General features: G+C 63.0%; 45 protein-coding genes and 3 pseudogenes (1 of these 48 running past the window's edge). 24 read left to right on the top strand and 24 right to left on the bottom strand.

From position 1 onward, the window contains the following. Positions 1 to 8,045: two-partner secretion domain-containing protein (locus BX592_RS27835; RefSeq protein WP_134196511.1), on the bottom strand; the 8,045-nt coding region annotated here is incomplete at its 3' end. Further along, a complete protein-coding gene (locus BX592_RS27840) occupies positions 8,042 to 9,880 on the bottom strand; it encodes a ShlB/FhaC/HecB family hemolysin secretion/activation protein (RefSeq protein WP_134196512.1) in 1,839 nt (612 codons plus the stop codon). The genes BX592_RS27840 and BX592_RS27835, both read right to left, overlap by 4 nt. A 910-nt stretch (positions 9,881 to 10,790) precedes the next feature. Between BX592_RS27840 and BX592_RS27845 the strand changes: the two genes are divergently transcribed. After that, on the top strand, positions 10,791 to 12,008 hold the full coding sequence (locus BX592_RS27845; RefSeq protein WP_134196513.1) for a TIGR03118 family protein: 1,218 nt from the start codon (positions 10,791 to 10,793) through the stop codon (positions 12,006 to 12,008). A gap of 218 nt (positions 12,009 to 12,226) precedes the next feature. Here BX592_RS27845 and BX592_RS27850 read toward each other — a convergent pair whose 3' ends face one another. Next, positions 12,227 to 14,404 (bottom strand): M1 family metallopeptidase, encoded by a 2,178-nt coding sequence (locus tag BX592_RS27850; protein ID WP_134196514.1) that lies wholly within the window; start codon positions 14,402 to 14,404, stop codon positions 12,227 to 12,229. Between the two features lie 739 nt (positions 14,405 to 15,143). On the opposite strand from BX592_RS27850, the gene BX592_RS27855 reads away from it, so the two are divergent. The 3 genes from BX592_RS27855 (at position 15,144) to BX592_RS27865 (ending at position 18,451) form a co-directional block, all read left to right on the top strand. Then, complete coding sequence (locus tag BX592_RS27855; RefSeq protein WP_134196515.1) at positions 15,144 to 16,028, top strand: 2-hydroxy-3-oxopropionate reductase; 885 nt, start codon at positions 15,144 to 15,146, stop codon at positions 16,026 to 16,028. A 193-nt stretch (positions 16,029 to 16,221) separates the two neighbouring features. Further along, the gene (locus BX592_RS27860; RefSeq protein ID WP_134196516.1) at positions 16,222 to 17,598 is read left to right on the top strand and encodes a GntT/GntP/DsdX family permease; all 1,377 of its coding nucleotides are present in this window, start codon (positions 16,222 to 16,224) and stop codon (positions 17,596 to 17,598) included. Between the two features lie 238 nt (positions 17,599 to 17,836). Next, positions 17,837 to 18,451 (top strand): MORN repeat-containing protein, encoded by a 615-nt coding sequence (locus tag BX592_RS27865; protein WP_134196517.1) that lies wholly within the window; start codon positions 17,837 to 17,839, stop codon positions 18,449 to 18,451. Between the two features lie 90 nt (positions 18,452 to 18,541). On the opposite strand, the gene BX592_RS27870 is transcribed toward BX592_RS27865, so the two are convergent. From BX592_RS27870 to nthA, 3 genes are read right to left on the bottom strand one after another with little or no spacing between them, the layout of a single operon-like run. Further along, positions 18,542 to 18,907 carry a nitrile hydratase accessory protein gene (locus BX592_RS27870; RefSeq protein WP_134196518.1) on the bottom strand — a complete coding sequence of 122 codons (366 nt, stop codon included), beginning with the start codon at positions 18,905 to 18,907 and terminating at the stop codon, positions 18,542 to 18,544. Positions 18,908 to 18,935: 28 nt separating this feature from the next. Then, the gene (gene nthB / locus BX592_RS27875) at positions 18,936 to 19,601 is read right to left on the bottom strand and encodes a nitrile hydratase subunit beta (protein WP_134196519.1); all 666 of its coding nucleotides are present in this window, start codon (positions 19,599 to 19,601) and stop codon (positions 18,936 to 18,938) included. Next, positions 19,601 to 20,296, bottom strand: coding sequence for a nitrile hydratase subunit alpha (gene nthA, locus BX592_RS27880; RefSeq protein ID WP_134196520.1), 696 nt, complete (start codon positions 20,294 to 20,296; stop codon positions 19,601 to 19,603). Before nthA ends, nthB begins: the two co-directional genes overlap by 1 nt. A 579-nt stretch (positions 20,297 to 20,875) precedes the next feature. Between nthA and BX592_RS27885 the strand changes: the two genes are divergently transcribed. From BX592_RS27885 to BX592_RS27895, 3 genes are all read left to right on the top strand, one after another. After that, positions 20,876 to 22,819: an ABC transporter ATP-binding protein gene (locus tag BX592_RS27885; RefSeq protein WP_134196521.1), complete on the top strand. Its 1,944-nt coding sequence runs from the start codon at positions 20,876 to 20,878 to the stop codon at positions 22,817 to 22,819. A 266-nt stretch (positions 22,820 to 23,085) separates the two neighbouring features. Beyond that, entirely contained in the window at positions 23,086 to 24,480 is a 1,395-nt protein-coding gene (locus tag BX592_RS27890; RefSeq protein WP_134196522.1) for an FAD-dependent oxidoreductase, read from the top strand. A gap of 149 nt (positions 24,481 to 24,629) precedes the next feature. Continuing rightward, positions 24,630 to 26,048, top strand: coding sequence for an MFS transporter (locus BX592_RS27895; RefSeq protein ID WP_243849761.1), 1,419 nt, complete (start codon positions 24,630 to 24,632; stop codon positions 26,046 to 26,048). Between the two features lie 65 nt (positions 26,049 to 26,113). Here the strand turns inward: BX592_RS27895 and BX592_RS27900 are convergent, their stop codons facing one another. Both BX592_RS27900 and BX592_RS27905 read right to left on the bottom strand, forming a co-directional pair. Next, a complete protein-coding gene (locus BX592_RS27900; RefSeq protein ID WP_134196523.1) occupies positions 26,114 to 28,057 on the bottom strand; it encodes an ABC transporter ATP-binding protein/permease in 1,944 nt (647 codons plus the stop codon). Positions 28,058 to 28,185: 128 nt separating this feature from the next. Then, on the bottom strand, positions 28,186 to 29,064 hold the full coding sequence (locus BX592_RS27905; protein ID WP_134196524.1) for an extracellular solute-binding protein: 879 nt from the start codon (positions 29,062 to 29,064) through the stop codon (positions 28,186 to 28,188). Positions 29,065 to 29,300: 236 nt separating this feature from the next. On the opposite strand from BX592_RS27905, the gene BX592_RS27910 reads away from it, so the two are divergent. Next, positions 29,301 to 29,729 carry a TOBE domain-containing protein gene (locus tag BX592_RS27910; protein WP_134196525.1) on the top strand — a complete coding sequence of 143 codons (429 nt, stop codon included), beginning with the start codon at positions 29,301 to 29,303 and terminating at the stop codon, positions 29,727 to 29,729. A gap of 13 nt (positions 29,730 to 29,742) precedes the next feature. Further along, positions 29,743 to 29,862 (top strand): annotated as a pseudogene (locus BX592_RS34630) (molybdopterin-dependent oxidoreductase); the annotation flags it as partial. Between the two features lie 34 nt (positions 29,863 to 29,896). Here BX592_RS34630 and BX592_RS27920 read toward each other — a convergent pair. Next, positions 29,897 to 31,078 carry a porin gene (locus BX592_RS27920; RefSeq protein ID WP_134196526.1) on the bottom strand — a complete coding sequence of 394 codons (1,182 nt, stop codon included), beginning with the start codon at positions 31,076 to 31,078 and terminating at the stop codon, positions 29,897 to 29,899. A gap of 31 nt (positions 31,079 to 31,109) precedes the next feature. On the opposite strand from BX592_RS27920, the gene BX592_RS27925 reads away from it, so the two are divergent. Together BX592_RS27925 and BX592_RS27930 are read left to right on the top strand one after the other, a co-directional pair. Next, the gene (locus tag BX592_RS27925) at positions 31,110 to 31,649 is read left to right on the top strand and encodes a hypothetical protein (protein WP_134196527.1); all 540 of its coding nucleotides are present in this window, start codon (positions 31,110 to 31,112) and stop codon (positions 31,647 to 31,649) included. Next, positions 31,646 to 32,011, top strand: coding sequence for a winged helix-turn-helix domain-containing protein (locus BX592_RS27930; RefSeq protein ID WP_243849762.1), 366 nt, complete (start codon positions 31,646 to 31,648; stop codon positions 32,009 to 32,011). The genes BX592_RS27925 and BX592_RS27930 overlap by 4 nt, the downstream gene beginning before the upstream one ends. Before the next feature lie 36 nt (positions 32,012 to 32,047). On the opposite strand, the pseudogene BX592_RS27935 reads toward BX592_RS27930, so the two are convergent. The 3 genes and pseudogenes from BX592_RS27935 to BX592_RS27945 form a co-directional block, all read right to left on the bottom strand. Continuing rightward, positions 32,048 to 32,269: pseudogene (locus tag BX592_RS27935) on the bottom strand (DUF2325 domain-containing protein); the annotation flags it as partial. Positions 32,270 to 32,389: 120 nt separating this feature from the next. Further along, positions 32,390 to 32,848: a (2Fe-2S)-binding protein gene (locus BX592_RS27940; RefSeq protein ID WP_134196528.1), complete on the bottom strand. Its 459-nt coding sequence runs from the start codon at positions 32,846 to 32,848 to the stop codon at positions 32,390 to 32,392. A 100-nt stretch (positions 32,849 to 32,948) separates the two neighbouring features. Next, the gene (locus BX592_RS27945) at positions 32,949 to 35,255 is read right to left on the bottom strand and encodes a xanthine dehydrogenase family protein molybdopterin-binding subunit (RefSeq protein WP_134196529.1); all 2,307 of its coding nucleotides are present in this window, start codon (positions 35,253 to 35,255) and stop codon (positions 32,949 to 32,951) included. Between the two features lie 330 nt (positions 35,256 to 35,585). Between BX592_RS27945 and BX592_RS27950 the strand changes: the two are divergent. The 9 genes and pseudogenes from BX592_RS27950 to BX592_RS27985 form a co-directional block, all read left to right on the top strand. Continuing rightward, positions 35,586 to 35,684: pseudogene (locus BX592_RS27950) on the top strand (MscL family protein); the annotation flags it as partial. Positions 35,685 to 35,862: 178 nt separating this feature from the next. Beyond that, positions 35,863 to 36,030, top strand: coding sequence for a hypothetical protein (locus BX592_RS34035; protein ID WP_166676484.1), 168 nt, complete (start codon positions 35,863 to 35,865; stop codon positions 36,028 to 36,030). 417 nt (positions 36,031 to 36,447) lie between these two features. Further along, positions 36,448 to 37,026 (top strand): D-alanyl-D-alanine dipeptidase, encoded by a 579-nt coding sequence (gene ddpX / locus BX592_RS27955; RefSeq protein ID WP_134196530.1) that lies wholly within the window; start codon positions 36,448 to 36,450, stop codon positions 37,024 to 37,026. Between the two features lie 71 nt (positions 37,027 to 37,097). Continuing rightward, on the top strand, positions 37,098 to 38,705 hold the full coding sequence (locus BX592_RS27960; RefSeq protein ID WP_134196531.1) for an ABC transporter substrate-binding protein: 1,608 nt from the start codon (positions 37,098 to 37,100) through the stop codon (positions 38,703 to 38,705). Positions 38,706 to 38,724: 19 nt separating this feature from the next. After that, positions 38,725 to 39,822, top strand: a complete 1,098-nt coding sequence (locus BX592_RS27965; RefSeq protein WP_166676485.1) for an ABC transporter permease — start codon at positions 38,725 to 38,727, stop codon at positions 39,820 to 39,822. A 118-nt stretch (positions 39,823 to 39,940) separates the two neighbouring features. Beyond that, the gene (nikC, locus tag BX592_RS27970; protein WP_134196532.1) at positions 39,941 to 40,867 is read left to right on the top strand and encodes a nickel transporter permease; all 927 of its coding nucleotides are present in this window, start codon (positions 39,941 to 39,943) and stop codon (positions 40,865 to 40,867) included. Between the two features lie 3 nt (positions 40,868 to 40,870). After that, positions 40,871 to 41,752, top strand: a complete 882-nt coding sequence (locus BX592_RS27975) for an ABC transporter ATP-binding protein (RefSeq protein ID WP_134196533.1) — start codon at positions 40,871 to 40,873, stop codon at positions 41,750 to 41,752. An 8-nt stretch (positions 41,753 to 41,760) separates the two neighbouring features. After that, the gene (locus tag BX592_RS27980) at positions 41,761 to 42,552 is read left to right on the top strand and encodes an ABC transporter ATP-binding protein (RefSeq protein WP_134196580.1); all 792 of its coding nucleotides are present in this window, start codon (positions 41,761 to 41,763) and stop codon (positions 42,550 to 42,552) included. A gap of 304 nt (positions 42,553 to 42,856) precedes the next feature. Beyond that, complete coding sequence (locus tag BX592_RS27985; protein WP_134196534.1) at positions 42,857 to 43,681, top strand: fumarylacetoacetate hydrolase family protein; 825 nt, start codon at positions 42,857 to 42,859, stop codon at positions 43,679 to 43,681. A 145-nt stretch (positions 43,682 to 43,826) separates the two neighbouring features. On the opposite strand, the gene hcnC is transcribed toward BX592_RS27985, so the two are convergent. From hcnC to BX592_RS28005, 4 genes are all read right to left on the bottom strand, one after another. After that, positions 43,827 to 45,080, bottom strand: a complete 1,254-nt coding sequence (gene hcnC, locus BX592_RS27990; RefSeq protein WP_134196535.1) for a cyanide-forming glycine dehydrogenase subunit HcnC — start codon at positions 45,078 to 45,080, stop codon at positions 43,827 to 43,829. A 2-nt stretch (positions 45,081 to 45,082) separates the two neighbouring features. Then, positions 45,083 to 46,477, bottom strand: a complete 1,395-nt coding sequence (locus BX592_RS27995; protein ID WP_134196536.1) for an FAD/NAD(P)-dependent oxidoreductase — start codon at positions 46,475 to 46,477, stop codon at positions 45,083 to 45,085. Next, positions 46,474 to 46,788, bottom strand: coding sequence for a (2Fe-2S)-binding protein (locus tag BX592_RS28000; protein ID WP_134196537.1), 315 nt, complete (start codon positions 46,786 to 46,788; stop codon positions 46,474 to 46,476). The genes BX592_RS27995 and BX592_RS28000 overlap by 4 nt, the downstream gene beginning before the upstream one ends. 545 nt (positions 46,789 to 47,333) lie before the next feature. Then, on the bottom strand, positions 47,334 to 48,482 hold the full coding sequence (locus tag BX592_RS28005; RefSeq protein ID WP_134196538.1) for a GGDEF domain-containing protein: 1,149 nt from the start codon (positions 48,480 to 48,482) through the stop codon (positions 47,334 to 47,336). Positions 48,483 to 48,645: 163 nt separating this feature from the next. On the opposite strand from BX592_RS28005, the gene BX592_RS28010 reads away from it, so the two are divergent. Then, positions 48,646 to 49,380 (top strand): Pr6Pr family membrane protein, encoded by a 735-nt coding sequence (locus tag BX592_RS28010; RefSeq protein ID WP_134196539.1) that lies wholly within the window; start codon positions 48,646 to 48,648, stop codon positions 49,378 to 49,380. A 120-nt stretch (positions 49,381 to 49,500) separates the two neighbouring features. Then, on the top strand, positions 49,501 to 49,728 hold the full coding sequence (locus BX592_RS28015; protein WP_134196540.1) for a hypothetical protein: 228 nt from the start codon (positions 49,501 to 49,503) through the stop codon (positions 49,726 to 49,728). A gap of 103 nt (positions 49,729 to 49,831) precedes the next feature. Here BX592_RS28015 and BX592_RS28020 read toward each other — a convergent pair whose 3' ends face one another. From BX592_RS28020 to BX592_RS28030, 3 genes are read right to left on the bottom strand one after another with little or no spacing between them, the layout of a single operon-like run. Further along, on the bottom strand, positions 49,832 to 50,485 hold the full coding sequence (locus tag BX592_RS28020; RefSeq protein ID WP_134196541.1) for a glycosyltransferase family 2 protein: 654 nt from the start codon (positions 50,483 to 50,485) through the stop codon (positions 49,832 to 49,834). Next, on the bottom strand, positions 50,482 to 51,114 hold the full coding sequence (locus BX592_RS28025) for an SAM-dependent methyltransferase (protein ID WP_134196542.1): 633 nt from the start codon (positions 51,112 to 51,114) through the stop codon (positions 50,482 to 50,484). The genes BX592_RS28020 and BX592_RS28025 overlap by 4 nt, the downstream gene beginning before the upstream one ends. A 20-nt stretch (positions 51,115 to 51,134) precedes the next feature. After that, entirely contained in the window at positions 51,135 to 52,265 is a 1,131-nt protein-coding gene (locus tag BX592_RS28030; protein ID WP_208327990.1) for an acyl-CoA dehydrogenase, read from the bottom strand. A 333-nt stretch (positions 52,266 to 52,598) separates the two neighbouring features. Here BX592_RS28030 and BX592_RS28035 point away from each other — a divergent pair, with 333 nt between their 5' ends. Further along, entirely contained in the window at positions 52,599 to 54,200 is a 1,602-nt protein-coding gene (locus BX592_RS28035) for an FAD-dependent oxidoreductase (RefSeq protein ID WP_134196543.1), read from the top strand. A 75-nt stretch (positions 54,201 to 54,275) separates the two neighbouring features. On the opposite strand, the gene BX592_RS28040 is transcribed toward BX592_RS28035, so the two are convergent. Continuing rightward, positions 54,276 to 54,554, bottom strand: a complete 279-nt coding sequence (locus BX592_RS28040) for a type VI secretion system baseplate subunit TssF (RefSeq protein WP_341804904.1) — start codon at positions 54,552 to 54,554, stop codon at positions 54,276 to 54,278. A 154-nt stretch (positions 54,555 to 54,708) separates the two neighbouring features. Here BX592_RS28040 and BX592_RS28045 point away from each other — a divergent pair, with 154 nt between their 5' ends. Next, positions 54,709 to 55,020 carry a high-potential iron-sulfur protein gene (locus BX592_RS28045; protein ID WP_134196545.1) on the top strand — a complete coding sequence of 104 codons (312 nt, stop codon included), beginning with the start codon at positions 54,709 to 54,711 and terminating at the stop codon, positions 55,018 to 55,020. Between the two features lie 45 nt (positions 55,021 to 55,065). Here BX592_RS28045 and BX592_RS28050 read toward each other — a convergent pair whose 3' ends face one another. The 4 genes in view from BX592_RS28050 to ctaD are tightly spaced (at most 5 nt apart) and all read right to left on the bottom strand, a layout consistent with a single transcriptional unit that may run on beyond the window. Beyond that, entirely contained in the window at positions 55,066 to 56,421 is a 1,356-nt protein-coding gene (locus BX592_RS28050; protein ID WP_166676486.1) for a c-type cytochrome, read from the bottom strand. Positions 56,422 to 56,426: 5 nt separating this feature from the next. Then, a complete protein-coding gene (locus BX592_RS28055) occupies positions 56,427 to 56,864 on the bottom strand; it encodes a hypothetical protein (protein ID WP_134196546.1) in 438 nt (145 codons plus the stop codon). Beyond that, positions 56,861 to 57,484, bottom strand: a complete 624-nt coding sequence (locus BX592_RS28060; RefSeq protein WP_134196547.1) for a cytochrome c oxidase subunit 3 — start codon at positions 57,482 to 57,484, stop codon at positions 56,861 to 56,863. The genes BX592_RS28055 and BX592_RS28060 overlap by 4 nt, the downstream gene beginning before the upstream one ends. A 1-nt stretch (position 57,485) precedes the next feature. Further along, on the bottom strand, positions 57,486 to 57,671 hold the final stretch of the coding sequence (gene ctaD, locus BX592_RS28065) for a cytochrome c oxidase subunit I (protein WP_134196548.1). 1,824 nt of this gene lie beyond the right edge of the window; 186 of the gene's 2,010 nt are visible here — the last part of the coding sequence; its start codon lies beyond the right edge, outside the window — the gene reads right to left on this strand; the stop codon is at positions 57,486 to 57,488.

Here is a 57,671-nt window from a genome sequence, read left to right on the forward strand (position 1 = left end):
AGACCGTCCAGGATCGCCTGGTCGCTGCTCGAGATCACCGCGCCCTTCAGATCCGTGTTGCCCTTCACATTGATCTGGAAGCCACCATCGCCAGCGTGAATGCCCGACTGCTCCGTCACGCTCGCGTAGTCGCTGTTCATCTTCTCCTGGCTGAAGTTCGCCGCCGCGCTCGACCCGGCGCCATAGCAGATCGGCGGCACACAGACACTGATCGACACCCCGCCGCTCACCTGCTTCGAGTCATAGTGGCTCACGTCCTGCAGGCTTGCGATGTTCAGGTCTCCACCCACATTCGCGACCACGTGCTGTGCATCGGCCACCGCGCCGATCAGGTTCGTATCGCCACCCGACTGCAATGTCAGCGTGTTCCCCGCCGAAACATGCGTGTTCGTCCACGTCGTGTCGCTGCCATTACCGTTACCCTTGGTGCCCGACACACCCAGCTGGAACGAAAAACCGTTCTGCTGTCCAACGCCGAACGTCACGCCGACACTTGCGCTCGACCCGCTATTCGTGCTCGACACGCTATCGGTGTTTTGCGCCGCATGAAGGTTGATATCGCCCGCAGCAATCAGCGTCGTGTTATTGCCCGCCGACAGAGTGCTGCCGATCACGTTGATATCGCTGTCGGCTCCCCCACCCGCGGCCGCAATCGTCAGGTTATGCCCGGCAGTGACCGAACTGCCAACTGCGGTGCTCGATGTCGCGTTCGAATTGCTATTGCTATGACTCGTGCCGAGCGACACACTAATGCCGATGCCACCCACAGCCGACGGATTCGCCGCGACCGCATCAATCGCATTCTTCACCGCCAGCCCGGTCGTCGCCGCCGCAAGCGCATCCAGCCGCGCGTCACCATTGGTGTGTTTCACATCCTGCCGCATCTGGTTCGCGGTCATCGCAGCAGCAATCACCGGGTTGCTAATACCCGCAGTAATCGCAGTCTGACTAAACGACTGCTGCTCGCTCTGGCTGAACGTGTTGATCGCCGAGTCGATCGTCACCGTCCTGCCGGCCAGCCCCATATCATTCGCCGCATACAGAACCGCGTCCGTCGCATGCAGATCGTTACCGGCCACCACGGTCAGATTGCCGTTCACCGAACCGATCATGCTGCTGTTGTTGGTTACCTGAGTAATCTGCTGCGCGTCGGTCGTCTTGCGCACACCGATGCTGTAACCCTGTAGCCCGCCGTCCAGCTGGTTCAACGCGGTCAGCCCTGACAGGAAGCCCCATTCCTTCTTGCTGTAGTCGGTCTGCGTGCTTTGCGTATCCTGCGACGTCGTGATGGTCACGTCATGCGCTGCCTTCAGCGTCACGTCGTTGGTGCCGACGATATTGCTGCCGATCACGTTGATATCGTTGCCGCTGACGATCTTGACGCTATCGGCCGAAACCATGCTGCCCTGATTCAGCGTCATCGTCTGATCGGTGCTGCTCGACACCTTCGTGCCGCTCACAATCTCGCTGTGGCTGTGCGTTTCGTGCGCATTGAACTCGTGCGTTTCGGTCGCCGCGCCGATCGTCACGTTGCCGGTCGCCACCAGATTCGCACTGCCCTTATCGAGACTGATGCCGCTACCGCTAAGCGTGATGTCTTTACCCGAAACGAGATTCAGCGTATCGCCGCTCTCCAGCATCGTGCCGGTCAGCGTCTGATCCGACCTGTGCAGTGTCTCCGCATAGCTGCGCGTGCCTTCGTCGCCTGCGCTGCTGCTGTTGATGGTGGACGTCGCGCTCGCCGTGCCGAGCGTGACATTCCCCTTCGCCGCAATCGTGCCGCCCTGACCCAGATTGATATCCGCGCCGGCCGCCGTCAGGTCACCGTTAATCGCGATATTCGACAGCCCGCCGACCTTCACCGAACTGCCGGTCACCTGGTTCATATCGGTATCGGACACACCGTTCGCACGTTCAACGACCTTGTGCTCACCGGTCTGCTGCACCCCGAGATTCCAGTCCCCGCCGATGCTCATCCCGAGCGCGCCGCCCACATTCAGATTGCCCGCGTGCTGCTCAAGGTCGCCGCCCGTCACGATCACCGCATTGCCTGTCACGTTGATGCTGGCCGTCGGCCCTAGCGTCGTCGTCACACGCGTCGCTCCGGTATCACTAACCTGGCTAAGCGTCTTCACCGCCGTATCCAGAATCAGATCCCCGCCTGTCTGCAACGCGAGCGTGCCGGCATTCAACGTCGCCGACGTCAGGTTGATATCCCCCGCCGACACCAGCGTCATCGGTCCGCCAGCCTGCAACGTACCAAACGAACTATCGATACTCTGCGCACCGATCGAAAAGCTGTTCGTCGCGATGATCGTGCCGCTGTTAGTCACCGTCTTCGCGTTCTGCAGATCGATGTTCGTCGCCGCGATCACCGGCCCGTTGCCCATATTCTGCTGGCTCGCCTGCGCCAGATAGACGACCGGCACCAGCACCGTCTGACCATCGATCACCTCGCTCTGCATGATCACGACGTTGCTGGTCAACTGCGCGACCTGTTCCGCGGAAAGCCCCGTACCCGGCGCGAGATTGAGCGACTGCGCGAGCTGGGCACCGGAGGTCATCAGCGCCTTGTACTCATCCTGTGCATTCGCGTAATTCGTCAGCACGGACTTCCCGGTCATCGACATGATCTGGTCTTGCACGAGCTTCTGCTCGTAGAACCCGTCGCCCAGGCGCAACTGGATCTGCCCGGGGTTCATGCCCATCTGCTGGAAGTAGTAGTCGCTCGACAGCCACTGCTGCTGGCTCGTGAACGCCGGGTTCGTCTCGACGAGGTACGGCGCATTCGGCGCGCTATTGACGCTGAACAGCCCGCCACGCGGCAACGTGATATTGCTCAGCACCGACACAGCCGTCGCGGCTGCGATAACCGGATTGTTGAAGTTCGCAAGACTGCTGCTCGCGATATGGCCGCCTTGCACCGCGGCCGTTCCCGCAGTCACGCCGCCAACCGCGCTGATGGTCCCGCTCACGGCACCCGCGCCGGTGCCCGACACGCTTTGACCTGGCGGCAGTCCGAGCGGGGTTACCGACGCGTTGCCGGCCGTGTTGTTGATCGTCACGCCGTTGCCGCTTATCGTCCCGCTTGCGGTAAGCGAAGATTCATACGCGGGCAGTGCGTACGTGCGAATGTCGGCCGGCGCGGCTTGCGAATACCCACCCGGATGGTTGCCGATAAACGGCGCATCGCCGAACGGCAACTGCCAGTTATGCTCGCTGTTGTCGTAGTTGTTGTAGTGATACTGGCCCGAGTACGTGACCTGCACCTGCGGCGCGCTCTGGCCTTGCCAGCTGTTCTGGTCGAGCACGACCGGCAACGCGATGTTGCCGGCCGCAGTGACCTGGCTCCAGTAGTTCTGGAACAGGCCGACCGTCCCCAGGTTCATGTTGCGGCCAGCGATAATCTGCGATTCGGGGCTGACGGTCGTCACCGTATTGGCAACCGCCACACCGTCGTAAGTCGTGTATTGGTACCCGCTGTTCCACTGGCCGCCGTGCGGCGGTTCGGTGTACGCGCCGCCTATCATCGTCGGATCGCCGCCGTTGAGCCAGCCGACGTTCTGACCGCTACAGGCCTCCATATGCACGGCAACACAACCATGCAGGCTGATGCCGAGACTCTCCAACAGGTTCGGATCGATCGATGACGTGAAGCCCGACGTCGCCATCGCACGCCGCGTGTTGGTCACCTGATTCGCGGCAATCTGCATATCGCCGCCCGACTGGATCAGGCCAGACTGGTTGCGGACCAGATTCGCGTTGATGTAATTCCCGTTCGCGTCCTTGCCGCCCGCGAGGACCACCTGGCCGAGACCATAGATCGCGGTCATCGCCGGCGCGTCGGTGGCGGTCGTGTCGTCGCGGTTCTCGATATCCGCTGACAGCAGTTCAAGCTTGCCCGCGCTATCGGTCGCGCCGATCAGCGCGCTCGTGCCGAGATTCGACAAGGTTTGTGCGGCACTCAGCGACACGCTGCCGCCGACAATCGTCCCCGTGTTGGTCAGCGTATTCGAACGCGTGCTGAGCAGACCACCCGCCGCGAGCGTACCGGAGTTCGTGATGTCGCCCGCGTTGACGGTCAGGCCGTTCACCGCGACGAATCCCCCCGCGTTGCTAAACGTGCCCGGCAACGTGAACGTGAGGTTGTGGCCGGCAGTAAAGCTGTAGTTCGGGTCGGTCGCGAAGCTCCCTTGCAGGTTCAGCGTGAGGTCGTTGACCGCACTGTACCGGCCGCCGCCCACCAGCGTGTTCGCCGACACCGACAGATTGCGCGACGCATTCATCTGGCCGTTCGTTACCCGCAGCGTGCCGGTTGTAATACCGACATCGCCTGCTGTGTTCGCCACGTTGCCGATTGCGCCGCCGCTGTTGTCCAGATTGCCCGCATTGATCTGCAGGTTCGCGCCGCTCAGTTGCCCGCCCTGCGTGTTCGATACCGATGACGCGGTCACCGTGACATTGCCATTGCCGCTGATCGAGCCCATGCCCGACACGCCGCCCGCATTGCTGTTGACGATCTGGCTGCCGCCGCTAACCGTCGTCGCGCCGGTTCCGACGTTGGTGATCGAGCCGCCCGAGTTGTCGATCGACGCGGCCGTCAGGTTCAGCGTGCTGCCGGTGACCGCCCCGCCCGCGCCGATCACACCGCCTGCATTGAGCAATGCGCCGCTGCTTGAAAGCGTCAACGCGGTACCGGACGACAGCCGCCCGCCTGTGTTGTTCAACACCGCCTGAGCAATCGCGGACAGCGCGCCCTGCGCAGCAAGCGTACCGCCCGTGTTGTTGAGGCTGCCGACCCGCACCGACGCCTGTCCGTTGCTTACGATGCGTCCACCCACGTTGGTGAGCGATCCCGCTCCATTGCCCGGACTGATCGTCAACGTACCGGTGCCGGCATGGGTGATCGTGCCGCCGTTGTTGTTGATCGACGCGGATGCGAGACTCAGGTCCGTGCTGTTCGTCTGGATCACGCCGCCATTCGAGTTGTCGAGCGTGTTGCTGACGTCGAGACTCACCGCGCCGGAGCCGAGCTGGGTCAGCGACCCGCGCGCGTTGGTCAGGTTCGCCGCAGTCACCGCAAGCCGATCGGCGATGATCCGGCCATTGCTGTTGTCGAGTTGCGCAGCCGTTACCGATACGGTGTTGCCGCTAACCGTTCCGCCTGCATTCTTGAGTGAAGCGGAACGGGTTGTCACGGTTTGCGCGCTGAGCGTGCCGCCGCTGTTGTCGAGCGCCCCCGTGACAGTCGTGTCAAGTTTCTTTCCCGCACTCACCGTGCCGCCGTTCACAAGCGACGCGGCCTGTACCGATGCATCGCCGGCCGCCGCAATCGTGCCGCTAGTGTTGGTCACTACACCGCCATTGGAAAGGCTCATATCGCCGTTCGATGCCAGTTGACCGCGCGTGTTGTTCAACGCACCTGCGATGTTCGCGACCAGTCCAGTCTGACCGCCGATCGTACCGCCAGAGTTATCGACACTCCCCGCGGACAACGCAGTCTCTCCGTTACTGACGATCGAGCCGCCCACGTTTGTGACTGCGCCGGAGCCGTCAGCGGCATCGATCGTCAACGTGCCGGTGCCCGCATGCGTGATCGCGCCGCCATTGTTGTTCAGCACAGCTGGCGCGAGCGTCAGGTTCGTGCTGTTAGTCTGGATCACGCCGCCATTCGAATTGTCGAGCGTCCCGCTGACGCCCAGCCCGATTGCACCCGTTCCGAGCTGCGTCAACTTGCCGTGCTGGTTGGTCAGATTCGACGCGTTCACGGTGAGCTGATTGGCCGTGATCTGCCCGCCGCTGTTGTCGAACTGCGGCACGGTCATCGAAACGGTATTGGCGCTGATAGCCCCATTCGCGTTCCTGAGCGACGCCGCACTGGCCGCGAGCGTGGCACCGCTCAGCGTGCCGCTGCTGTTGTCGAGTGTGCCCGACGCCGTCACGGAAAGATTCTGCGCAGCGGTGACAGTCCCGCTGTTCGTCAACGACGCCGCTTTGATCGTCGCGTTGCCGTTACCGCCGATCACGCCACCCGTCGCCGCCTGTGCGGTGGTGCCCGCCGCGTTCGTGACCTGGCCGCTCGCCGACAGCGTCAGACCGTCGGCATTCTCCGACACGATGCGCCCCGCTGCGTTCTGCACATTCGCCGCCGACACGTTGACCGCGCCAGCTGCTTCGAGTTGCCCCGCGCTATTGTCGATATCGCCGACAGACACAACGTTGATCGACCTCGCGGACGTGATCGCACCAGCATTGTTTTTGAGGCTGGCACTCGCCACCGTCACCGCACTATTCGTGGACATGGTGCCGCGGCTGTTGTCGAACACGCCCGTCTGGACGTTGAACGAACCGTTGCCGGCCTGGATGATCTTGCCGTTCGCATTGGTCAGACTGGCGGACCGGATCGCGACGTTCTGCGCGTTCGTTGTGACTGTGCCCGCGGTATTGTCGACAGCGCCCGATGCGGCAACGCTCATGTCGCCCGCTCCTGTCTGCGACAACGTGCCGCCACGATTGGAGACGCTGCCCGCCGTCACATTCAGTTGCGCGGCGCTCACCTGGCCCTGGTCGTTTGAAAACGCACCAGCCGCGTTGACAGTAAGACTGCCGCCGGCCTGCAGCGCGCCGCCTGTATGCACGATGTTGCCGGTGTCGCCAGCGGCGCCCGTCGCGGTCAGCGATACATTGCCTTTGGTCAGCGTCTGCGCGGCTGCCATGTTCAGGCTGCTGCCCGACATCGCGAGATTGCCGCCCGCTATCTGCTGACCTGTCGTGCTGACCGATCCAGAGCCCGCTACCGCGAGACTGCCGGACCCGGCGATGTTGCCGTTCGCATCGACGCCCGCGCCGAGCGCGCCCGTCGAATTCACGCTTGCGCCCGTGATCGTTACATTGCCAAGCGCCGCGACGGTGCCGCTGTTTGTGATCTGGCCTTGGCTGCTGAGCGTGGTGTCCTGCGTCGCGTAGACGGAGCCACTGTTCGACACGTCGCCGGAACCCGCGATCGTCACGTTGCCGGTTGCGCTCGTGGTGCCCGACAAGGTCACCTTGCCCTGGCTGCTAAGCTGAACGTCGCCTGCTTGCGACGCAAGGGTGCCGGCGCTATTTACACCAACGCCTGTCTCGGTACCCACAAGCCGGATCTTGCCGGCGTACATGCCGCCCAACTGCGCGACGTCGATCGCGACACCCGGGCTGCTGCCATCCGCCCCAAGCGATTGCGCGCTCAAATCGTCATGACGAACGTCATTGTTGCCCGCCACCACATTCAGCGACTGCCCAGCCCACACCTTGCCGTTGATCGCGACACTGCGAGCGATCAGGTCAACCTGGTCGACATTGCTGCCGTTCAGGCCCGCCGCGCCGATCTGGATCTGACCGCCCGTCACGTGAAACGCATCCAGGCTACCGGTTCCGCCGAACACCGGCGTACCCGTCGTCAAAACGCCGCGGCTCGTATTGATGAAGCCGCAACCATTGCAGTAGATGCCAGCCGGATTTGCGATTACCACTTCGGCTCGCTGGCCGGCCACTTCGGTAAACCCGAGCAACTGGCTCGGGCTTCCGCCTACCACCTGGTTGACGATCACGCGCGCACTACCGGCCGCGAGATTCGGGTTGCCGGCCACGTAACCGGCTTGCTGCGTGAGCGCGTTCCCTTGGGAATTATTCAGGATCAGGCCTTGCGGGCTCACGTTGTACTGCGTATACCCGTTGTTTGACACGCCTGCCGAATTTGGCGTCGCGATCTGGACAATCGGCAATCCGTTCGCCGTTACACCGACAATCGGTTTGCTGCCGCTACCCGGTGCCGCCACGACTTGTGCGTCGACCTGCATCGGTTGCATGCCGAGTACACACAACGCAGCGAACGCGATATGCCGCATCGACAACATGTCGACCAGGCCCCAGCGCGCAACGGGAATGGCCGTCCCGCGCGCGGTGCTAACCGCGCGGCCCCGACTGTTGGCTGTGGCGGTTTCTTGCACCGCCGTCCACAAGCCACGAGCCGCATTGAAAATGACGCGATAGGTATTCTTGTTCATAGCAGGAAACTCACGCTGAAGCCCGCCACTGGCCAGTGGTTCGGGAAACCGGCGGGCTGGTACAACGGACCGCCAATAAAGACGTCGTAACTGACGTGCTGGAATGCGCCGCCGCGCACGCCGACCACCGCGCCGGCGAGACGCCGGCCAAGCAGGTTGGTCGCTGACGGACCGAAGACTTCACCGGCGTCGATGCCGACATACAACGCCAGCCCCAAACGCGAAATCGGCATCTCGAGGTCGTTGCGCATAAACACGCCTTTCTCGGCGGCCAGCATCGTGTTGCCGTCGAAGCCACGAACCGTGTAGCGGCTGCCGATCGAGATGTACTCGGTGGGAAACAGGACGTCCGGCGTGTTCTGCGCGCGCACGGTGCCCGTATAGCGGAATGGAAAACCGGCGATTGCGAACGGCACGCTCAACGTCGCGTCGAGCGTTTCCATCTGGTAGTAGGACGTCGGCGCGCCTTGGGCCACGCCCGGCAAGTCGGGCTGCGCGCCGAACCACGGCACGCCCCAGCGATACGCGATCGTGCTGTCGAATTGCGCGGCGCCGAAGTAATGCTTGTGTTCCCAGCCGATTTCCGCGTACGTGTTGTCGCGGTGCTGGACGCCGATTTCCGTGCCGTCGATAAACGCTTCGCTGTAGCGCTTGCCGACGCGGAATTCGAGCATGTTCTTCTGCACCTGATTGCGGAAGAACTGGTACTCGGTCTTGACGTCGAAGGTTTCCGAGTTGCCGCTTGACACGAGTGTCGAGAACGCGCCCGCGATCTGCTGGTGATAGTCGTACTGGCTGGCCGTCGCGGTGAACGTCCAGTTTCCCCACGGAATCGAGTAGTACGCGCTGCTGCCGTGCGTGCCGTAGCGGTTTGTATGGCCATTGAGGTCGTGGTTGTAGCCGATGTTCAACAGGTCGGATAAACCGAGCGGATTGTCGATGGTCAGACTCACGTTGCCCTGCAACTGGCCGGTCGACTTAAGCCCGCTGTCGTCGACGCCCAGCGCGAGCGACCACGGTTTTTGCCGCTTGACGGCGATCACGACGTCGCTTTCTCCGGTCGATGGGCCCGGCACGATCTGCATATCGACGTCCTGATTCGGCACGCGCTTCATCTGCTCGAGGCCCTGCTCGAGATTGCGCAGATTCAGCAGATCGCCCGCGCGTGTCGGAAACGCGTTGCGCCATGTACCGTATGTCGACGCGTCGGCAAAGCGGATATCGCTGATCACACCGGGAATCAGTTCAAGCTTTAGCCTGCCCGTCGACAGGTCCTGCGATGGGATCACCACGCGTGTGGTCGAGTAACCCCGCTCAATGATGCGCGCCATCACGCGATGGACGATCAGGTTGAGTCCTTCACGCCCGACGCATTGACCGCGATAGCGTTGCAGGTAGTCGCTGGCGAACGTCAGTTCACCTGGGAACAGCGGGTTCGGCGACAGTGCGCGTGCGCCCGCGGCCTTCACGATTTCGCTCAGGCCAGATGGGACTTCCAGCGTCAATTCATCGATGTTGAAACACGGCGTTTCGGCAGGCACTTTGCCGTCGTCGATTTCTGCACGTGCGGTGGGTTGCAGTTCGACGTTGGGCGCCTGCAGCGTGCGTTCGCGCTCGATCGCCTGCTCCTGCGCACGGCGACGCTGCTCCTGCTCGCCGAGCGTGTCCGGCACTTGCGCGTGCGCGATGTGCGCGCATGATGCGGCGAAGAGCACGCCGCAAAGGCGGGCCAGTTGGAGTCGTTTCGGCTGCGATGCAGACGCCGCGGAATTCGCATTCGCCACGCGCGTGCGCCCGCCGGGTCGGGCGATCCGACCGGAAGTGTCGTTCTTCATTGCGCGGAGCTACTGTGGCGTTCGTTGCCGTGCGACCGATCGCGTGGCGGTCAGCGCGCGACATCCGCAGTCCGCAGCGGTCTTGCGCCGTGTGGTCTTCACGACGCCTGCCGTTTCACTCTGATTCTGTTTGCCGGTTGCCGTGACAGTTATGTCGACAGCGCCCGGCATTCCCCGGAATCGGCTCAATACAAGCCGGTATACATACCCGTTCATTCTTATTCATTTGACGATATGAAAGCGGGCGTAATCTAACAGAAATGATTTATGACGAGTGTCAAAATGGGTAAAGCCGATGTGAGCAAACAACAAACTATGCGACACGCATGGTTTGCAGGAGGGAATTCACATTTCGACACGATTTGCGGGGCCAGATTTTTGCGTAAATTCAATGACATTCAATCGATTCTGCAAATGTTATTCGTCAAACCGCTTCAAAGAAATTCAAGTTCGACTTCAAACGGTCGTTAATACGCAATCCGCGTTTGTCAGTAACCGTACTGTCTCAGGATCGTCGGTGCGCCTAAATCCTTACAAAATGCATCGCGCAACCCGTTAAGCCGATATTCGCACTCCGCGCGTCCTTATCGGACAAAATCAAAAAAAGCATTCAAATGACGCTTGCGTAAAAGCTCACATCTCCGATGAGTCTTTCGCAAAGAATGACTGCCTCTTCGGGGCCGAAAGGATTTCGTCCGCCGGCGTTTGCTCAAATACGCGACGGTTTCCCGGATGATCGACATGTGAATGCAATGGTTTCCTAAGCATGTTCATAGGTCGACGCCGTCTCGAGAATAACGAGTCTTTCAGAACAACCACACGCTGCGTGCGCGTGCGAAGGCATTGGCTGCCACCGCGGCGCACATCGTTCAGCTTCGTTCCTTGAATCCCCCCAAACGCGGAGTGACAAATGAAAGCGAAGGTAAAGCTCTTAAGCGCGGTATCGGTGTGTGTGTCGATGTGGACAGGAAGTGCGTGGGCGCAAAGCTATACGCAAGCGAACCTGGTGTCGAACAATGCGGGCGCGGCAAATTCTGTCGATACGCAGCTTGGCGGTCCGATGGGTATGTCGCGATTGTCCAGTTCGGAATGGTGGGTGTCGGATTCGCAGACGGGCGTTAGCACGCTGTACATCGGCGACGGTACAAAGAATGCGCTGGTCGTGACGATTCCGGCGGCGCGCGCTTCGCAATCGGGCGCGGCGGCGACAGGAACGCCGACGGGCACGATCGACAACAATAGTCCGACGGACTTCCTGGTACAGGGCAAACCGTCGATATTCCTGTTCTGCACACTGGACGGCGCAATTGCCGGATGGAATCCGGCGGTCGGCGCGGTGACAGGCCCGACGCCGGCCTCGAACCACGCGGAAATTGTCGCGACCGGTCAGCCGGGCTCGATCTATACCGGCATGGCCAGCGCGTTTCTGAATGGCAAGCGCTTTCTGTATGCGGCGAATTTCGGTCGCAACGGTATCGATGTCTTCGATTCGACGTTTCGCGCGGTGAGATTGCCGCAAGGCGATGCCGGGCCGTTGCGCTTCGACAGCAATCACTTCTATGCCGATAACGCGGCGTTCCAGGATGAGCGTCTACCGGCCGGTTATTCGCCGTACAACATTCAGGCCATCGGCAACGATCTGGTTGTGACGTATGCGTATCATCCGGATCGCCGAAGCACGAGTCCGGTGGCGGGTCCTGGGTTGGGTTATGTCGATGTGTTTTCTTCGGCGGGCATTTTGCTCGCGCGTCTGGAGCATGGCGAGTTTATGAATGCGCCTTATGGGGTTGCGCTGGCGCCGCTGGATTTTGGCGCGTTCAGTCATGACCTGCTCGTCGCTCAGTCGGGGGATCAGAATGGGCAGTCGGGTGGGGTCGTCGCAGCGTTCGATATGGTCACCGGGAAGTTTGATGGCCTCATGAAGGATGGCAGCGGGAAGACGCTGGTGATTCCGGGGTTGCGTGGTATCGCGCCGGGAAATACATCGCCGGCTAATCTGGATGCGGCAGGTGCGCCGGCTGCGGAGCTCTATTTCACGGCGTTTACTGGACAGGCTGCGGGTGGGAATGCGTTGTTCGGATTTCTTGCGCCTGTTGCCGCGGATCTGATCAAGGGGAATGACCAGTAAGTGTGGGCTTGTAGACCGCGATGGGGTTTGCTGAATCCGGCGGACACGCGGATGCCATCGTGGTTTATGAGCACCTGGGCTTGGCGAACTTGTGCTGCGCGGATGCTTCGCGTACCTGCGCGGTCGCCTCTGCGCCAGCTGTTTATCGTTCTAACGGCATAAAAAACGTCCCGACCTTGAAGGCTACAAGCCGGGACGTTTCAGACTACGCGATATCGTTACTCAGTTGCGGCAGCACGCCCGCTAAACTTGCCCTGGTAGTGCAGCACGGGCCGCTCGGTGTCGAGGTCCGGCTGTGCAATCATCTGGCGCAGCGCAATCGGATTCGATGGCGTCAGAGACTTGATCGTAGTCGATCGCGACGCATTCGCGAGGCCCGAGGCAACGAGGCGCGCGGCGTCCTGCTGCAGATTGGTCAGGAGTGCAGGATCAGACGCGATTGTGGTGCTCTGCGTGAGCAGTTGGCTCCATGCATTGTCGCCATAGTTGACTACGTAATAGTCGAGCCCGGTCGGATTTGCGAGCACGGCGGAACAGCCGTTCAGCCGCACTTGCATCTGCGTATCTTTCAGGGCCACTGCCTTGCGCCGGATAAGGCCGTCACCATACGCAAGCGTTACCGGCACGGTCCATTGAATGCCGGGATACTTGTTCTGGTTCGGATAGGGAGCTTGCTTCAACGTGACGATGGTCTGGCCGGTCGTCAGATCGCACTGCGTGTCGAGCGTCACCAGCGGTACGCCAGTCTGACGCACATAGCTGTCACCAATCGCCTCCATCGGTTCGCCGCTTGCCTTCGATAGCTCCTTCCACAACCGCTTCGGCGTGACATTGCCGAACGAGTAGTCGGTCAGATACGACTGCAGGCCCTTGCGCATCACGCTGTCGCCCAGATAGTTCTCGATCGTCCTGAGCACAAAGCCGCCCTTGTTATACGTGAACGCGCTCGCCCGGACCACAAAGTCGTTCGACGCCCAGTCGTTGAAATTCGGCTGGATCGGGTATGCATCGTTGCGCAGATCCCTGGTCATCACACTGTGCTTGCTGAGAACTTCGCTCGTCAGCTTGAAGCGATCGGGGAAGAACAGGATCTTCGTCTTGTTCTCGAAGTATCGGGCAAACGATTCATTCAACCAGATGTCATCCCACCAGTCGAGCGTCACCAGATCGCCGAACCACTGGTGTGCGGCTTCGTGCGTGAGCACTTTCATGCCGTAGTCGGACATTGGCGTGCCCGGAGCCGGAAGGATATCGTCGGCAAACTCGAGAATGGCCCCCCAGTTTTCCATGCCACCGAAGTTCAGGTCCTTCTGCGCCTTGAACGCGTCGTTCGCGGCAACGGTGTCGAACTTGGTCAACGGTAGCGCGATACCCGTGTAGCGGTAGTAGTAGTCAAGCGCCTGCTTGGTCTGCTGCATCGCCGGCACGGCCCAGTCGCGCATGCCAGGCGGCGTGAAGATGCGCAGGTGCATGCTCTTGTGGTCCTTCAGCGGGCTCACGAAGTCGTCTTCGAGCGTGTCGAACATGCCGCCGCCGAAGAACAGCAGATACGACGGCATCGGCGGCGTCTTTTCGAATGACACACGCTTATAGCCGCTATCCACAGTGACGGGCGGCAGTTCCGCTCCATTCGATACCACGCGCCAGTTCTGCGGCACTTCCGCCTGCACTTCGTACGTCGGACGGAACGCGGGTTCATCCCAGCCCGGGAACCATTGCCGCGCAAGGTTGCTTTCGCCTTGCGTGAGAATCGCGCCGCTGGTCGTGCCGTCGGTCGATTTCAGGTCGACGCGGAACACGCCTTCGGCCGCCGAGCAGCCGGGGTACTTGTCGTCGCCGCAGCTGCCGCCGGTTTGGTTTGCCGGGTCGTCGTAGGTCTTGAAGTTGATGATGCCGGTCCACTCCATATGCAGCGAGTACTTGCCTGCCGCGATATGGCCGCTCGCCGGGCGCAGCTGATAAAAATCGCCGGTATCCTCGGGCGTCGGGATCAGTTCAATGTTGCCCGGCTGGAGTACGGTTTTGCCATTCGCGAAGTTAATGCGGTGTCCGGCAATCTCGATCTGGTTGACGTTCTTCGTGATCTCCAGTTCGACGTCCGCCCGTCCATCGAAGGTAGACAGGTCCGGATTCGGCCGGAACCAGAGCTTGTAATTGATCGGCTTGACCGTATTGGGCAATTCAACCGGCTTCACGGTTTTGTTGATGGTTTTATCGGCCGCGACCTGCGCGGTCGGCGGGGCCAGCGCGGCAGGCTGAGACGCCGCGGCGCCACCGGTTTGCTGCGACGACCTGCTCGAAGAAAGCCCCGTCTGGTCTTCCCCCCCACAAGCGGCTAACGCCAGCGTACCGGCCAGCATCAGGCATAGCGTCTTCAATTGAAAAGGCGTAGGCATTATTTGTCCTTTTTAGATAAAAATCCGCACATTTTTGATTACGTTCTTTTGGGTTACACAAAACACAAGGCAAAACAAATCCATCACACGCAATAGGTGTGTGAAAAATAAAAGCAATAGAAGTGGCGAATGCGGTATTCGGCCCGCTCACTCGATTCAGGAGCTTGCAGCGGATACGGAAAATGTTCGAAACGCGGCGACGCAGGTCCGCTTGCAGCCGGAATAGCCCTGCTGCGCCGGCCCGCAGCCAACCTTAACATAAGCGTTCGATTTGGTAACCGTTTGCTTACGACGCGAAGTAGATTAATTGGGTGGCCGGCAAGGTGTCAACTTCATTTCAAAATATTTAACGCGAATTGTCGCGCTCGATATGCACACGCCTTGCAATATCCGACCTTGAATCTGCAGTGCATAAATGGAATAATTTACTTACGCCAATTCGCCAAAAATACATAATTACCGCATTTTTAACTATTGGGATCTATAGCAACCTGCGCGCACAGTACGACGCCAGTCAGTGCGGAACAGATGTCAGCGTGCGCATTGCGGGGCGTATCGTAAACGATGCGCTCAAGCAGTTCGATCGAAGTCCACCCGAAACCAGATGTCAGGTCCCATGCAACCTGAACAATAAAAACCGAAAGCATCCCTTCATTACCCGAATCGCATTCCCCCAGCCCCGCTTCCCGACTCCGGGTACCATCGCATAACCCGCAACACAACCAGTCAAGAGGACACCATGGCAAAAGCTGGCTTTATTGGACTCGGCATCATGGGCACGCCAATGGCGGCCAATCTGATCAAAGGCGGTCACACGCTATTCCTGCACAGCCGTTCCGGCGTACCCGACGAACTCGTCAAGCAAGGCGGCAAGGCCTGCGCGACGCCCGCCGAAGTCGCGCGTGAAGCCGACATCGTGTTCCTGATGGTGCCCGACACGCCGCACGTCGAAGCCGTGCTGTTCGGCGAGAACGGTGTCGCGTCGACGCTCGGCAAAGGCAAGACCGTGGTCGACATGAGCTCGATCTCGCCGATCGCGACCAAAGGCTTCGCGAAGCGCATCAACGATCTCGGCAGCGACTATCTCGACGCGCCGGTTTCGGGCGGCGAGGTCGGCGCCAAAGCCGCCACGCTGACGATCATGATCGGCGGCCCGCAGCCGGTGTTCGACAAGATCAAGCCGATGTTCGAACTGATGGGCAAGAACATCACGCTGGTCGGCAATAACGGCGACGGTCAGACCGCGAAGGTCGCGAACCAGATCATCGTCGCGCTGAATATTCAGGCGGTTGCCGAAGCGCTGCTGTTCGCATCGAAGGCCGGCGCGGACCCGGCGAAGGTGCGCGAAGCGCTAATGGGCGGCTTTGCATCGTCGCGTGTGCTCGAAGTGCACGGCGAACGGATGGTCAAGCGCACGTTCAACCCAGGCTTTCGCATTAACCTGCATCAGAAAGACATCGGCCTCGCAAACGAAGGCGCGAAAGCGCTCGGCGTATCGCTGCCGCACACCGGCGCGATGCAGCAACTGATGAACGCGTGCGTCGCGCTCGGCTTCGGCGACCTCGATCATTCGGCGCTGTGCCAGGCGATCGAAACGTTGTCCGCACATCGAATCGCAGGCTGATCGCAGCCTGACTTCGCGTGATCGATGCGCATCCGCTTGCGCTTCGATCACGCCACCACCCGGCGACAACACGCTGTCAGCTTCAATGCCTCTACACTGCAGCAACCGCTACAATCGCCGCTGACCGACGGGCGGCCTCTCGCGTAGCACATCGGCACTGCCCCGGCCTCTTTCTTACGCCCCCGGAGACGCAGTGCACCTTACAACCACCTTGACCCCCTGGTCATCTCACGACACGCGCCTGATTCTTGCGTGCGCACTCGGCCTCGCGCTGATCATCGTTTTCATTAGTGCGCTGAAAATCGCGCCGTTCCTGTCGATTCTGATCGGCACATTCGCTGCCGGCTTTACCGCGAATCTGCCGCTTGAAGCGGTAGCGAGCGCATTCAGCAAAGGTGCCGGCGCGCTGCTCGGCGATGTCGGCATCATCATCGCGCTCGGCGCGATGCTCGGTGCACTGATGGCGGACTCCGGCGCGGCCGACCGCCTCGTCACCACAATCCTCGACCATGCGACGCCGCGCCGCTTGCCATGGATGATGGCGCTCGTTGCGATCATCATCGGCTTGCCGCTGTTCTTCGAAGTAGGCCTCGTGATGATGGTGCCGATCATCTTCGTGATGGCCCGCCGCTCGCGGCAACCGATCCTGCGCATCGCGATTCCCGCGCTTGCCGGCATGACCACGTTACATGCGCTGCTGCCGCCGCACCCGGGCCCGCTGATCGCCGTCAGCGCGCTGCATGCGGATCTCGGCATTACGCTTGGGCTCGGTCTGATCGTCGCGATTCCCGCGGTAATTCTCGCGGGGCCGATTTACGGCGGCATGCTTTCAAAACGCATGCAAATTACCGAGCCCGAAGAGATGGGCAAGCTGTTCCGCTCCGAAACCGCCCCCACGGAACTTCCCGGCTTTGCGATCTCGCTCATTACGATTCTGCTGCCGGTCGTGCTGATGCTCGGCCGCACCGTCGCCAAGCTGCTGCTCGAACCGAAAACACTCGTGTTCGACACACTCGACTTTCTCGGTGAGCCACTCGTCGCGCTCGGCCTGACCGTGCTCTTCGCGATCGTCGCGCTTGGCTGGTCGCGCGGCATGCCACGCGAGCGGGTCGGCGGCATTCTGCGCAAAAGCCTGCCGCCGATCGCCGCACTGCTGCTGACCATCGGCGCGGGCGGCGGCCTGAAGCAGACGCTCGTGGTCGCGGGCATCAGCACGACGATCGGCAAGATCGCAGTTGGCGCGCATCTGCCGCTCATCGTGCTCGCATGGCTGATCGCCGTCGCGCTGCGCCAGGCGACCGGCTCCGCGACTGTCGCAACCACCACGACCGCCGGCATCGTCGCGCCGGTTGTCGCCGGTTTGCCGGCTACGCACAATTCGCTGCTTGCGCTCGCGATCGGCGCGGGCTCGGTGTTCTTCTGTCACGTCAACGATGCCGGCTTCTGGATGGTGCGCGAGTACTTCGGACTCCAGCTCAAACAAACCGTATTCGTCTGGTCGATTTTGCAGACCATCGTCTCGGTGGTAGGACTGGTGTTGACGCTGGTGTTGTGGGGCGTGCTGGCCTGAGCCGTGCAATCGCGCGGCACGGGCACAAGCCCGTGCGCGCGTTTCATCGGACGAGCTCAACGCATATCAAATGATGATGCCGTTCACCCGCACGCGTTCTTCTTATGAAGTGGCCCGTGTCTGTGTTCAAACGCACACATTGGTGTAACAGGTTATTGTCATCGAAACACAGACCGGCTAGTTTTGTTCGCTGACACGGCTTCTACCTCAAGCAACATGACTTCAAAGGAGACCCACCGTGCTGTCCGCAAAGAGGCTCCCCCCGGCGCCGCTCGCCGCACTTTCGATTGCCGTCGCATCGATTTCGCTGATCGTGCCGGTCACTGCATCGGCCGACGACAGCAACCCCGCACCCGGCAATACACCGGTGACCGTCAATTCGGTTAGCGCGCAGCCCGCCGCTAGCGATCCATCCGCGAACCCCGAGGCCGCCGCGCCGAACGCGAGTTCGGCAGCGGCAATCAACCCGGCCGACCCGAATCCGCCGGACATCCAGGGACAAGTGGTGCTAGGCGACGGATTCGTCTATCAAGGCAGTCTGCGCAACGGCATGCCTGACGGCAAAGGTGTAAAACGCTGGCCGACCGGAGACTGGGTGTACGGCACGTTTGTGCAAGGGAAACTCGACGGCGACGCGATCATTCATCATGCGGACGGCGGCTCGTTGACCGGTACTTTCAGACAAAACGCGCCGTGGGAAGCGGTCGAAAAAGATGCGCAAGGCAACGTGGTCGCGATGTATCAAGGCGGTGTGATGCGCGCGGCCACGCAGATGGCCGCACCGTCAGGCCAAGCCGGCGCGACGCCGGCATCGCAGCAGATTCATTCGGGAACTCCGGTTCCCAAACAGTAGCGGCGTCTGCCACACGAAACGCGTGTTGGTCGCGGTACTTCGCGGCGGGGTGCATCCTCGAAACCGCGGCCAATACGTTGATGTCGCACTTCAAAGCTCGATCGGCTGCCCGTGCGGCGTACGGCGCGCCGCCCGATCCCACGCGTCGCGTCTTTCCAGCAAACCTTCGCTTGTCACGCAGCCTTTCGCCGCGGCAATCCGCTCGAGCGCGGTCAGCCAGTGGCGATAGTACGTATCGCCGCGGTCCGGGTCGCCTTCTGCTTGCGCGTCGCGAATCGCTTCATGCAGCGTCGCCGCCCATTCCGCCCACGTAAACACACCGCGCCGATGCAGCGCGAGCGTCATCGCAAACGCCGCAGCCTCCCATGGCGCGCCGAACACCGGCGCGTCACCGTCGCGTGGCAACGCCGGCAAGTGCGCGAGCAACACGGACGATTCGTTTGACTCGTTTGACATGCATGTCGTCATGGTTCGATGGCCTGGTTCAATGCGGGTCAGCAGGTTCGAGATACGGCTCCCAGCAATCGACGCATACCGACGCCGCGCTCGTATCGTCGCCCCACAGTTCGGTTGCCGCGAAGCGCACTGTATAAAGCCAACGCGGCTGTTCGCCCTGCCCGATCGCATGTGCATCGGGAAACACATGCGCGCCGCGCACCGCGACGATTTCACCGCGTTTGCCACGGCAATAGCGCGGCAAACGGGTGTGCGTGGCCGGGTTCAGTTGACGGGCACGTACCGCGTCGCCGACCACGAAACGCGCCGGATAGTTCATCGGTCTGTCATACGGAAAGCCTTTCAGCAAGGCTGCTGGCACCTCCGCTGCCCGAAACACGCGCTTGACCGGCGCAGCCGCTTGCATCGAATGGCCGGCCTGGATTTCGTCCGCGCTAGCGAGGCCGTGTTCGATCAGCAGCTTGCATAAGCCTTCGTACCAGATCTGGTAGTACGTACTGGTCCAGTACTGCACGGGCGGCAGGCTTTCGCGCGCGGCGCGCGAACTGTCGATGTTCCACGTGCCGGTCGCGCCCATCGCCAGCGTCAGCGCCAGCACACGCGGCTCCCAGTCCGCGTGGAATAACGGTTCGTCCGCTACGGGCCGCACCGGGCCGAACGACTGCATGCCGCCCATGTCCTGTGCGCCGTTCATCAGCGAGCTCCTTGTTTTGCGTGCGGCGCGCGCAGCAAGCCGGTGCCGATCATCGAGTCGCGCGTGACCAGCGCGGCGAGCGCGTCTTCGCTCCAGCCGCTCGTGCCTTCCGGACGCATCGGCAGCACCAGATAGCGCATTTCGGAGGTCGAGTCCCACACGCGAAACTCGACATCATCGGGCAATTCGAAGCCAAATTCTTTCAGCACCCCACGCGGGTCGATTACCGCGCGCGACCGGTACGGCGCCGACTTATACCAGCTCGGCGGCAAGCCGAGCACCGGCCACGGGTAGCACGAGCACAGCGTGCAGACGACCATGTTGTGCACGCGCGGCGTGTTCTCCAGCACGACCATATGTTCGCCGCCGCGGCCCGAATAACCGAGCGACGCAATCGCGGCAGTCGCATCGTCGAGCAGCCACGCGCGGTAATCGGCATCGCTCCAGGCGCGCGCGACGACCCGTGCGCCGTTGCGCGGCCCGACCTGGTGCTCGTAAGTATCGATCAGCACGTCGAGCGCTTGCGGGTCGACGTAGCCTTTCTCGATGAGCAGTGACTCCAGCGCGCGCACGCGCAGATCCATCTCGGACAACGCGCTGCCTTCGTGGTCGTGGCCGTGTTCGTGATCATCGCCGTGAGGCTCGCCGTGGCTTAGATGACGCTCATGACTTTTGTCGCTCGTTTCGTGACTCATCTCGCTCTCTTTCAAGAATGCGGAACTGCATTGCCGTCGTGCATTGCCGACGCGTTGCCGTCGTCTAAACGTATGAGACACCCAGTATCGTTTGCCGATTCTCCGAATGCAAATTCTTCGTACGATGTGGCGTGGGCGCGCTCGCGATCGATCATCGTTCAGCGCAATTCAGCGCCGCGTTCGCCGATTCATTTTCAGCTTCATCTTGCAGAATCCCTTCATACGGCACGAAGGCAGTCCGTCTTTTCGAAGCGGGCACGTCGCGCGATACTCGCGTTGCGCGCCGCTTCGGTCTGCCGACCGACACCGATTGACGCGGCGCGCAACGGCCTGGCGCGGGCGGTACAATGCACGTTTAGTCCAATCGGCAAGGTCGCGCAAGACGGCCTCCCGGCGCTGACCCCGTGGCACGAATGTTCAAGTGGACGGGGCGCGAATTACAGCAAACCCCAAACAACCCGATCGATCAGGCGCTGTGCGACATTCGGCGGGCCACCCATGTGGCCCCGCGCGACGCACACCGACCACCGGTTTTCACGAGGTAGCCGCGCGGCCTTCAAACCGCGCGCGCTGTGGCATATGGCTGATAAACAATCCAATCGCGGCACGCAGGCGTTTCGCAGCGTGCTGGCCTTCGTTTTCGCACATTGGTTCAGGCAGCCGGTGCGCGTGTCCGTGATCGCGGCGCTCGCGCTGTGCGGCGCGCTCGCCGACGTGATGACGCCGCTGTTCGCCGGACGGCTCGTCGATGCGCTGTCGCGCGGCGCCGCCGACGCAGCCGCGAAAGCGCATGCGTGGGACGCCGCATCGTCGGCATTCGGCGCACTGGTCGCACTCGGTTTCACCGGCATGCTGCTGCGTCAGGGCGTCTATCGCAACATCATCTCGATGACGCTGCACATGATGAGCGAAATCGCCGCAAGCGGCTTTCATCGTGTGCAGCGCTTCTCGACCGACTGGCACGCGAACAGCTTCGCCGGCTCGACGGTGCGCAAGATTACGCGCGGCATGTGGGCGCTCGATCTGCTGAACGACACGCTGCTCATTACGTTGATGCCGTCGTGCGTGATGCTGATCGGCACCACCGCACTGCTCAGCTCGCGCTGGCCCGTGATGGGCGTGATCGTCGGCGTGGGTTCGCTGCTTTATATCGCGGTGACCGGCACGCTGTCGCTGCGCTACGTCGCGCCATCCGCCCGCCTCGCCAATATGTGGGACACGCGCGTCGGCGGCGCGCTTGCCGACGCAGTCAGCTGCAATGCGGTGGTCAAGGCGTTCGGTGCCGAGCAGCGCGAAGAAGCGCGGCTTGCGCGGGTGATCGCGAAGTGGCAAAAGCGCACGCGGCGCACATGGACACGCGGCACCACCAACGGCGGCGCGCAAAGCACGATGCTCGTGATGATGCAGGCAGCCATCGTCGGCACCGCGCTATGGCTCTGGACGCACGACAAGGCGAGCGTCGGCGACATCACGTTCGCGCTGACGACGTTCTTCATGCTGCAAGGCTATCTGCGCGACATTGGCCAGCACGTGCGCAACTTGCAGCGCTCGGTCAACGATATGGAAGAACTGGTCGCGCTCGAGGACGAATCGTTAGGCATCGAAGACCAGCCCGGCGCGCGCGCGATCGACATTCAACGCGGCGACATCCGCTTCGAGCACGTCACGTTCCGCTACGGCGCGCTGCAAACGCCGCTTTACCAGAATCTGTCGGTGCGCATCGCACCCGGTGAGCGGATCGGGCTGGTCGGTCACTCGGGCTCGGGCAAGACCACGTTCGTCAAGCTGATCCAGCGTCTCTACGACCTCGACGCGGGTCGCATCACGATAGACGGCCAGGATATCGCTCAGGTACAGCAGGCGTCGCTGCGCCGGCAGATCGCGATCGTCCAGCAGGAGCCGGTGCTGTTTCACCGTTCGCTCGCGGAAAACATCGCGTATGCGCGGCCCGGCGCGACCCATGCGCAGATCGAGCAGGCGGCGCGGCTCGCGAGCGCGCACGAATTTATCGCCGCGCTGCCGCACGGGTACGACACGCTGGTCGGCGAGCGCGGCGTGAAGCTGTCTGGCGGCGAGCGGCAACGTATCGCAATTGCGCGCGCGTTTCTTGCCGATGCGCCGGTGCTGATTTTCGACGAAGCGACATCGAGCCTCGACAGCGAAAGCGAAGTGCTGATCCAGCAATCGATGGAGCGGCTGATGGCGGGCCGCACGACGCTGGTCGTCGCGCACCGGCTCTCGACGGTGCGCTCGCTGGACCGTCTGCTGGTGCTCGAACAGGGCCGCGTGGTCGAGGAAGGCTCGCACGACCAGTTGATCGAACGCGCAAACGGGCTGTACCGGCGGCTCTTCACGAGCCAGGCGATCGAACTCGCGAAAGGCTTGCTCGATGATGGCGGCGGCCACGAAATCGTCACCACCGCTAATGATGAGATCGACGTTGCCGGCAGCAACCCGCCCGTCGATCACACGCTCAAGCCGGGCACCGCCCACGATCTCGGGCCGGCGAGCGCCAGCCGTTAGCGCCGCGCCGCGCGGCAGACAGCAGACGCCCGCGGCCGGATGCGCAATAAACTCGCTCGTTCACGCCGCTCGCCGCTCGCCGCGGCTCCCGCGGTAATTGTTGCGACCGCAACGTCGATTGAGCCGCACGCTGCTTCAACTTGAACCGTCCGAGCATCGCGTTGAGCCGATTGATCATATCTGTCGCGCCACCCGTGACCTACGATTCGTAACAAGCCGGACGCAACGGCGCGTCCCGCAACGAAAACATCACGGAGGGTGAAGCGATGGCAACGGTCGAACGGTTTGACTATGTGTTTCTCGGCGGCGGCAAGGGCGGCAAGACCCTCGCAGTCGAACTGGCCAAAGCCGGCAAGCGGGTCGCGGTGGTCGAACGCGGGATGATCGGCGGGTCGTGCATCAATGTCGCGTGCATTCCGACCAAATCGCTGATTCAAACCGCGCGGCTGATGCATGCGGCACGCGAAGCGGAAAGACTCGGCGCCACGCCGCAAGTCGCGCAAACCGGCCGCGTGGACATGAAGCGCGTTTATCGGCGCGTGCGTTCGGTCGTCGACGGCATGGTCGACATCAATCTGACCGCGTTCAAGACCTCGGGCATGGACCTGATGATCGGCAACGGCCGCTTCATTGCGCCGCGCACGATCGAAGTGACGCTGGCGAACGGCGAGCACCGCGTGGTCGAAGGCGAGCATGCGTTTATCAACACCGGCACCACCGCGGCGATTCCGGATATCGACGGACTGCGCGACGCGGCACCGCTCACGCACGTCGAAGCACTCGAACTGGAGACACTGCCCGAGCATCTGATCGTGTTTGGCGGCGGTTATATCGGCCTCGAAATGGCGCAGGCATTCCGCCGGCTCGGCAGCCGCGTGACCGTGTTGCAGGAAGCGCCGCGCGTCGCGATGCGCGAGGACCCGGACGTCGCGGCGGCCATCACCGCGGCGCTCGAGAAGGACGACATCGACGTGCGCGTCAATACGCGCGCGGTCAAGGTTGAAGGCCGCTCAGGGCACAACGTGCATATCGCGCTGGCCGACGGCAGCGCGCTCGACGGCACGCATATTCTGGTCGCCGCCGGCCGCACGCCGAATACGCGTGGCATCGGCCTTGAAGAGGCCGGCGTGAAACTCGATGCGCGCGGCTTTATCGTCACCGACGCACGGCTCGCGACTTCCGCGCCAAACACGTGGGCGATCGGCGAAGTGGCCGGCACGCCGATGTTCACGCACGCGTCGTTCGACGACTACCGCGTGCTGAAGTCGAACCTGGCCGGTGGCACGTACACGACGAACGACCGCGTGATTCCGTATGCGCTTTTCATCGAACCGGAACTCGCGCGGATCGGCCTGAACGAAACCGATGCTGCCGCGAAGGGCATCAAGGTGCGCGTCGCGACGCTGCCGATGGCCGCGGTGCCGCGCGCGCGGACGAATCAGGAAACGGACGGTTTCATGAAAGCGCTGGTCGCCGTGGACTCCGACGAGATTCTCGGCTTCACGATGCTCGGCGCGCAGGCCGGCGAAGTGGTGTCCGCCGTGCAGATGGCGATGCTCGGCAAACTGCCGTACACGGCCGTGCGCGATGCGATTCTGAGCCACCCGACGATCGGCGAAGGCTTGAACCTGCTGTTCGCGAAGGTGCCGCCGCGCGCTTGACGCAGCGTGCATCAAACGGACGGCAAAGCGGCGTGGAGCGTGCCGCCATTTCTTCTGGCGGCACACAAAATCGCGCAGCATATGCTTAAAAAAACGTGTGGCTATGCAATAATCGCGGCTTCTCCTTCGCATCGTCGCGTTCGCCGCTCATGTCGTCGTCTGACCAGAAAGGTCTTATCGCTCCAATCATCGTCGCGTTCGCGATGTTTATGGAGACGGTCGACGCGAACGTCATCGTCACCGCGCTGCCGCAGATGGCACGCACCTTCGGCCGCGATCCGGTCACATTGAAAATCGCGGTGACGAGCTACGTGCTCGGTCTGGGCGTGTTCATTCCGGTGTGCGGCTGGCTCGCCGATCGCTTCGGCGCACGCACGGTGTTTCGCACCGCAATCGGTATCTTCGTCGTGGGCTCGATTGCCTGTGCGGCATCTACCTCCCTCGGCGTGTTCACCGTCGCGCGTTTCGTGCAAGGCATCGGTGGCGCAATGATGGTGCCGGTCGGCCGCATCATCATTTTTCGCAGCGTCGAGCGCTCGGACTTTATCCGCGCGATGAACTATCTGAGCCTCACGTCGCTGCTTGGGCCGGCCGCGGGCCCGCTGCTCGGCGGCTTTATCACCACGTATCTGCACTGGCGGCTGATCTTCCTGATCAACATCCCGGTCGGCATCGTCGGCATCTATCTGACGAACAAACACATTGCGAATACGCGCGAGCCGCATCCGGGGCCGCTCGACTGGATCGGCTTCGTGCTGTCCGCGGGTGGCGCATCGGCGTTTATGCTCGGGCTCGCGCTGGTGGGCAGCGAGCTGATATCCGATTCGGCCGCGTGGACGATGACCGTTGCAGGCGCGGTCGCGCTCGTTCTCTACGTGGTCTATGCACGCTATGCAAAGCGGCCGCTGCTCGATCTGCGCTTTTTCCGCGTGCCGACGTTTCAGGCTAGCGTGATGGGCGGATCGCTGTTTCGCATTGGCCTTGGCGCGGTGCCCTTTTTGTTGCCGCTCGTGCTACAGGAAGGGCTTGGCATGAGCGCGTTCGAATCGGGGCTGATTACCTGTGCGTCGGCAATCGGCGGGCTCTTTATGCGCACGCTCGCGTCGCGCACCTTGCATCGCTGGGGCTTCCGCACCGTGCTGATGTATAACGCGGCGTTTTCCGGCATCGCGATCGCCGCATGCGGCGCATTCTTTCCGGGCACGCCGGTGTGGGTGATCTGGGTCGTCGTGCTGCTCGGCGGCTTTTTCCCGGCGCTGCAATTCACGAGCCTCAACTCGATGACCTACGCGGAGATCGAAAGCCGCGATGTCGGGCGCGCGACGAGTCTCGGCAGCGTGGTCCAGCAGATGTCGCTCGGGCTCGGCGTAACGATCGCCGGCATCGTCGTGCAACTGACGCGCGCGTGGCATGGGCACCCGCAAATCGAATGGTCCGATTTCTGGCCTGCGTTCGTCACCGTCGGATTGTGCTCGATTGCGTCGATCGGCGTCACGCGCAGGCTCGCACCGAATGCCGGCGATGAGATTGCGCGTGGCAAGCGCGTTGAGGTGACGGCGAAGCGGTGACGTCGAAGCGGTGACGTCGAAGCGGTGATGGCGCCAGGGTTGTAGCTCGAGCCCGCGCTTTGCGTCTATCGCGCGACGCTTCGATCCGCCGCGAACGGTTTGTCCTGTTGCGTAACCAACGCGGCCACCGCCCACACCGACACACCGCGCGGGTCGATCCGCACAGCGCGCTCGCGGCGCGCATCGGGCGCTGCGGCTTCGTCTTCGTCGCCGATATCGAACTGGTGACCGCCTATATCGAGCACCGCATAGCGATCGCCATGCCGCAGCTCGACGCCTTTGAGCGTGCCGCGATACGTTGGGTGGATCTCGCCGTCGTCGTGCATTGCATCGTGCGCTTGCGTATTCGCGGTCACGCTCTGCCGCACCACTGAAACCGCTCGCGGCGACACACGCCACATCACCGGTTGCCCGGCCGCGATCGACCGCTCGGCGGTATCGATCGCGAGACCCAGCGACGTCTCGATACGCCCATCGGCGCGCATCACCCCTTCGCCGACGTTGTGCAAGCCAAGCAGTTCGGCCACGCGCAACGACGCCGGGCGCTCGAATACCTGGTCGATCGTGCCAGTCTGCAACACGCGCCCGTGCTCGATTACCAGCAGTTCGTCCGCGAGCAACGCGGCTTCGTCGGGATCGTGCGTAACGAGCACCGTGACGGCCGCGATCTCGCGCTGCAATTCGCGCAGCGACTGCTGAAGGCGGCGCCGGCGCGGCGTATCGAGTGCCGAGAACGGTTCATCGAACAGCAGCAACTGGCTGTGCCGCGTCAACGCGCGCGCCAGCGCGACCCGCTGGCGCTGCCCAAACGACAACTGCGCAGGCAGCCGCGAAGTCAGCCGCGCCAGCCCCAGGTGATCGAGCCAATAGCGCGTGCTGAGCGCATCCGCATCGACCGGAAACGACAGTTGCCGCGCGACCGTCATATGCGGAAAGAGTCCGTAGTCCTGCGGCATATAGCCGATCTGCCGCTGCTCCGGCGCGAGTGGCGCGAGATCGCGCTCGCCGAGTTTCACCATGCATCCATCGTTGCGCTCGAGCCCGGCGATGATGCGCAGCGCGAACGATTTCCCCGAACCCGATGGCCCGATAATCGCGAGGCGCCGCGTGGTCGGCGCCCAGGTCACGTCGAGATTGAATGCGCCGAGATCGCGGCGCAGCGCGAACGACAGGCGAGCGTTCGGCATCGGCGGCAGCGTCGCAGGCGAGGCCGCGGCGGACTCGTCGCCGTTTTCCAGCGGCGCGGCCGCCTGCGTCGCGACGCCGCGGCGGTACACCGATAGCACCGCGCATAGCACCGCGATCGCAAGTGTCGGCAGCAGCAGCGGCATCATCGCGGGCAAGCCCTGCCCGCCAAACAGCACATACGTGTAGACCGGCAGCGAATACGGGTGATACGCGACCATCACGGTCGCGCCGAATTCGCCGAACGCGCGCAGCCACGCAAGCGCGAGACCCGCGCGGATCGCCGGCCAGGCGATCGGCAATGTCACTCTGAAGAAGCGGCTGGCCGCGTGGTGGCCCAACGTTGCGGCGACATCGTCGTAGACCGGGTCGACCGCCGCAAACGCCGAGCGCGCCGCAATAATCAGGAACGGTGCGGCGACAAAGGTTTCGGCCAGCACAATGCCGGTGAACGAATCGGTCAGCAAGCCGCCGGTGAGCTGTCCGGCCCAGCTATACGGCCCGAGCAAGAACAGCAGCAAGATTCCGCTCGTCAACGGCGGCAGCGCTAACGGCAACTGTACGACAAAGCCGAGCACCGCCATTTTGCGCGACGACGAACGCGCGAGCGCATAACCGAGCGGCACACCGCCGACCAGAATGATCAGCGTGGCAACGCTCGCGCTCGCGATCGATACGCCGACCGCGCCGCCCATCGTGTGCCAGTCGACACCCGCCCAGTCCGCGCGCCCGATCTGCGGCAGCGCCGCGATAAACGGCGCGCACAGGTAGAGGGCTAGCAGGCCGCCAAGCCATCGCAGCGGCCGCGCGGATCGGCGTGTCATCGTGCTCTACCGGATGCGATGACGCGCAAGCTCGGGTACGCCCGCGCGAATCGCCGCGCGGGCATGCTCTGTCGGGTTGGGTGCGCAGGTGAAGTCGTCATCGTGATGCGTTCGAGGTTGCCCGTTCGCTATTGTGCAGCATCGACCACCGCCTGCACCGACGGCGGTATCGACTGAACATTGCCCACCACGGTCGGCTTCACGACATCGACGCCGTGCTGTTTGAGCAGCGCACGCCCTTTCGCGCTCATCAGGAAATCGACAAAACGCGCGGCGCCATTTGCATTCGGCGCGTCGTTGAGGATCGTCAGCGTGTAGCTCGCCTTGGCCTTCAGTTCCGGCGCCGGTTGTATAGCCGGAATCTTCAGGTCCGAGGTTTCAGTCGAGTAGAAGAAGCCCGCATCCAGTTGACCCGATTGCAGGCGGCCGACCAGCGTTTCCTCCGGCAACACCTGCTCCGGATTGTCAGGTGCGCCGAGCGCCTTTTGCACGAGATCGGGCTCGTGATAAAGCTCTGCCGCCTTGTTCATCATGTCAACCGTGAATGCGCCCTTCGGGTCGAGCTTCGGATCGGTACGACCGATGCGGATACCCGGCTCCTGCAGCACCTGGTCCCAGCGCTTCGACTTGAACTGAGCGGCAAAGCGGCTTTGCGGGTTCAAGCCGATCATCAGCGGCGACTCGGCGAAATTCACATACCACGTGACGTGGTCGCCATTGGCCGCGCCCATCAGGCTCGTGTTGACTTTCGGGCTCGCACTGATGAACACGTCGCCGCGGCGCAGCTTGCCCTTGATCTCATTGGCGATCTTGTTCGAACCCGCCGCATAGCCCTGAAAGTGCAGGCCGGTCTCCTTCCCGAACGCGGGTCCGACGCTGCGCTCCATCAAATTCACGAGCGAACCCGCGTACAGCACGTTGACCGTGCCGTCCTCCGCCGACGCACCCTGTGCGGCAGGCATGCCTGCCGCCACCACGACCACTGAAGCCACCAGCTTGCGAAGCATTGCATTCCCCGTACCGTTGTTAAGTCGACTATATTACGATGACTGTGCGCGAAACTGCATCGAAGCTGGCGAACGAAACGTCGCGTTTTCCCTTTCCCCGCGTGATCGCTTCCCGTTAGACTCGCGTAAGCTTTGCGACCGTGCGGGCGTCGCGCAATCGAAGCGCCATTTCTCTCGAGCTTCGTGACGACCATGCCGCATCCGCTCACGATCACTTCCACGCTAAGGACAACACCATGCGCACCAGCGCCCGTAACCAGTTCGCCGGTACCGTCGCCGATGTGAAGGCCGGCGCGGTCAACGACGAGATCGCGCTACGCACGCCGGACGGTCTCAACATTGCCGCGATCATCACGCACGGCAGCGCCGCTGCGCTCGGCCTCGCCGCTGGCAAGCCAGCGTTCGCGCTGATCAAGGCGTCATCGGTGCTGGTCATGGTCGACGCGGATGGCAGCAAGGTGTCCGCGCGCAACTGCATCGCCGGTACGGTCGCATCGGTCACCAAAGGCGCGGTCAACGCGGAAGTCGTGATCGCCGCGCAAGGCGGCGCGAAGATCGCCGCGATCATCACCAACAACAGCGTCGATCGTCTCGGTCTCGCGAACGGAAAAGCCGCTAGCGCGATCTTCAAGGCGTCGAGCGTGATCATCGGCGTCGATCGATAAGCGGCTCCCTGGTGGCGGGCGGCTGACGATCGAACACGGCGCGCCGTTGTTATCCTCCGCCGCCGATATCCTGCCCGCGCCGCGGCATGTAAAACGGCTCGCGAGCATCGTCGCGCGGGTCGTCGCGCCGTAGCGCGACATCATGCCGCGCACAGCCGTCGCGACGTCTAGAACCGGTGCCGCAGCCCCACGCGCGTCGCCACCTGATGATTCACACCGACACCCGACGTGCCGAGCATGCCCGGCGACGTGCCGATCTGCGCCTGCACCGGCACGTTGCGCCCAGCGACCGTGTTACTGCCGGACGCGATCTGATAAACCGCGAGCAGATACACGTCGGTGCGTTTGGACAGCGCATAGTCGAGCGCGCCGGTCACCTGATGCCACTTGCCGCTCATGCGGTCGTCGAGTTGTGAATAGGTGTAGCCCAAGCCCGCCGCGAATGCCGGCGTAAAGCCATAACGCCCGCCGATCTCATAGTTGTTCAGGCGCGAAACGTCACCGGCGAGCGGCTCGAATGTGGTGTGGGTCCAGTTGCCCCACACGAGCGCGGATCCGAACGCAACACGCGCGCCGATGCCGTAGGTTTCCAGGTCGCGCAGCCCGCCCGTGTTCACATTCGCGATGCTGACGCTAAACGGCGGCGTCGCACCGTTCGGATAGCGGATGTTCGTGTACGCGGCGCCGATGCCGAACGGCCCCTGCGCATAGTTCGCACCGAAGCTGTACGCACTCGATGCGCCCTGTTGCGTGGCGCCGCCCGCCGCGACGGTCGGCGTGCCCGCGAACGCGCCGGCCCGGTTCGAAAAACCGTACATCGCACCAAACGTGAGACCCGCGAAGTTCGCGCTGCTGAACTTGACCGCGTTGTTGATACGGCTCGCGCTCAGTTGATCGACGTCGTTGATGTGCCAGCCGTAATTGCCGGCCGGCGTCTGGCTGCCGGTCGTGTAGTTCGCACCGAGATAGTCGGTCGAAAACGAGTACTGGCGGCCGAACGCAAGCGTGCCGTAGCCGTCCTTCGACACACCCAGATACGCCTGCCGGCCAAACAGCGCACCGCCCTGTCCAATCGTGCCGTCGGCGCTGCTGAAGCCGTTTTCGAGCACGAACACCGTCTTCAGGCCGCCGCCGAGATCTTCGGTGCCGCGCACGCCCCAGCGACTGCCGGACGCGACGCCATCGGCGTATTTGATCAGGCTCGCGTGCCCGGTCGGCGTCGCCGAGCTCGATACGTAGCTGATCCCGGCATCGATAATGCCGTACAGCGTGACGCTGCTTTGCGCCTGCGCGACGGGCGCTGCCCCGAGACTGCCGAGTGCCGCTGCGGCGATAAAGGTCTTTTTCACTTAGTGATCCTTCTTTATAAGACTGCGCGTCGTGCTGGAAGCCGTTGCGCAGTGGAGTTGCTTAAACAAAATCGACGTCTTCAATGGCCGTGACGAAACCCGGCGCGAAACAATGCGCACCGGCGACGAGGCGGTCATGAAGGGGCGAAACGATAGTGAGCGCGACGGTCACTCTCAACGCGAACGCGGCCGCGCATTCAATGCGCAGACGTCAGTGCGCGCGTGCGCGGCGCGAGCCGGCACGGCGATGATGTCCGGGCAACCCAGCGATGCAATTCGGAAAGAGAGGTTGTCGGCTTTTATCGCTCGATTCGAGCGGCCCGCGCTTAGTCCAGGGTATGGCGGCCACGCGGTGCGTTGTGTGTCCGGCAATGTATCGCGGGGTAACGTCTCAATAAAGGCTTGCAAACGATGTGTATCGTTTTACAGACAGCGCGCGCTTCGCTTACGGAAACGACTCGTCAAGCCGCACCGTATTGTGCGCGTGCAACGCGGAATGCGCGTCGTGTATCCTTTGGCTGATATCAAATCGGCAAAAGAACGCGGTCCCCACCGCGACCAACAACGATGAAGACTTCGACAAGCGCGAGACCCGAGGTGCGGTTTCGCATGCGCATCCAGCAAGCCGGCACGATCGCGCTCGGTCCCGGCAAGGTTGCATTGCTGGAAGCGGTGAAGGAGCACGGCTCGATTTCGGGCGCGGCGCGCAGCATGAATATGTCCTATCGGCGCGCATGGCTGCTGATGGACGAACTGAACCGTTCGCTGAAGTCACCGGCGACGGTTGCCGAGCATGGTGGTCAAAGCGGCGGCGGCTGCGCGCTTACGCCGGTGGGCGAGGAAATCATCCGGCTCTACCGCGGTATTGAAACGCAAGCGTATGCAACGTGTGCGGACGATATTTCGGCGTTGACGCGGTTAATCAAACGCTAAGCGAACGCCTTAGCGCGGCGTGATGACGTCGGCGCGTCATCGGTGACGCAAGCGGAAGCGCGACACGCGTTCGGCGCGGACCAGCGCATCGGCAGCCGCCAGTCGCGCGATCAGTTCGACAAAGCTCGCGACACTCGCGGTTCGCAACGGATAGTACGCAACCTGGCTGCGCTCGCAGACACGCTTCAACATATTCATCGAATCGTGGTCGATGCAATCGACCGGGAACACGGCCATGTCCGCGTTCGGCAGCGCGGCCGGATCGTTGCTGAACGCCTCGGGAAATAGCGCGTCACGCGTTTCTCGAGCGTGCGCGCAGCGCGGATCGCGCGCTTCAACTCGCGCACCCGGTCGAAGTGCGCGGCGCGTGCCGCGCGGCTATTTGCGCGTCTGACCGCTCGCCTCGTAGATCGCCTGACGGATGCGCGGATACGTCCCGCAGCGGCACACCACCGGCGTCATCGCCTGATCGATATCCGCGGGGCCGGGCTTGTGGTTGCGCTTGAGCAGCGCGGACGCCGCCATCAGCTGCGCGCTCTGACAATAGCCGCATTGCACGACATCGAGGCGCGTCCATGCGGCTTTCAGCGCATGTCCTTCCGCGCTATCGAGTCCTTCGATCGTCGTGATCTTCGCGCCGTGCAATTGCGCAACGGGCTTCGTGCAGCAGGTCTGCGCGGCGCCATCGATATGCACCGTGCACGCGCCGCACACGCCGACGCCGCAGCCGAACTTGGTGCCGGTCAGCTTCAGTTCGCAGCGCAACACCCACAGCAGCGGCGTCGCCGGATCGGAGCGGATCTCGGTCTCGTGACCGTTGATGTTCAGCGACAGCATGGACGTCTCCCGTGCCCGCCAACGCGGGCTGAAAAGCGCGCGTGCGGCGCGCCGCCTGGTAACACTGCCGCGTGATCCACCGCGCGCGTTCGTGTTTCGCTCATGCAAGCTTGAGCGGCAGCGTCCGTATCCGCCGGCCGGTCAGCGCAAAAATCGCATTCGCAACCGCCGGCGCGACGGGCGGCGTCGCCGCCTCGCCGACGCCTTGCGGATGCTCGCGGCTCGACATGATCTCGGTCTTGATGCGCGGGCATTGCTCCATCCGCACGACCGGATAATCGGTAAAGTACTGCTGCTTCACGCTACCGCCATCGAGCGTGATCTCCTCATACAGCGCAGCGGACAGGCCAAACACAATCGCGCCTTCCAGTTGCTGCGCGATCAGGTTCGGGTTCACCGGCGTGCCGCAATCGATCACGCAGACCACCCGGTTCACATGGATTGTCCGGTCCTTGTTTGCCTCCACCGACACCTCGACCACCTGGCCGACGATGCTGCCGAAGGCCTCATGCAACGCGATCCCGCGCGCCTGCGCGAGGCCGCGCTGGTCGTTATCGAGCGGCGTATGCCAGCCCGCAAGCTGCGCCACGCGGCGCAGCACGGCAAGATGCCGCGGATGATGCGCGAGCATCGCCGCGCGAAATGCGACCGGATCGTTACGCGCGGCCGCCGCGAGTTCGTCGATGAAACTCTCGACAAAGAACGCCTGATGCGAATGGCCGACCGAACGCCAGAAGCCGACCGGCACCGGCAGCGTGACAGGCTTGTGTCCGATGCGCACGTTCGGCCATTCATACGGCTGATCGAATGCGCCTTCGTCGTTGGTCTTGTCGAACGCGCGCCCGAGATTCGCGGCAAACGACGGCACGCCATAGTTGCGCGCGACCCAGCTGGTGACGAGCGACTGGCTCGCCGATGTGTTGCGCCACGCGATCACCGCACCCGCATCGTTCAGGCCCGCGCTGAAACGCGACACGCACGCAGGCCGGTAGAAGTCGTGCATCATGTCCTGGGGACGCGTCCAGATGGTCTGTACCGGCGTGCCGCGCACCTTGTTCGCGATCGCGACCGCCTGCGCGATGTAATCCATCTCGAGCCGCCGCCCGAATGCGCCGCCGATCAGATGCTGGCGCACGTCGACTTTATCGTCGGGAAGATTGAGCAGCTGCGCGGTAATGCGGCGCGCGACATCCGGCACTTGCGTCGCGGCCCAGACGATCGCCGATCCGTCGTTCACCTGCGCGGTGCAGTTGATCGGCTCGAGCGCCGCGTGCGCGAGATACGGCACGCGATATTCGGCCTTCACGACCCGTGCGGCAATGCCGAGCGCCGCATCCGCGTCGCCGCGCGAATACCACGTGTGGCCGGCGCTATCGTCGAGCGCGTCGGCGAGGCGTTGCAGCACATCGGTGCTCGACACGCGCGCGTCGTCGTCGATATGCCATTCGCACGTCACCCTGTCGGCGGCCTGCATCGCGGCGAACGCGTTGTCGGCGATCACCGCGACACCGCCCGTGCCACCGTGAAATGGCGGCACCACGAACACGCTGCGCACGCCCGGTTGGGACGCTGCGTCCGCGCCGTCGAAATGCGCGACTGAGCCGCCCGGCACCGGACACATCGCGACATTCGCGTACAGCAGGCCGTCCGGCGTCGCGTCGATGCCGAAGCGCGCGGAGCCATCGAGCTTCGACGCCGCTTCGATACGCAACAGCGGTTTGCCGATCAGCCTGAACGCCGCCGGGTCTTTCAGCTCGACCTTGCGCGGCAAAGGCTGATGCGCGGCAAGCGCGGCGAGCTCGCCATACGTTGCGCTGCGCGTCGCACCCGACACGGGCCCGTCGAACACGCGGCCCGCTTCGGTATGGCATTGCTCGAGCGGCACCCCCCACTGCGTCGCGGCGGCCTCGATCAGCATCGCGCGCGCGGTGGCGCCGGCTTCGCGCATCGGCAGCCACGCATCGTTCAGTGACGTCGAACCGCCTGTCATCATCGCGCCGACCTCGCGCGCGCCCTTGCGCGCGAGCCACGCGGCGAGCCCCTTGAGCATGCCGTCGTCATCGGGACGAAACGGCAGATTGCCGGACACGCTTTCGACGTTGTTATAAATCCGGTCGACCGGCGCGGACTCGACGCCGACCCGCGACCAGTCCGCATCCAGTTCTTCAGCGACCAGCATCGCGAGGCCGGTGTGCACGCCCTGCCCCATCTCCGCGCGGCAGACCATCACCGTGACGCGGTTGTCGGCGGCGATCTTGACCCAGCCGTTCAGCGCGCTCTGTTGCGGCTGCACGCCAAGCGGCTGCGACGGCATCAACCGCTGGCGCGGCGGCAGCGCGGACCAGCCGACCACCAGCGCGCCGAGCGCCGCGGCCCCGCCGACGAGAAAGGTTCTACGCTTGACCATGGCACGCTTCGAAGCGGGTTATTGAAAATTGGATACGTCGATCGCCACGGCCCGCCTGGGCCTTGACCGGCACCGTGAGCGACGGTGCGCGGACATCAGTAAAACGCGCAAGCGCGGGGTTGAATGAAACCGGAACCGGTTGCCCGGCATCCGTGCGACCACGTGGTGCGCTTCAAGCATATTAGTCCGCGCAGTCGCAAGTTGTGCACGCCCGTGCGGGCATACCCCGATGGGCGGCGGTCGCTGCAGCGCGTCGACGATGCGTGAAGGGTCGTCTATCGGGAACGCAATTCGCTAGCTCTGAGCTTCGTCACGCACGGAGAAAACACGATGGCGAGCGTCCTGCAGGAGTTCAAGCAGTTTGCGATCAAAGGCAATGTGATGGATCTGGCGGTCGGCGTGATCATCGGCGGCGCGTTTTCGACGATCGCGTGTTGCTGCTGCGCGAGATTCGCGATCAGTTGAAGGATCGGAGGACGCGGGGTTGATCCAGGGATACGGAAGCGTGACACCATCGCGCCGCGAATCTCAGGAACGCCAGATGCTTTAACAACGACGCACACTGCACAGCAACACACCGCGGAGCGCCGCACCAAGGAGACTGCCCATGCTAACGCACCACGCATCCGATCCCGCATCGGACCCGCCGATTCCCGATCAACCGTCGATTCCGTCCAACCCCACGCCAGACAAACCGGACGATGTGCCCGATGTCGGCATCCCCGAACCGGAGCCGGACAACGCGCCGCCGGAGACCGGTCAGCGCGGTGCATAACGGCTGATGGTCGAGAAGCCGTTGTGCACTGCGATGCCGACCGCGTTTTCCCTTAAAGCCTATTACCCTGGCGACGCCAATTGATTTTTTAAGCTAGCGCCTGCTTTATTGGCCTAGTTAGATGCATGGCACATTCCGAAGACCAATGAAAGATAACTAACCCAGCTTCGCGATGCCGAACCCATTCGCGCCCGCATCGCCCGTCCGCCCGCCCGAACTCGCAGTCGGTCCGGATGCGGTACGCCGCATCGATGCGTTCGCGCGTTTCAATCTGTCCGTCCCGTCGAGAGTCGAGTCGCCCGGCAGCTCGGCTATCGCGTCGCGCGTGGTGGCCGGCCGTCATGAACGACATGAACGGCCACCCAGGCCCGCGCGATTCGCTTCGCCCTCTCCCCGTCATTCGAACCATCACCTTTCATGACCGAACCGTTAACGCCCCAGCCACGCCTGATTCCCATCACGCGCGATACCCACGATGTCGATATCGAACTCGCTTACGCGACCGGGCACAATCTGACCGGCAAGCCGATCTACCGGCACGCGCACTGCCTGCTGCTGGAACCGGCCGAAGCGGCGCTGCGCACCGCGATTGCGATCGCGCGCGAAAGCGGCCTGAAACTGCGCATCTTCGACGCATATCGACCGCCGCAGGCGCAACAGGTGTTGTGGGACTTTCTGCCCGATCCGACCTATATCGCCGACTTGAAGCGCGGCTCGAACCACAGCCGCGGCGCGGCCGTCGACCTGACGCTGATCGATATGACCGGCGCGCCGCTCGATATGGGCACTGGCTTCGATGCGATGACCATCGAATCCGAGCACTTTCATCCAGGGCTACCGCAGCCTGTGCAGCGCAACCGGCTGATGCTGCTCGGCGTGATGCATGCCGCAGGCTTCACGCATATCAGGAGCGAATGGTGGCATTACGAGTTGCCCGGCGCGCTTGCGCTGCCGCTGATCGACAACGCGGACAGCGGCCCATTGCGGCTCATGTAGGCACGGCAGCATCGACCGCGCGCGGTTCAACAATTCCAGAAGGACGTTACAACTTTTCAGGGGGCACAAGAATGAAACAGGTTTTGCGCAACGCGCTTGCCGCCGCGGCACTGAGCGGCGCGCTCGGTTTTTCGCTGACGGCCATCGCGCCCGCTCACGCAGCAACGCCGAAGGACATGCTCGTGATGGCGACCATGCTCGACGAATTCTCGACACTCGACCCCGGCGAAATCTATGAGCTCGTGCCGGAGGAATACGTCGCGAATACGTACGACCGGCTCGTGCGCGTCGACCTGAAAGACCCGTCGAAATTCAATGGCGACGTCGCGCAATCGTGGAGCGTGAGCCCCGATGGCCTGACCTTCACATTCAAGATCAGGAACGGGCTCAAGTTCCACTCGGGCAATCCGCTGACCGCGGACGACGTCGCGTGGTCGATCCAGCGCACGGTGCTGCTCGACAAAGGCGCGGCAGCCGTGCTGCAAGGCATCGGACTCACGAAAGACAACGCGCTGCAGCGCGTGAAGAAGATCGACGATACGACGGTCAGCGTTACCACCGACCAGAAATACGCGCCGACGTTCGTGCTGAACGTGCTCGGCGCATGGCCCGCGTCGGTAGTCGACAAGCAGCTGCTGCTCACGCATCAGCAGAACAACGACTACGGCAACGGGTGGCTGCGCACCAACGAGGCCGGCTCGGGCGCGTACAAGCTCGTCAAGTGGACCGCGAACGACAGCATGATCCTGCAGCGCTACGACGGCTACCGCATGCCGCTCGCGATGAAACGTATCGTGCTGCGTCACGTGCCAGAGGCCGCAAGCCAGCGCCTGCTGCTCGAAAACGGCGACGCCGATATCGCGCGCAACCTGAGCCCGGACGATCTCGCCGCGCTCGAAAAATCCGGCAAAGCGCACGTGATGGCGGTGCCGCAGGCGACGCTGCTGTATCTGGGCCTGAACGTGAAGAACCCGAATCTCGCGAAGCCCGAAGTGCAGGAAGCGATGAAATGGCTGATCGACTACAACGGCATTCAGACCAACGTCGCGAAGACCACGTACAAGGTGCACGAAACCTTTCTACCTGAAGGCTTTCTCGGCGCGCTGAACGAAAACCCGTATCACCAGGACGTCGCGAAGGCGAAAGCACTGCTCGCGAAAGCAGGTCTGCCGAACGGCTTTAGCGTGACGATGGACGTGCGCAGCAGTTACCCGTATAGCGAAATCGCGCAAGCGGTGCAGGCGAATCTTGCACAAGGCGGCATCAAGGTCGAACTTATTCCGGGCGATAACAAACAGACGCTCGCGAAGTATCGCGCGCGGCAGCACGATATCTATATCGGCGAATGGTCGGCCGACTATATCGATCCGCACAGCAATGCGCAGGGTTTCGCATGGAACCCGGACAACTCCGACAAGTCAAGCTACAAGATGCTCGCGTGGCGCAATTCGTGGAACATCCCCGATTTGACGAAGGAGACGAACGAAGCGCTTGCGGAATCGTCGACTGCCAAACGCGCGCAGATGTACCAGACGATGCAGAAGCAGATGCTCGCGCACTCGCCGTTTGTGATCATGTTCCAGCAGGTGTCGCAGGTCGCGATGCGGCCGGGCGTGAGCGGCATCGAAGTCGGGCCGATCAACGATCTCGTGTCATATCTGCATCTGAAGAAGCAGTAACCGACAAAAGGAAGCCGTGATGTCGAGTCCCGCTAGTCCGCACTCCCCGCCCGCGTCGCCGTCGCCGCTCGACCGGCTGCGCGCGCTGCCCGCGCGGCACGCGGGTGTGCGTTGGACGCTGCGCGTGCTGCGCTGGGCGTTGACGCTCGCGATCACCTTTGCCGGACTGCTCGCGGTCACGTTCGTGATCGGCCGCAAGGTGCCGATCGATCCGGTGCTGGCGATGGTCGGCGACCGCGCATCCGCGACCGCATATGCGGCCGCACGCGCGCACCTGGGCCTCGACCGTCCGCTCGCGGTGCAATTCTGGGTCTACGTACGCGACGTGCTGCACGGCAACCTCGGCATCTCGCTGCTCACCGCGAACCCCGTGCTCGACGATATCAGGCGCGTATTTCCCGCAACCCTCGAACTCGCGACCCTATCGACGGTGATCGGCGTGGTCCTTGGCGTGCCGCTCGGCGTGATCGCGGCCGTGCGGCATAACCGCTGGGTCGATCATGTCGCACGCTTTGTCGGTCTGATCGGCAGTTCGGTGCCGGTGTTCTGGCTCGGGCTGATGGGACTGCTGCTGTTTTACGCGCGTCTGCATTGGGTCGCGGGGCCTGGCCGCATCGATCCGGTCTATGACGGGATGGTCGATACGCATACCGGCAGTCTGCTGGTCGATGCGCTGATCGCCGGCGAATGGGATGTGTTCTTCAATGCGCTGTCGCATATCGCGCTGCCCGCGGCGATTCTCGGCTACTACTCGGTCGCGTACCTGAGCCGGATGACGCGCTCGTTCATGCTGGACCAGTTGAGCCAGGAATACATCACGACCGCGCGCGCGAAAGGCCTGCCCGAACGGCGCGTGATCTGGCGGCATGCGTTCGGCAACATCATGGTGCCGCTCCTGACGGTGATCGCGCTGTCGTACAGTTTTCTGCTCGAAGGGTCGGTGCTCACGGAGATCGTGTTTGCGTGGCCCGGCATCGGTTCGTATCTGACCGGCGCGCTGCTGAACGCCGATATGAACGCAGTGTTGGGCAGCACGCTCGTGATCGGCGCGACGTTTATCGCGCTCAATCTGCTGACCGACGCGCTGTATCGCGTCTTCGACCCGCGTGCCCGCTGATGCGCCGCAGCCTCACTTTCCTGCCACCTTCATGAGCCGTGCACATCCTTCCACCAAACCGACTGCGTTGCCTGAAACATCTACCGCAACGTCCGGCACGACGCCAACGGACGGCCCGATGAGCGTCGAGTCACCCCGACGCGCATCAGGTTGGCGCGCGTGGCTGGCAAGCGACACGCCCGCGTCGCGCCGTCAGGCCGCGCTGGGCCGCGCGTATCGGCGCTGGCGGCGTTTCGCCGGTAATCCGCTGTCGCTGTTCGGCTTCGCGATTCTGCTGCTGCTCGTCGTGTTCGCCGCATTCGGTCCGCTCGTCGCGCCGCACGATCCGCTGCAACAGGTGCTGTCCGACCGGCTGTTGCCGCCTGGCTCGGCATCGCATTGGCTCGGCACCGATCAGTTGGGCCGCGACATCCTGTCCCGGCTGATTTACGGTGCGCGCATCACGTTATCGATCGCAATACTCGTGGTCGTCGTCGTGGTGCCGATCGGGCTGCTGATCGGCACGGTCGCGGGTTTCTTCGGCGGCTGGATCGACAATCTGCTGATGCGGGTCACCGACATCGCGCTCGCCTTCCCGAAGATCGTGCTTGCGCTCGCGTTCGCGGCGGCAGTGGGACCGGGCGTGATCAATGCGGTGATCGCGATCTCGATCACCGCGTGGCCTGCATACGCACGCCTTGCGCGCGCCGAAACGCTGCGGCTCGTCGATGCGGATTTTATCCACGTCGCGCGGCTACAGGGCGCGTCGCGCATGCGGTTGCTGCTGCGCTATATCGTGCCGTTGTGCTCGTCGTCGGTGATCGTGCGCGCGACGCTCGATATGGCCGGCATCATTCTCACCGTCGCGGGTCTCGGCTTTCTCGGCCTGGGCGCGCAACCGCCGAGTCCCGAATGGGGCTATATGGTCGCATCGGGACGCAACGTGCTGCTCAACGCGTGGTGGGTCGCGACGCTTCCCGGCTGCGCGATTCTCGCGGTGAGTCTCGCGTTCAATCTGCTCGGCGATGGGCTGCGCGACGTATTCGATCCGCGCCACGGAGACTGACCGATGCAACATCAACCGCTTGCCGAAATCGACGATCTGCGCATCGCATTTCGCGGCCACGACGGCACGCTCGCCGACGCGGTGCGCGGCGTATCGCTGACGCTTAACAAGGGCGAACGTCTGGGCATCGTCGGCGAGTCCGGTTCGGGCAAGTCGCTAACCGGTCGTGCGTTGCTCGGGCTGCTGCCGCCCGCCGCGCATCTGCGCGCGAACGCGCTGCGCTTTGACGGCGCCGATCTGCTCGCGCTGTCCGCGCGCAAGCGCCGCCAGTTGTGCGGACAACAAATGGGGATGATCCTGCAGGACCCGAAATATTCGCTCAACCCGGTGATGACGGTGGCCCAGCAGATGCGCGAAGCGTTCGCACTGCATGCGCCGAAAACCGGCCGACGCGAGATGCGCGAAAAAATTGTCGACGCGCTGGCCGCGGTGCATATCCGCCATCCCGAGCGCGTCGCCGATGCGTATCCGCATGAACTGTCGGGCGGCATGGGGCAGCGCGTGATGATCGCGATGATGGTGTCGGGCGGCCCGCGTCTGCTGGTGGCCGACGAACCGACTAGCGCGCTCGACGTGCTGGTCGCCGCGCAGGTGCTCGCGGTGCTCGATGAGACGATCGCGAAGCACGATACCGGGCTTATTTTTATCAGCCACGATCTGCCGCTCGTGATGTCGTTCTGCGACCGCGTCGTCGTGATGTTCGCGGGTCGCGTGGTCGAAACGTGCGCGGCGCGCGATCTGTTGCACGCGCAACATCCTTATACGCGCGGGCTGCTCGCCGCGAATCCGCCGCTCACGAACCCGCCGGATGAATTGCCGGTGCTTGCGCGCGATCCGGCGTGGCTCGTCGATCCGCGCGATCGTGCCCGAGGAGCTTCGACATGAGCCAACCGATGATCGACGTCGATGCGCTCACCGTGCGCTTTCGCACGAAAACCGGCCCGTTCGATGCGGTACGCGATGCGAGTTTTCAGGTGCGGGCGGGGGAAGCGTTTGGTCTTGTCGGCGAATCGGGGTCCGGTAAATCGACCTTGCTGCGCGCGCTAACCGGCCTTGTGCCGGTTGCGCACGGCCGGCTTTCGATCGGCGGCCAGGCGGTGGGTGCGAAACGTGTTTCGAGTGACCGCGCGCTGCGGCGTGATGTTCAGATGGTGTTTCAGGATCCGTATGGGTCGCTGCATCCGCGCTTTACCGTCGATCAGGCGCTGCGCGAACCGCTTGCGATCAACCGGCTCGATCGCGAGGACGAACGGATTGCCGCCGCGCTGCGTGAAGTCGGGCTTGGGCCCGCGTTTCGCTTCCGTTATCCGCATCAGCTTTCAGGCGGGCAGCGACAGCGCGTCGCGATTGCGCGCGCATTGATAGTCGAGCCGCGCGTGCTGCTACTCGATGAACCGACCTCCGCGCTCGACGTGTCGGTGCAAGCCGAGATATTGAACCTGCTGCGGCGTCTCGCGCGCGAGCGTGATTTAACGGTCATTCTTGTTAGCCACAATCTCGCGGTGGTCGGGTTTCTGTGCTCGCGTGTCGCGGTAATGCGCAACGGCGAGATTGTCGAGGAGCTCGGTATCGACGCGGTGCGTGCGCAACAGGTGCGGCATGACTATACGCGCAGCCTGCTGGTTGCCACCGCGGGGTATCGGCGCGATGCCAGGGATGCGATGGGTGTCGATACGGCCATGTAGTCGACAGCCGCCCGCGCCTGATCGTATCTGGCAGGTCACTGCGCGCCAATCATACAAACCTGTTGCGCACTCAGCGCTGAATCGGACAATCGACGACCGACGCCGCCAGTCAATAAAATCTCGCGCACGTCCGAGCATAAAAACAGGCTGACGATAAGAATCCAGATCTGATCCGTGCAATTCGGAAAGCTCCCTGAAGCACTCCACGCTATTGTTTTCGCGACTGCCAGGCGACCTCTACAGCCTCGCGACAGCCGATCACTTTCCGCGCCACACACTGGATGTGCACACCATCAAAGGAGTTATGCAACAATTTGCCCGCGTTCTGGTAGAAGGCGATGCAGTTCCCGTCATCATCGCCGGCGGTAAACATTTCGACCTGCGGCCGGTCGCAGCGGACATCACACCGGAAGCGATCGCCAGCGGAATTCTGAACAAGGTCGATACGTCCGCGCTCGCCGCGCTGAACGGCGAATTCAGTTACCTCACGCCGATTTCCGGCGTGCGTCAGATCGCCGCGACCGGCTTCAACTACCGGAAGCACATCGAAGAGTTCAAGATGAAGCCGCCGACCGAACCCGAAGTGTTTCTGAAGGCGGTGAGCTCGCTTACCGGGCCGAACGACCCGATCGCGCGCGGCCCGAACCCGCGTGTGAAGCTCGATTGGGAAATCGAACTCGGGATTGTGGTGGGCCGCGAGGCAACCGATATTGCGGCAGCCGAAGCAGCGGACTATATCTTTGGCTTTGTCTGCATCAACGACATCTCAGACCGTACGACCCAGGTCGATCAGGAAGGCGGACAGCACCTGGTGCGCGCGAAGTCACGGCCGGGCTACTCGCCGGTCGGACCGTATCTGGTGACCGGCGTCGACGGGATGAAGCTGGATTTGTGGACCAAACTGAACGGCCAGTTCGAGCAACAGGGCAACACAAGCGACATGCTGTTTTCGATCAACCTGATGCTCACGTACTTCTCGACGCACATGACGCTGCTTCCGGGCGACCTGCTCGGGACAGGCACGCCGCCGGGCGTCTGGTTCGGCAAGGACCGCTTCATGCAGGTCGGCGATGTGCTTGAGTGCGGCGTCGAACATCTTGGGGCTCAGCGGCATGTGATTCAGGCGTGAACCCGCCGAGACCATCGCCAGCGTTCTCGGTGACGAGTTCCATACGATGCAGGACCGCGTTAACCTGCCGCTGCGAGCTCTGATCACCCTGCGATCACCGTGTTGCGCGGCATCGGGCGGCGCGTCTTCCGCGCGGTCCGCTCCGTCAATGGTGCACGAGGCTTCGCGCAGCGCCGGCATCCACGGTGAAGCGGCTGGCGAGGAACGGCCTTATATCGAGCGGCAATGGCTCGCGACGCAACAACCTGTCGATCATCACACCGGTGATCGCCGAAGTCAGAATGCCGGTGCGAAAATGACCGCAGGCGTTGATATAACCGTCCACGTCGCACATCGGACCCAAAATGGGCAGTTCGTCCGGCGAACCTGGACGCAAACCGGCCCAGCAACGCTTGACATTGAAATTCGCCAGCTCGGGCAAGCAGCGAACCGCGCCTCGTACGAGCCCGGCAATCTCAGCGTAGGTAGTGCTGACGTCAAAGCCTTTGTCTTCGGTTGTGCTGCCGATCAGGATTTCTCCGTTGTCCTTTTGCGCGATGTAGCAATCGCTTGTCGTAATGCAGCCGCGGAGCATTTTCGGAAGTCTTTCAGACAATACGATCTGCCCTTTGACCGGCTTGACCGGAATGCGCGTACCGGTCGCCCATTCGCTGAGCTCGGCCGCCCACGCGCCGGCGGCATTGATGAGGCAACCGCAATAGAAGTTGCCGTTCTCCTGCGTGTGCACACCGATCACCCGCGTCTGATGGCGCATTACGCCAGTCACGTTGGTATTGAAAAAGATCTGGACGCCGTTCAGTCGCGCAGCTTCGGTATAGGCGTCGGTCAAGCGAAACGGATTGACCTGGTGATCGCATAAAAATTCGAGCGCCCCCGTGGCCGCCGTGCTGACATACGGTTCGCTGTCGCGCAATAGCGTGCTGTCGAGCCACCGCATCTGGCTGGACAGATGCGGAATCTGGGCGGCAATGTGTTCCGCGTAATGCCGATCGTCATCGTCGTACATTACGTACTTGAGTCCCGTTTCCTCGAACTTGAAATCCATCCCGTAACGATCGATCAGTTCGCGATGAAGGGCCGGGTACAGTGCGTTGGAGGCGAGTGCGAGACTCACAAACGGTTCTGGAAGGACATGAGGCACCGCCTTCGACGCGACGGCCGCTGGTTCGGCGTCGCGCGTTGTTTGGGACGACAGCATGCGAGAGAAGATGACACCGCAGCCGAGGCCGACCGATTCGCCGATTGCCCACAGACCTCCGGCCGATGCACGTGACGCATTGCCGGGCCGCTTCGCATCGATCAACGCGATGTTCAGGTCGCGGCGGCGTGACAGATGATAGGCGCACGAGGCGCCAATCACGCCTCCGCCGGCCACTACCACGTCATACTGGCGGTTCATTGTCAGATCAGCTCCGTTTCGGTTCGAAACGCGGAGAACGGCACCGGATCGATCGGAAAGCGCGGACGCATCCAGCCGACGTCGGCGTTGCCCGTATGCTGGCGAAGTCGATCGCTGCAATAGCCGACGCACATCTTTCCCTGGCAGTCACCCATGCTGATGCGGGTACGCATTTTCAAGCTGATCAGATCGTGCACGCCTTGCGCCAGCGCCTGATCGATGTCGCGGCGTTTCACGTTTTCGCAACGGCATATGACGGTGTCCGCTTCCGGCAGCTGCAACTGCCCGCAGCCGCGCGCAGCTGCGCGATCGAAACCCATCCGGAAGCGAACCAACGCTTGCAACTTTTGCCGGTACCGGTCGCGCTTCGCGGTCGCGGCCTCGGTGGTAATCAGGCCGCGTTGCCGAAGAATCGACAGTGCCGCGATGCGACCGGTCAGGACTGCGGCTTCGCCGCCACGCAAACCGCCGATGTCGCCCGCAACATGAATATGCGGCACGCTGGTCTGCTGCCAACCATTCATTTTTGGTTTCAAAAAACCGTCCGGATCGTACTCATGCTCAAGATCGATTTGTTGCGTCAGCTGCGTGCGCGGAATGAAGCCGTAGCCAACAGCCAGCGTCTCGGCCGGAATCCTGCGTGCTCGCGCCAGATCGGGGGTCCAGTGATCGTCGTAGGGCGCAACGGTGACTGCGCTTAGCTCCTGCTGCCCGTCGGCCGTTACGATGCCCCAGCCATAATGAACCGGCACATGGTGGCGCTTCAGGTACGCGAGCATGCTCAGGCCGTCGAGGAGCAACTGAGGTTTGTTCAACAACGCAGTGATTTCCCTCGCCAGCTTCAAGAATGACGACGCTTCGTAGACCCCGGCGACGTGCGCGCCGCAACGGAGCAACTGGCAGGCGACCAACGGTAGCAGCGGACCGCTGCCGACGATGACCGTCCGGCCGCGCGGTCTCACCACACCGCTCTTGAGCTGCAATTGCAGCCCTCCCAGCAACATCACGCCTGGCAGTGTCCAGCCCGGGAACGGCACGCTGCGTTCATGGCAGCCGGCCGATAACAGCAACTGCGCGTAGCGCACTTGAGTGATTCGTTCATGTTCGTCCAGCACATATACCCGGTCGGCTTCCGCGCCGATCACCCTTGAATTGAGCCTGACCTTTGCCCGGTTGCCGATCAGCGAAAACGCCGCATGCAACGCGCGCATCTTTCGTCGATAGCGCGCACCGAGATATCCAGGCGTTACGCCGTCGCGCAGCGGACCGCGATAGACGACGCCGCCTGGCCGCGGCGCTTCTTCGATCAACGTGCAACCCAGCCCGCTAGCAGCCAGTTCGATCGCAGCGGCCATACCGGCCGGCCCGCCGCCAACGATGACCGGCAGTTCGCTCATTTGAGTCCTCCGTGCTCGAGGCGGTTTCCGGACGTCTCCACTTTCATTCCGGGGCGAACCGTGGTTTGACACGCACGGCGTTTATAGCGGCCATCGATGGATACGAGGCAGCAGTAACAGACGCCCATCCCGCAATACGCTCCCATGACCTGCCCACTATCGTTGCGGCCCAACTGCCGCACACCCACGGCGGCCAGCACGCTCCATACCGTTTCGCCCAGCGCGGCAAGAACGGGTTGACCATCGATAGTGATCGTTGTCTTCGGATCATCCAGTCGCTGGATGTCATATTTTCTTTCGAGAATTTTCATGGGCCGTTGCACTCCACGATGGCGGCGCTTTAGTCACTGTCCACTACCGATGATGATGTTTTTTATCCAGATCGCAGTTCACCGGGAATTTTTAAAAAAGCATTCCCAATAAATTAATTTATATATTTAAAGCACGATATGGGACGAAATCGCGCAATTGTCACGCATCGACATACTTTTTAATTCAAATGTTTTTGAATATTTTATCTTTAATGCGCAGCAATATGGGAAATTGTATTCCGGATTTTCAGGAGTGTCAGTCTTATTACTTTAAAATATTGAATTCCGCACACCTGATCCAGCACGCTATCGCGCGCTGCCACAAAAGTGGTTTGTTATCTGATTGCAGCAATTGACCCAATTGCACCGTCCGTCCGTTTGGCGACAACTTAAAATTTCTCCGCCACAACCCCGGGCTCTTGTCTGGCGTGTTGTCGCGCTAAATCAAGGCGGCGCGATTTGCGCCACGACCGATAACGCCAATATCGACTCACATCGGCAGGCTGATCTGCGATTTACGAGTTGCCGCGCCAAGCGAGCTGCGTTCACCCCGCCATCACCCTGTTGCGCCCGCGCGCCTTCGCCGCATACAACGCCGCATCGGCGCGCGCCATCAGATTCGCAAGCGTCTCGCCACGGCGATACTCGTCCGCGCCCGCACTGAACGTATAAACAAGCAGTTCGCCTTCCGACAGCCGGCAACCGCCGCCTGCAATCGTCGCGCGCAACCGGTCGAGTTGCTCGACCGCGTCGGCGCGCCCGGTCGACCGATACAGCACCGCGAACTCCTCGCCGCCCAGCCGCCCGAACACGTCCGTCGAACGGATATTCGCGGCCACCACGCGGCCGAAATGCGCGAGCACCTCGTCGCCGCATGCGTGACCGTACTCGTCGTTGATCGCCTTGAAGTGGTCGATATCGATAATCGCAATCGACAGGCGCGTGCCGTTCGCAAGCGTTTGCGCGATCCGTGCCTCCGCGCGCGCGAGAAACGCGCGACGCGTCAGCGCGCCGGTCAGCTCGTCGACGTTCGCCCAGCGCTCGAGGCGCTCGGCCATCCGGTCGTGCGCCAACATTACCATGCCGATCGACAGCGACGGCAACGCGAGAATGCCGAGTCCGAGAAACGCAATATTCACCACGTTCGGCTGTAACAGCGCGGTTTGATGCACGAACCCGAACCCATAGATCAGCCCGCGCGACAGATGCCCAATTGCGCCGATCGAAGCCGCGGCGGTCACGAAGTGGTAGCTGTACTTCGGTCGCCCAGGAATGTGGCCCTTATAAGTGATCCACGCGACCGATGCATACACGTACGCGTGGAAAAACGATGAACTCGCAATCCGCGCGTTGATATCGACGACGACGTACGTCCAGCACAGGAAGCCGAGCATCATCGCGGCCCAGCACGCGTATTCGCCGAATTCGACCGGCTTGCGGCCGAAAAACTGCCGGCAGCCCTGCAGCATTTGCACCACAGCGATCGAAAACACGCCGTTGGCCGCAATCACCGAGAGGTACTGCGGCGTGCTGCGTTGCAGTGCGAAAAGAATCAGCCCGGCAATCGCGAGCGCATTGCCGCGAATCCAGTAGCCGACGCCGGGGATTGCCGCGGGCCGGAGCGAGCCGAGCACGGCCATGCTCATGATGCCGGAGAGCACCGTCACGATCAGGATACTGGCTGGATCTAGCATGGGCGGCGCGATGCGGCGCAAAGCGCCGCGCAAGTTGCAGGAAGCGTACAGCGTGGTGCCGGAAGCGACGCGGCCGCGCAAAAAACAGAATGTCTGACAGTTTACGGCACAAACGGCGCATTTCTTGAAAACATGATTGTCGCGTCGCATTTAGAATGCCTAGATGACCGAACCGCCAACCGTTCTTGCGCGCAACGAACCTGAATTGCCGCTGCATACGCCGAGCGTTGCGTCGCTGACCACCGCCGCGGTGATCGCGCTAATCGCATGGCTTGCATTCGCCGCGCAAACCGATATCACGATTGGCCGGCTCGCCGCGCGCGGCTATGGCGTGCTCGACGCGCTCGACCGGATGAGCAGCTATCTGACCAATCTGACGGTGCTGCTGTGCGCGATCAGCTTCACCTGCGTCGCGCTGCGCCCGCCGACGCCGCCTGGGCGGTTCTTCCGCGCCCCGGCCGTGGTCACCGCGATTGTCGTGTACATGGCGTTCGTCGGCCTCGCCTATAACCTGCTGCTGCGCCATCTGTGGACGCCGTCCGGCTACCGGTCGCTGGTCAACGAAAGCCTGCATACCGTGCTGCCGGTGCTTGCCGCGCTCTACTGGCTGCTGTTCGTACCGCGCTTTCATCTGACGATAAGACAGTGTCTGCTGTGGCTCGTGTATCCGCTCGTCTATCTGCTCGTGACGATGCTGCGCGGCAGTCTGTCGGACTTCTATCCGTACCCTTTCATCGACGTGCTCGAACTCGGCTACGCGCGCGTGCTGATCAACGAGACACTGCTGGTTTGCGCGTTTCTTGGACTGATGGCGGTGTTTATCGCGATCAACCATCGACGGCCGCGCCCGGACCGGGCATCGGCTGTGCGGAGCGCGCCGCGGGACACGGCGCAATAGACGGTCGTCAAGCCCGCGTGATGCTCGCGTTCGGCGCGGCACGAGGTTTGCGTTTTTCGTCAATGTAGCGGGCGAGCTGCCCGCCACCTGAGCGCAGCGAACCCTAAGACGAGCGAGCCGATGACACTTAACCTGCCGCACGCAACGCGGAACTGGCATTTGCACACGCCAAACCCGCCGGAAGTCGATCCCGATCGGACACCGCCGCCGGACGGCGATCCGGACGCGCCACCCGTGCCGGAACGCGAACCCGGACAAACGCCGCCGCCCGCCGGCGACCCGCCGCCGGACAAGCGGCCGACCCGAAGGCGCGTGTATATGGCGAGCGGGCCGCGAGCGTGCGGCTAACGCGGATCGACATCATCGGTGAGCGACTCGACGCACTTACCTGCTATTGAGGCCGTCGCTGCAAGGCCAACGCCGCTGAGCCACCGCTGCCAGGCCACCGCCGTTAGCTCGTCGCGAGCTCCGCCAGCGTATCCCCGAATCCTCCGCGCGCGCGGCTGTCGATGCGCGCACTCGTGATCACACGCGGCGCCGCGCTCCACGCGATGCGCACACCCGCCGCCACAAGCAGATCGACCAGCGCGACATCCTCACAGCGCGCAAGCGGCGGAAAACCACCCGCGCGCCGATACGCACGCGCCGACACGCCGAGATTCGCGCCGTGAATATGCCGGTGCCCATCCGCATTCATATATGTGCGATAGAACGCGGCGCGCGTGCGTTCGTGATGCATGGTCCAGTCGTCGACCGTGACCGGGCCGCACACCGCCTGCGCGCCCAGCGCGAGTTGCGCGGCCAGCCAGTCCGGTGCGACGCGGCTATCCGCATCGGTGAACGCGAGCCAGCGCGCGCCGCGCGCGAGCAGCCAGTCCGCGCCGGCCGCACGCGCGATGCCGACATTGCGTGCCGCGATTTCAAGCGTGTCGACGCCGCGGCTGCGCGCCAGCGCCGCGCTAAGGTCATCGCAACTGTCGAGCACCACGACGATGCCCACCGCTTCACCGCGCAACCGCGGATGAGCGGCGGCGCGGCAAGCCGCACTCAGACACGCGTCGAGCAGCGTCGCTTCGTTATGTACGGGAATCACGACGCCGATCATGCGAGCCCCTCCCGTTGTGCAACAGAACGGCCGTCCTTCGACCACACGTCGAGCAGCAGGTCGGGTTCTTCGTGATGAACCAGTTTTGTGAGCTCCGTGCACGCATCGAGCGCCGCGTGCGCGGCAACCGCGGACTGGCGCCGCTCGACGAACGCGTGCCGCCAGTGGCACGCGATCAGCGTGCCATCCGCGCTCAACGATGCACACGCGCGTTCGGCAAGCAGCGTCATGTCGCGCGGATCGAGGTAGTACGCGAGCTCGCCGATCACGATCAGATCGAACGGCGGATCCGCCGACGGCGTCGTCGATGTCGACGGCGTGGTTGGCCATTCATACGGCAACACGCGCCGCTCGATATGGACGTTAGGCAGGCTCGCGCAGCGCACTTGCGCAAGAGCCACCGCGCGGCCGCTCAGGTCACACGCGATCAGCACGTCGCAGCGGGTGGCAAGCAGCGCGGTCAGCTCGCCGTTTGCACAGGCTGGCTCGAAGGCGCGGCGATATCGTTCGCGCGGCAACGCGGCGAGCGTCAGCTGTTGCTTGCGGCGTTCGTACCAGCGATGCCGATAACCCCACGGATCATCGTCATCGCGGTACAGGGCGTCGAAATAGGCGGCGGAAAGCGGCATGTACGGTTCCTTTGGACAGGTCAACAGGCGAGCCGCCATAGCGCGTCCGGCTCGCACGCAAGCGGATCCGGTCCATCGCGAAGTGCGCTGCCCAGGTCGGCTTCGTCGCGTTCGGCATGGCTTTGGCGCAGAAACACCGGCAGATCGGCTGCCGCGCGCGCGAAGTGGGCATCGCTGCAGAGCGGCGCTGCGCCGAGCGCGCGCGTCACATGGGTCAATATCGCGCTGGCCGCCTGTTCGACAGCAATGCGCACGCGCATCGCGCGCAACGCCGCGTCGGCACGCGGATAGGTGTCGATCCAGCCGGCGGTTTCGCGCAATAGCGCGCGTGCCGCGGCCAGTTGCGCGTCGGCTGCGCCGAGATGCGCGCACGCATGCGGTTGCGCGCGCCGCATCAGATACGCGCGCAGCGCCGCGGCCAGTTCGACCGCGCAGCCATACCAGCAGGCGGCGATGCCGGCACCGCCATGCCAGAAGCCCGGCCGCGCGAGGTACGCAGCGGGTTCGCCGATCTGCCGCGCGAGCGCGCCGTCGAAGCGGACTTCACAGGTGCCGGTCGCGGCCATGCCGACTGCGTGCCAGCCGCCGTCCGACAGATGAATGGATGGCTGTGCGAGGTCGACTGCGGCAAGCACCGGCTCGCCATAGCGGGAGACCGTCACGAGCGCGTGCGTCAGCTGCGCGGCGCCCGAACACCACGGCTTCACGCCTTCGAGCCGCAATGCCGTGCCGCTGTCCTCGGGCGCCGCGATCACTTTCTGATGCGGTGGCTCGGCGGCCCACACGCCCCAACGCCGGCCCGGCGCGGCAAGTTGCGGCGCATGGAGCTCCGCCAGAATCGCGAGCGCATCGGTGTGGCCCTCGTAGAGCTTGACCAGCGACAGATCGCACGCCGCTACCGCCGCGAGCGCACTCCAGCGCTGCACAGTGCGGCCGCGGCCCGGCAGCGGCAAGCGGTCGAGGCCGCGTGCGCAGAGGGCTTCGAGCGCGGCGCCGCGGCTTCGCGGTGCATCGGACTTGAAGCGTAGCGCGGCAAGCTGTTGCTCGAGCGCGCGTTGCAGCGTGGGCGCGTGACGTTCGTCGTGGTTGACGTGCTCATCAGGTTCGCGGCGCAAAGCTTCACTCAGCGCATCGTTCACGATGTCGCTCATCGGGACCTCCGTCGGGAATCATTTCGGCCAACCCAGGTCGCTCCAAACGGAACCCAGCGAACCCTGCCGTTCCAAATGGGTCCGCAAACGCCATGCCCATGCCGATGCGCAAGATTGCACGCGATGCCGGAAATCCGTACCGCGCCCGAGCGCCCGCGCCGCGGCCCGCTCGCGCAAAACAACGCGTGCGCGGCGCGGATCGCGCAATACTGTGCAAGAGAACGGTGAAAGCGAAACGGCGGCACAGGGTTTGCAACGCCTCCGGGCATCCGCCGTCCGTTGCTGATCGCGCAGGTTCGCGATTGTCCGTCTACGACCGTCACGAGGTTTCCGATGCCCACTTCCGCCCCGCTGCAAAAGGTCGCCGCCCTCACCGACCTCGACGAATCCCGCCCCCGCCGCGTGAAGCTGGGTGACACACCGATCCTGCTGATCCGCACCGGCGACACGGTTCACGCGTACAGCGCGGATTGCCCGCACGCGGGCGCGCCGCTCGAAGAAGGCGCGATCTGTAATGGGCGACTGGTTTGCCCATGGCACAAAGGCACCTTCGAGATCGCCAGCGGCGCGCTGGTCGAACCCCCGGCGCTGCTGCCGCTCACGCGATATCCGGTAAAGATCGACGGTGGCGACGTGCTGGTGTCGTCCGAGCCGGCAGCCGATGGCGCCGGCGGCGCACCTGAAACTGCGCAGGCGTCCGTGCAGCGCAGCGATGCCGCACAGCCCACGCAACCGGCTACCGCCCGTGTCTTTGCGATCGTCGGCGCGGGGGCGGCCGGCGCGGCCGCCTGTGCGGCGCTGCGCGAGTTCGGCTATCGCGAACGCATCGTGCTGATCGACGACGACGCGCACGCGCCGTACGACCGCACCGTGCTAAGCAAATTCGTGCCGTCAGGCGAAATGGCCATCGATGACGTGCCGCCGCTTTTGCCGGATGGTTTCTTCGAGCAGCACGACATCGAGCGGGTGCATGCGCACGCGACGCGCCTCGACGCGCAGCGACGCGAAATCGAGTTCGACGGCAAGCCGATGCTGCGCTACGACGCCGCGCTGATCGCAACCGGCGGCACGCCGAAGATGCCGCCGTTGCGCGGTAGCCACGAACACGCGCTCAACGAGCGGCTGCTGTTGCTGCGCAATCGCGCCGACGCGGCGCGTCTCGCGGAACTCGCCGCACAGGCTCGGCACGTGGTCGTGCTCGGCGGCGGCTTTATCGGGCTCGAAGTCGCCGCGTCGCTGCGCAAACGCAAATTGCGCGTGACCGTCGTGTCGCCGGACAGCGTGCCATTTGAAAAGCAGTTCGGTGTCGAACTTGGCCGCATCTTTATGAAGTTGCACGAGGAGAACGGCACTGAATTCCGGATGCGCACGCAAATTGAAGGCGTCGAGGACGGCCAACCGCTGCGCGCGCGACTGTCAGGCGGCGATGTGCTCGATTGCGACTTTGTCGTTGCGGGAACCGGCGTCACACCCGCCACGCACTTCGTCACCGGTGTCGCGCATAACGACGATGGCGGGCTGAACGTCGATACGACGATGCGTGTCGCGGACAACCTGTACGCGGCCGGCGATGTGGCCGCCTTTCTGTACGGCGACAACCGGCGTGTACGCATCGAGCACTGGCGGGTCGCGCAACAGCACGCACGGGCGGCCGCGCGCGCGATGGTTGGTGGGGGCGAAGGCGAACCGCTCGTGCCGTTCTTCTGGACCGATCACTTTGACAAGAACTTCAACTATCTTGGTCATCCGCAAGCGTGGGACGAAGTCGTGATGACGGGCACGCCGGATACGTACGAGTTCGTCGCGCTGTTGTGCAAGCACGATTTTGTCGCAGGAGCGCTGGGGTGCGGGCGCGATACTGAACTGGCGCGTTTGGCGGAAGCGATGCGCAGGCCGCTTGGGTGTCAGGAGGCGAAGCGGTTGATTGGGGCGTAAGCCGCTTGAGCAGTAGCTAGCGCATTGACATGCCTGCCAGCGAGGGCCAGTGCTCCGGCAGGTTTGCGCTTGCGGTCACAGCCGGCCGCTTGTCTTCAGACTGCGTGGGAACCGTCTGACCGGGCCACCCACGCCTTCATACACGACGAGCCGCACCGCGAAATGCACGCATGCGTAGCGGCCAACAAAGCGGTTCAGTACGTCGCCGAACAGCGTGACGTCACCGGGTCCGGCAAATCCCGACGGTTGGAGGCCGACGTTCACGTTCACGGTGCGTTCGGTGCACGCACCGGCGACTTCGGAATCCTCATCGAGCCACACGTAGTCAATGGCTTCCTCGTGCAAGCGCAGCACCGCAGCGACTTCGATTCACTCTTTCGCCTGACGGAATTATCGGACGCTATGTCACGTCGTGACATATATTGAATAGAAAGAGAACAATGGAGAAAAACCAGGCGTCTCAAGCCAATCGTAAAGGTTAATCGATTGCTGAATCAGGAGGTTCCACATGGCACTCTCTCGCCGCCATTTCATGATACTTGCCGCATCCGTTGCGTCGACATCGGTGTGGTCGGCCGAAGCACGCGCGAATGCACCGGTGCTGTCCGAAAACGATCCGACTGCAAAAGCGCTGGGTTACACAACCGACGCGAACACCGTCGACAAAGCGAAATTTCCGCGCTACGAGACGGGTCAGACCTGCGCGAATTGCCAGCTTTATCAGGGCAAACCAGGTTCAGCCAACGGCCCTTGCCCGACCTACGGCGGCAAGCTGGTCGCAGCAAAAGGATGGTGCAACGCGTATGTGAAGAAAACCTGAGCAAAACGCCTGTCACGACGCCGGAGGACCGCTCCGCTCTGCCGGCTACTTGCCGATACTGCCGCGCACGCTCTGCACGTCGCGCGTCGTCACCGGCGCGGCGTCGTTACCCCAGGTGTTCCGCACGAACGTCAGAACGCGTGCCATTTCCGTATCGGTCAGCTTGCCGGCAAACGACGGCATTTTCTTCGGCACCGGTCCCGCCACTGTATGCGGCGCCTCGCCCCCCTCCACAAGCAAGCGCACCAGCGAATCGGTATGCGGGCTCAGCACCGCCGGATTACCCGCTAGCCGCGGATATTCAAGCGGCTCGCCCATCCCGTCCGCCTTGTGGCAGCGTGCACAAAAACTCTGGTAAATGCCCGCGCCCGGCAATTCCACATCGCCGGTCTGCATCGCGCGCACGGTCCGCAACGCGGCACGCGATTGATTGTCGAAGTGACCGGAAGGCTCATGCGCCGGCAGACTCTTCAGATAGTGCGCAATCGCCAGCAGGTCATCGTCGGTCATATATTGCGTGCTGTCCTCGACCACCTGAACCATGCTGCCGAACGTCACGAGTCCGCCACCCTGTCCGTGACGCAAAAAAGCCGCAATGTCCTGCTCGGAAAAGCGGCCAAGACCCGACCCTTTGTCGCCGGTCAGATTCGGTGCAAACCAGTGGTCGTTCGTGCCGCCCGTCAGATAGCGTCGCGACTGTTCGTCATAGCCGCGCTCCTCGTAGGCCGGCCCGCGCGGCGTATGGCACGCGCCGCAGTGGCCAAGCGATTGCACCAGATAAGCACCGCGATTCCATTGTGCGCTACGCGACGATTGCGGCACGAATACGTCGTTGGGCGCAAACGCGAAGCTCCAGAACATCAACGCCCAACGCTGGTTAAACGGAAACGGCAGCTTCGTGCGCGGCGCCGGTTTGGCCACCGGTGCGACGCCGTGCATAAAATACGCGTAAAGCGCATGCATATCGTCATCGCTGATTTTCGCGAACGACGGATAAGGCATCGCCGGATAGAGCCGCTTGTTGCCGGGCGCCACGCCTTCTCGAACCGCGCGCACGAAATCGACATAGCTGTAGCGCCCGATTCCGACAGCCGGGTCCGGCGTGATATTCGATGAAAAGATCGTGCCGAACGGCGAACCCATTGGCAGGCCACCGGCGAATGGCGCTGACGGGTGCAACGGTTCCTTGCCCGATGGGCCGCCTGGCGGCGCCGTATGACAACCCGCGCAATCGGCCGTTTTCGCCAGATACTCGCCCTTTGCGATCAGTTTCGGGTCGTTCGTATCGAACGACCTGTTCGATGTTTGTGCGAGGGCGCGATACGGCGCGACGACGGGCCAATACAAAGCGGCGCCGACGATGGTGAGCATCGCGAGTGCGATAAACAGGCGCTTTGTCATCGCGGTCACCATTGGCCACACGGCGCAAGTATCGCGACCGCAAGCACGGTCGCAATCAGGCCGAACATGAACATCGCGCTGCACAGCGCGCCGACCTTCGCGAGAAACGATTCGAGTTCAGCGACCCTGCGCGCGCGACCCTCGAGCGGACGCTGGCGCTTCTCGCGTGTGAACACGACATTGCGCCACGCGAGCACGGCACCCGCGATACCGAGCGCGACGCACACGGCACTTAACGCGATCATCACGACCATCGCCCACGACGGCGGCGCAGCCGGGCGAACCGGGTCCGACAATGCACACGTGGTGGCGGTCAGCCCTTCGCCGATCAGCATCAGCGCGAACCACGCGAGCGCGGTGCCAAGCAGGCCGATCGACAGCCGCCACGGATGGTACTGCGGCGTCGTGTTTGCCGGCTGTGCGTGGGCTGGCGTACCACTCATCCGCGCCCCCTCAGCAGATACGGCGACAGGTAAATCGTCGTGAAAATAAACAACCAGACAAGATCGACGAAGTGCCAGTACAACCCGCCGATCGTCAACGCGACGCAGCGCTTTTCATCGAAGTAGCCCAGCGCGGTCCATACGAGCAACAACGCAAGCACCACCAGCCCAACCAGCACGTGCGCCATATGAAAGCCGGTAATCGTGAAGTACAGCGAGCCGTACAGTTGCGAAGTCAAGCCATACGGATGGTCGCGCCACTCCTTCAACTGAATGCAGACGAAGATCACGCCCAGCACCAGCGCAGTCGCCATCGATGCGACCGCCCAGCGCAAACGCCGCCGCTTCACGCAACGCTCGCACAACCACACGAATACGCTGCTCGATAGCAGGATCAACGTATTCGCGCCGCCGAGCCCAAGCTTCGGCAAGCCTTCGGGCGGCCACATGCGGCCGCTTTGCGACGCGAGATACAAGTACGAAAAAATCAGATAGCCGAACAGCGACCCTTCGGTGATGATCAGCGCGAGACAGCCGAACCAGCCGCCCGAGCGCTGGCCCGCGCTGCCGACCGGCAGTCGCACTTCTTCGCGGTAGGTGTCGCTGACGATATCGCTCATATCAGGCCTGCGCGTTGTGCACGCGCCGCGGTTCGCGCTGGATCAGGCTGCGCTCAGGCCACAGCCATATGACGATCGACGCCGCACAGCCAAGCAGCATCGCGGCCGCGAACCACCACGCGAGCAGTGCAAGCGCCGCAAAAAACAGTGTTGCGAACACACTGAGTATGAACGGCGTATACGAGTC

The organism is Paraburkholderia rhizosphaerae, assembly GCF_004366595.1.
In the GTDB taxonomy this organism is placed as follows: domain Bacteria; phylum Pseudomonadota; class Gammaproteobacteria; order Burkholderiales; family Burkholderiaceae; genus Paraburkholderia; species Paraburkholderia rhizosphaerae.

Coding starts and splice junctions, on each gene's coding strand:
- BX592_RS28015 (WP_134196540.1), top strand. CDS start 49,501: ATGACACTTAACCTGCCGCACGCAACGCGGAACTGGCATTTGCACACG.
- nthA (WP_134196520.1), bottom strand. CDS start 20,296: ATGAGTCACGAAACGAGCGACAAAAGTCATGAGCGTCATCTAAGCCAC.
- BX592_RS28025 (WP_134196542.1), bottom strand. CDS start 51,114: ATGCCGCTTTCCGCCGCCTATTTCGACGCCCTGTACCGCGATGACGAT.
- BX592_RS27965 (WP_166676485.1), top strand. CDS start 38,725: ATGTCGAGTCCCGCTAGTCCGCACTCCCCGCCCGCGTCGCCGTCGCCG.
- BX592_RS34035 (WP_166676484.1), top strand. CDS start 35,863: ATGCTAACGCACCACGCATCCGATCCCGCATCGGACCCGCCGATTCCC.
- BX592_RS28020 (WP_134196541.1), bottom strand. CDS start 50,485: ATGATCGGCGTCGTGATTCCCGTACATAACGAAGCGACGCTGCTCGAC.
- BX592_RS28045 (WP_134196545.1), top strand. CDS start 54,709: ATGGCACTCTCTCGCCGCCATTTCATGATACTTGCCGCATCCGTTGCG.
- BX592_RS27975 (WP_134196533.1), top strand. CDS start 40,871: ATGCAACATCAACCGCTTGCCGAAATCGACGATCTGCGCATCGCATTT.
- BX592_RS27845 (WP_134196513.1), top strand. CDS start 10,791: ATGAAAGCGAAGGTAAAGCTCTTAAGCGCGGTATCGGTGTGTGTGTCG.
- BX592_RS27885 (WP_134196521.1), top strand. CDS start 20,876: ATGGCTGATAAACAATCCAATCGCGGCACGCAGGCGTTTCGCAGCGTG.
- BX592_RS28005 (WP_134196538.1), bottom strand. CDS start 48,482: ATGCTAGATCCAGCCAGTATCCTGATCGTGACGGTGCTCTCCGGCATC.
- BX592_RS27900 (WP_134196523.1), bottom strand. CDS start 28,057: ATGACACGCCGATCCGCGCGGCCGCTGCGATGGCTTGGCGGCCTGCTA.
- BX592_RS27840 (WP_134196512.1), bottom strand. CDS start 9,880: ATGAAGAACGACACTTCCGGTCGGATCGCCCGACCCGGCGGGCGCACG.
- BX592_RS27940 (WP_134196528.1), bottom strand. CDS start 32,848: ATGCTGTCGCTGAACATCAACGGTCACGAGACCGAGATCCGCTCCGAT.
- BX592_RS27945 (WP_134196529.1), bottom strand. CDS start 35,255: ATGGTCAAGCGTAGAACCTTTCTCGTCGGCGGGGCCGCGGCGCTCGGC.
- BX592_RS27995 (WP_134196536.1), bottom strand. CDS start 46,477: ATGAGCGAACTGCCGGTCATCGTTGGCGGCGGGCCGGCCGGTATGGCC.
- BX592_RS27870 (WP_134196518.1), bottom strand. CDS start 18,907: ATGTCAAACGAGTCAAACGAATCGTCCGTGTTGCTCGCGCACTTGCCG.
- BX592_RS27905 (WP_134196524.1), bottom strand. CDS start 29,064: ATGCTTCGCAAGCTGGTGGCTTCAGTGGTCGTGGTGGCGGCAGGCATG.
- BX592_RS27855 (WP_134196515.1), top strand. CDS start 15,144: ATGGCAAAAGCTGGCTTTATTGGACTCGGCATCATGGGCACGCCAATG.
- BX592_RS27980 (WP_134196580.1), top strand. CDS start 41,761: ATGATCGACGTCGATGCGCTCACCGTGCGCTTTCGCACGAAAACCGGC.
- BX592_RS27985 (WP_134196534.1), top strand. CDS start 42,857: ATGCAACAATTTGCCCGCGTTCTGGTAGAAGGCGATGCAGTTCCCGTC.
- BX592_RS27960 (WP_134196531.1), top strand. CDS start 37,098: ATGAAACAGGTTTTGCGCAACGCGCTTGCCGCCGCGGCACTGAGCGGC.
- BX592_RS28000 (WP_134196537.1), bottom strand. CDS start 46,788: ATGAAAATTCTCGAAAGAAAATATGACATCCAGCGACTGGATGATCCG.
- BX592_RS27850 (WP_134196514.1), bottom strand. CDS start 14,404: ATGCCTACGCCTTTTCAATTGAAGACGCTATGCCTGATGCTGGCCGGT.
- BX592_RS27890 (WP_134196522.1), top strand. CDS start 23,086: ATGGCAACGGTCGAACGGTTTGACTATGTGTTTCTCGGCGGCGGCAAG.
- ddpX (WP_134196530.1), top strand. CDS start 36,448: ATGACCGAACCGTTAACGCCCCAGCCACGCCTGATTCCCATCACGCGC.
- nikC (WP_134196532.1), top strand. CDS start 39,941: ATGAGCGTCGAGTCACCCCGACGCGCATCAGGTTGGCGCGCGTGGCTG.
- BX592_RS28010 (WP_134196539.1), top strand. CDS start 48,646: ATGACCGAACCGCCAACCGTTCTTGCGCGCAACGAACCTGAATTGCCG.
- BX592_RS27895 (WP_243849761.1), top strand. CDS start 24,630: ATGTCGTCGTCTGACCAGAAAGGTCTTATCGCTCCAATCATCGTCGCG.
- BX592_RS27930 (WP_243849762.1), top strand. CDS start 31,646: ATGAAGACTTCGACAAGCGCGAGACCCGAGGTGCGGTTTCGCATGCGC.
- BX592_RS28030 (WP_208327990.1), bottom strand. CDS start 52,265: ATGAGCGACATCGTGAACGATGCGCTGAGTGAAGCTTTGCGCCGCGAA.
- nthB (WP_134196519.1), bottom strand. CDS start 19,601: ATGAACGGCGCACAGGACATGGGCGGCATGCAGTCGTTCGGCCCGGTG.
- BX592_RS27910 (WP_134196525.1), top strand. CDS start 29,301: ATGCGCACCAGCGCCCGTAACCAGTTCGCCGGTACCGTCGCCGATGTG.
- hcnC (WP_134196535.1), bottom strand. CDS start 45,080: ATGAACCGCCAGTATGACGTGGTAGTGGCCGGCGGAGGCGTGATTGGC.
- BX592_RS28050 (WP_166676486.1), bottom strand. CDS start 56,421: ATGACAAAGCGCCTGTTTATCGCACTCGCGATGCTCACCATCGTCGGC.
- BX592_RS28055 (WP_134196546.1), bottom strand. CDS start 56,864: ATGAGTGGTACGCCAGCCCACGCACAGCCGGCAAACACGACGCCGCAG.
- BX592_RS28060 (WP_134196547.1), bottom strand. CDS start 57,484: ATGAGCGATATCGTCAGCGACACCTACCGCGAAGAAGTGCGACTGCCG.
- BX592_RS28035 (WP_134196543.1), top strand. CDS start 52,599: ATGCCCACTTCCGCCCCGCTGCAAAAGGTCGCCGCCCTCACCGACCTC.